General features: G+C 62.9%; 60 protein-coding genes (3 of these 60 cut by a window edge). 13 read left to right on the top strand and 47 right to left on the bottom strand.

Features of this window, described 5'->3' with window-relative positions; all coding sequences use genetic code 11:
* Positions 1-4 carry the 5' portion of a DUF3261 domain-containing protein gene (locus tag MWN76_RS06920; RefSeq protein WP_250460479.1) on the bottom strand. Its footprint begins 542 nt before the window's first position, so the window shows 4 of its 546 coding nt (coding positions 1-4); the start codon lies at positions 2-4; its stop codon lies off the left edge, out of view.
* On the bottom strand, positions 1-1,218 hold the 5' portion of the coding sequence (locus MWN76_RS06925; protein ID WP_250460481.1) for an NAD(P)/FAD-dependent oxidoreductase. Its footprint begins 12 nt before the window's first position; the window shows 1,218 of its 1,230 coding nt (coding positions 1-1,218); its start codon is at positions 1,216-1,218; its stop codon lies beyond the left edge, outside the window. The genes MWN76_RS06920 and MWN76_RS06925 overlap by 16 nt, the downstream gene beginning before the upstream one ends.
* Positions 1,215-3,491, bottom strand: coding sequence for an MMPL family transporter (locus tag MWN76_RS06930; protein ID WP_250460483.1), 2,277 nt, complete (start codon positions 3,489-3,491; stop codon positions 1,215-1,217). Before MWN76_RS06930 ends, MWN76_RS06925 begins: the two co-directional genes overlap by 4 nt.
* Positions 3,492-3,503: 12 nt before the next feature.
* A complete protein-coding gene (locus tag MWN76_RS06935; RefSeq protein ID WP_250460485.1) occupies positions 3,504-4,097 on the bottom strand; it encodes a LolA family protein in 594 nt (197 codons plus the stop codon).
* Complete coding sequence (locus tag MWN76_RS06940) at positions 4,097-4,528, bottom strand: acyl-CoA thioesterase (protein WP_345780058.1); 432 nt, start codon at positions 4,526-4,528, stop codon at positions 4,097-4,099. Before MWN76_RS06940 ends, MWN76_RS06935 begins: the two co-directional genes overlap by 1 nt.
* A 15-nt stretch (positions 4,529-4,543) precedes the next feature.
* A complete protein-coding gene (locus MWN76_RS06945) occupies positions 4,544-6,106 on the bottom strand; it encodes an HAL/PAL/TAL family ammonia-lyase (RefSeq protein ID WP_250460487.1) in 1,563 nt (520 codons plus the stop codon).
* On the bottom strand, positions 6,103-7,026 hold the full coding sequence (locus tag MWN76_RS06950) for a lysophospholipid acyltransferase family protein (RefSeq protein WP_250460489.1): 924 nt from the start codon (positions 7,024-7,026) through the stop codon (positions 6,103-6,105). The genes MWN76_RS06945 and MWN76_RS06950 overlap by 4 nt, the downstream gene beginning before the upstream one ends.
* Positions 7,023-7,763, bottom strand: a complete 741-nt coding sequence (locus tag MWN76_RS06955; RefSeq protein ID WP_250460491.1) for a glycosyltransferase family 2 protein — start codon at positions 7,761-7,763, stop codon at positions 7,023-7,025. Before MWN76_RS06955 ends, MWN76_RS06950 begins: the two co-directional genes overlap by 4 nt.
* Positions 7,756-9,465: an ApeI family dehydratase gene (locus tag MWN76_RS06960; protein ID WP_250460492.1), complete on the bottom strand. Its 1,710-nt coding sequence runs from the start codon at positions 9,463-9,465 to the stop codon at positions 7,756-7,758. The genes MWN76_RS06955 and MWN76_RS06960 overlap by 8 nt, the downstream gene beginning before the upstream one ends.
* Positions 9,455-10,033: a COG4648 family protein gene (locus tag MWN76_RS06965; RefSeq protein ID WP_250460494.1), complete on the bottom strand. Its 579-nt coding sequence runs from the start codon at positions 10,031-10,033 to the stop codon at positions 9,455-9,457. Before MWN76_RS06965 ends, MWN76_RS06960 begins: the two co-directional genes overlap by 11 nt.
* Positions 10,030-10,284, bottom strand: coding sequence for an acyl carrier protein (locus MWN76_RS06970; RefSeq protein WP_250460497.1), 255 nt, complete (start codon positions 10,282-10,284; stop codon positions 10,030-10,032). Before MWN76_RS06970 ends, MWN76_RS06965 begins: the two co-directional genes overlap by 4 nt.
* 11 nt (positions 10,285-10,295) lie before the next feature.
* A complete protein-coding gene (locus MWN76_RS06975; protein ID WP_250460498.1) occupies positions 10,296-10,553 on the bottom strand; it encodes a phosphopantetheine-binding protein in 258 nt (85 codons plus the stop codon).
* Entirely contained in the window at positions 10,550-11,368 is an 819-nt protein-coding gene (locus MWN76_RS06980; RefSeq protein ID WP_250460499.1) for a lysophospholipid acyltransferase family protein, read from the bottom strand. Before MWN76_RS06980 ends, MWN76_RS06975 begins: the two co-directional genes overlap by 4 nt.
* A complete protein-coding gene (locus MWN76_RS06985; protein WP_345780059.1) occupies positions 11,322-12,053 on the bottom strand; it encodes a beta-ketoacyl synthase chain length factor in 732 nt (243 codons plus the stop codon). Before MWN76_RS06985 ends, MWN76_RS06980 begins: the two co-directional genes overlap by 47 nt.
* A gap of 297 nt (positions 12,054-12,350) precedes the next feature.
* On the opposite strand from MWN76_RS06985, the gene MWN76_RS06990 reads away from it, so the two are divergent.
* Positions 12,351-12,794, top strand: a complete 444-nt coding sequence (locus MWN76_RS06990) for an excinuclease ATPase subunit (RefSeq protein WP_250460503.1) — start codon at positions 12,351-12,353, stop codon at positions 12,792-12,794.
* A gap of 6 nt (positions 12,795-12,800) precedes the next feature.
* On the top strand, positions 12,801-13,514 hold the full coding sequence (locus MWN76_RS06995; RefSeq protein ID WP_250460505.1) for a 4'-phosphopantetheinyl transferase family protein: 714 nt from the start codon (positions 12,801-12,803) through the stop codon (positions 13,512-13,514).
* A gap of 36 nt (positions 13,515-13,550) precedes the next feature.
* Here MWN76_RS06995 and MWN76_RS07000 read toward each other — a convergent pair whose 3' ends face one another.
* From MWN76_RS07000 to MWN76_RS07045, 10 genes are all read right to left on the bottom strand, one after another.
* The gene (locus MWN76_RS07000) at positions 13,551-15,185 is read right to left on the bottom strand and encodes a M28 family peptidase (RefSeq protein ID WP_250460507.1); all 1,635 of its coding nucleotides are present in this window, start codon (positions 15,183-15,185) and stop codon (positions 13,551-13,553) included.
* Positions 15,186-15,267: 82 nt separating this feature from the next.
* Positions 15,268-16,614, bottom strand: coding sequence for an SLC13 family permease (locus tag MWN76_RS07005; protein ID WP_250460508.1), 1,347 nt, complete (start codon positions 16,612-16,614; stop codon positions 15,268-15,270).
* A gap of 78 nt (positions 16,615-16,692) precedes the next feature.
* On the bottom strand, positions 16,693-17,439 hold the full coding sequence (locus MWN76_RS07010) for a hypothetical protein (RefSeq protein WP_250460510.1): 747 nt from the start codon (positions 17,437-17,439) through the stop codon (positions 16,693-16,695).
* Positions 17,440-17,463: 24 nt separating this feature from the next.
* Positions 17,464-17,883 (bottom strand): ACT domain-containing protein, encoded by a 420-nt coding sequence (locus MWN76_RS07015; protein ID WP_250460512.1) that lies wholly within the window; start codon positions 17,881-17,883, stop codon positions 17,464-17,466.
* A 54-nt stretch (positions 17,884-17,937) separates the two neighbouring features.
* Entirely contained in the window at positions 17,938-18,648 is a 711-nt protein-coding gene (locus MWN76_RS07020) for a hypothetical protein (protein ID WP_250460515.1), read from the bottom strand.
* Positions 18,649-18,727: 79 nt separating this feature from the next.
* Positions 18,728-19,213, bottom strand: a complete 486-nt coding sequence (locus MWN76_RS07025) for a hypothetical protein (protein WP_250460517.1) — start codon at positions 19,211-19,213, stop codon at positions 18,728-18,730.
* A gap of 240 nt (positions 19,214-19,453) precedes the next feature.
* A complete protein-coding gene (locus MWN76_RS07030) occupies positions 19,454-19,912 on the bottom strand; it encodes an ecotin family protein (RefSeq protein WP_250460518.1) in 459 nt (152 codons plus the stop codon).
* Positions 19,913-19,963: 51 nt separating this feature from the next.
* Positions 19,964-21,166: a c-type cytochrome gene (locus MWN76_RS07035; protein WP_250460519.1), complete on the bottom strand. Its 1,203-nt coding sequence runs from the start codon at positions 21,164-21,166 to the stop codon at positions 19,964-19,966.
* Between the two features lie 154 nt (positions 21,167-21,320).
* Positions 21,321-22,007 carry a thiol:disulfide interchange protein DsbA/DsbL gene (locus tag MWN76_RS07040; protein ID WP_250460520.1) on the bottom strand — a complete coding sequence of 229 codons (687 nt, stop codon included), beginning with the start codon at positions 22,005-22,007 and terminating at the stop codon, positions 21,321-21,323.
* Between the two features lie 193 nt (positions 22,008-22,200).
* Positions 22,201-22,851: a c-type cytochrome gene (locus MWN76_RS07045; RefSeq protein WP_250460521.1), complete on the bottom strand. Its 651-nt coding sequence runs from the start codon at positions 22,849-22,851 to the stop codon at positions 22,201-22,203.
* Positions 22,852-23,054: 203 nt separating this feature from the next.
* Here MWN76_RS07045 and yihA point away from each other — a divergent pair, with 203 nt between their 5' ends.
* Positions 23,055-23,678 (top strand): ribosome biogenesis GTP-binding protein YihA/YsxC, encoded by a 624-nt coding sequence (gene yihA / locus MWN76_RS07050; protein ID WP_250460522.1) that lies wholly within the window; start codon positions 23,055-23,057, stop codon positions 23,676-23,678.
* A 39-nt stretch (positions 23,679-23,717) separates the two neighbouring features.
* Here the strand turns inward: yihA and MWN76_RS07055 are convergent, their stop codons facing one another.
* The 6 genes from MWN76_RS07055 to MWN76_RS07080 form a co-directional block, all read right to left on the bottom strand.
* The gene (locus MWN76_RS07055) at positions 23,718-23,903 is read right to left on the bottom strand and encodes a hypothetical protein (RefSeq protein ID WP_250460523.1); all 186 of its coding nucleotides are present in this window, start codon (positions 23,901-23,903) and stop codon (positions 23,718-23,720) included.
* A 32-nt stretch (positions 23,904-23,935) separates the two neighbouring features.
* On the bottom strand, positions 23,936-24,385 hold the full coding sequence (locus tag MWN76_RS07060) for a hypothetical protein (protein WP_250460524.1): 450 nt from the start codon (positions 24,383-24,385) through the stop codon (positions 23,936-23,938).
* 594 nt (positions 24,386-24,979) lie between these two features.
* The gene (locus tag MWN76_RS07065) at positions 24,980-26,794 is read right to left on the bottom strand and encodes an adenosylcobalamin-dependent ribonucleoside-diphosphate reductase (RefSeq protein WP_250460525.1); all 1,815 of its coding nucleotides are present in this window, start codon (positions 26,792-26,794) and stop codon (positions 24,980-24,982) included.
* Between the two features lies 1 nt (position 26,795).
* Positions 26,796-27,761, bottom strand: a complete 966-nt coding sequence (locus tag MWN76_RS07070) for a ribose-phosphate diphosphokinase (protein ID WP_250460527.1) — start codon at positions 27,759-27,761, stop codon at positions 26,796-26,798.
* A complete protein-coding gene (locus tag MWN76_RS07075; RefSeq protein ID WP_250460528.1) occupies positions 27,758-28,417 on the bottom strand; it encodes a dienelactone hydrolase family protein in 660 nt (219 codons plus the stop codon). The genes MWN76_RS07070 and MWN76_RS07075 overlap by 4 nt, the downstream gene beginning before the upstream one ends.
* Positions 28,410-29,069: a phosphoribosyltransferase gene (locus MWN76_RS07080; RefSeq protein ID WP_250460530.1), complete on the bottom strand. Its 660-nt coding sequence runs from the start codon at positions 29,067-29,069 to the stop codon at positions 28,410-28,412. The genes MWN76_RS07075 and MWN76_RS07080 overlap by 8 nt, the downstream gene beginning before the upstream one ends.
* Before the next feature lie 241 nt (positions 29,070-29,310).
* Between MWN76_RS07080 and MWN76_RS07085 the strand changes: the two genes are divergently transcribed.
* The gene (locus MWN76_RS07085; protein ID WP_250460532.1) at positions 29,311-30,315 is read left to right on the top strand and encodes a hypothetical protein; all 1,005 of its coding nucleotides are present in this window, start codon (positions 29,311-29,313) and stop codon (positions 30,313-30,315) included.
* 214 nt (positions 30,316-30,529) lie between these two features.
* Here the strand turns inward: MWN76_RS07085 and MWN76_RS07090 are convergent, their stop codons facing one another.
* Both MWN76_RS07090 and polA read right to left on the bottom strand, forming a co-directional pair.
* Positions 30,530-30,745, bottom strand: a complete 216-nt coding sequence (locus MWN76_RS07090; protein WP_250460534.1) for a hypothetical protein — start codon at positions 30,743-30,745, stop codon at positions 30,530-30,532.
* A gap of 50 nt (positions 30,746-30,795) precedes the next feature.
* A complete protein-coding gene (gene polA, locus MWN76_RS07095) occupies positions 30,796-33,522 on the bottom strand; it encodes a DNA polymerase I (RefSeq protein WP_250460536.1) in 2,727 nt (908 codons plus the stop codon).
* 264 nt (positions 33,523-33,786) lie between these two features.
* On the opposite strand from polA, the gene MWN76_RS07100 reads away from it, so the two are divergent.
* Positions 33,787-34,065, top strand: a complete 279-nt coding sequence (locus tag MWN76_RS07100) for a hypothetical protein (protein WP_250460538.1) — start codon at positions 33,787-33,789, stop codon at positions 34,063-34,065.
* Between the two features lie 16 nt (positions 34,066-34,081).
* Here MWN76_RS07100 and MWN76_RS07105 read toward each other — a convergent pair whose 3' ends face one another.
* Positions 34,082-34,960, bottom strand: coding sequence for a metal ABC transporter substrate-binding protein (locus MWN76_RS07105; RefSeq protein WP_250460539.1), 879 nt, complete (start codon positions 34,958-34,960; stop codon positions 34,082-34,084).
* A 269-nt stretch (positions 34,961-35,229) separates the two neighbouring features.
* Here MWN76_RS07105 and MWN76_RS07110 point away from each other — a divergent pair, with 269 nt between their 5' ends.
* From MWN76_RS07110 to MWN76_RS07120, 3 genes are all read left to right on the top strand, one after another.
* Positions 35,230-36,039: an ATP-binding cassette domain-containing protein gene (locus MWN76_RS07110; RefSeq protein ID WP_345780060.1), complete on the top strand. Its 810-nt coding sequence runs from the start codon at positions 35,230-35,232 to the stop codon at positions 36,037-36,039.
* Positions 36,040-36,048: 9 nt separating this feature from the next.
* The gene (locus tag MWN76_RS07115) at positions 36,049-36,846 is read left to right on the top strand and encodes a metal ABC transporter permease (protein WP_250460540.1); all 798 of its coding nucleotides are present in this window, start codon (positions 36,049-36,051) and stop codon (positions 36,844-36,846) included.
* A 412-nt stretch (positions 36,847-37,258) separates the two neighbouring features.
* Positions 37,259-39,775, top strand: coding sequence for a TonB-dependent receptor (locus tag MWN76_RS07120; protein ID WP_250460541.1), 2,517 nt, complete (start codon positions 37,259-37,261; stop codon positions 39,773-39,775).
* Between the two features lie 81 nt (positions 39,776-39,856).
* Here MWN76_RS07120 and MWN76_RS07125 read toward each other — a convergent pair whose 3' ends face one another.
* The 7 genes from MWN76_RS07125 to MWN76_RS07155 form a co-directional block, all read right to left on the bottom strand.
* Positions 39,857-40,321 carry a DUF1294 domain-containing protein gene (locus tag MWN76_RS07125; RefSeq protein WP_250460542.1) on the bottom strand — a complete coding sequence of 155 codons (465 nt, stop codon included), beginning with the start codon at positions 40,319-40,321 and terminating at the stop codon, positions 39,857-39,859.
* A 30-nt stretch (positions 40,322-40,351) separates the two neighbouring features.
* Positions 40,352-40,801, bottom strand: coding sequence for a nucleoside deaminase (locus MWN76_RS07130; RefSeq protein ID WP_250460543.1), 450 nt, complete (start codon positions 40,799-40,801; stop codon positions 40,352-40,354).
* Between the two features lie 15 nt (positions 40,802-40,816).
* On the bottom strand, positions 40,817-41,503 hold the full coding sequence (locus MWN76_RS07135) for an SCO family protein (protein ID WP_250460544.1): 687 nt from the start codon (positions 41,501-41,503) through the stop codon (positions 40,817-40,819).
* A gap of 3 nt (positions 41,504-41,506) precedes the next feature.
* Positions 41,507-42,400 (bottom strand): heme o synthase, encoded by an 894-nt coding sequence (cyoE, locus tag MWN76_RS07140; protein WP_250460546.1) that lies wholly within the window; start codon positions 42,398-42,400, stop codon positions 41,507-41,509.
* Between the two features lie 100 nt (positions 42,401-42,500).
* Positions 42,501-43,637 carry a COX15/CtaA family protein gene (locus MWN76_RS07145; RefSeq protein WP_250460548.1) on the bottom strand — a complete coding sequence of 379 codons (1,137 nt, stop codon included), beginning with the start codon at positions 43,635-43,637 and terminating at the stop codon, positions 42,501-42,503.
* Complete coding sequence (locus MWN76_RS07150; RefSeq protein WP_250460550.1) at positions 43,627-44,271, bottom strand: hypothetical protein; 645 nt, start codon at positions 44,269-44,271, stop codon at positions 43,627-43,629. The genes MWN76_RS07145 and MWN76_RS07150 overlap by 11 nt, the downstream gene beginning before the upstream one ends.
* The gene (locus MWN76_RS07155; RefSeq protein WP_250460552.1) at positions 44,268-45,026 is read right to left on the bottom strand and encodes an SURF1 family protein; all 759 of its coding nucleotides are present in this window, start codon (positions 45,024-45,026) and stop codon (positions 44,268-44,270) included. Before MWN76_RS07155 ends, MWN76_RS07150 begins: the two co-directional genes overlap by 4 nt.
* A gap of 45 nt (positions 45,027-45,071) precedes the next feature.
* Between MWN76_RS07155 and MWN76_RS07160 the strand changes: the two genes are divergently transcribed.
* The gene (locus tag MWN76_RS07160; RefSeq protein ID WP_250460554.1) at positions 45,072-45,296 is read left to right on the top strand and encodes a DUF2909 domain-containing protein; all 225 of its coding nucleotides are present in this window, start codon (positions 45,072-45,074) and stop codon (positions 45,294-45,296) included.
* Between the two features lie 60 nt (positions 45,297-45,356).
* On the opposite strand, the gene MWN76_RS07165 is transcribed toward MWN76_RS07160, so the two are convergent.
* From MWN76_RS07165 to coxB, 4 genes are read right to left on the bottom strand one after another with little or no spacing between them, the layout of a single operon-like run.
* Positions 45,357-46,247: a cytochrome c oxidase subunit 3 gene (locus MWN76_RS07165; protein WP_250460557.1), complete on the bottom strand. Its 891-nt coding sequence runs from the start codon at positions 46,245-46,247 to the stop codon at positions 45,357-45,359.
* 6 nt (positions 46,248-46,253) lie between these two features.
* Positions 46,254-46,874 (bottom strand): cytochrome c oxidase assembly protein, encoded by a 621-nt coding sequence (locus tag MWN76_RS07170; protein ID WP_250460559.1) that lies wholly within the window; start codon positions 46,872-46,874, stop codon positions 46,254-46,256.
* 25 nt (positions 46,875-46,899) lie between these two features.
* The gene (gene ctaD / locus MWN76_RS07175; RefSeq protein WP_250460561.1) at positions 46,900-48,450 is read right to left on the bottom strand and encodes a cytochrome c oxidase subunit I; all 1,551 of its coding nucleotides are present in this window, start codon (positions 48,448-48,450) and stop codon (positions 46,900-46,902) included.
* 17 nt (positions 48,451-48,467) lie between these two features.
* Positions 48,468-49,616, bottom strand: coding sequence for a cytochrome c oxidase subunit II (gene coxB / locus MWN76_RS07180; protein ID WP_250460563.1), 1,149 nt, complete (start codon positions 49,614-49,616; stop codon positions 48,468-48,470).
* Positions 49,617-49,975: 359 nt separating this feature from the next.
* Between coxB and MWN76_RS07185 the strand changes: the two genes are divergently transcribed.
* Both MWN76_RS07185 and MWN76_RS07190 read left to right on the top strand, forming a co-directional pair.
* A complete protein-coding gene (locus MWN76_RS07185) occupies positions 49,976-51,322 on the top strand; it encodes an MATE family efflux transporter (protein ID WP_250460565.1) in 1,347 nt (448 codons plus the stop codon).
* Between the two features lie 124 nt (positions 51,323-51,446).
* A complete protein-coding gene (locus tag MWN76_RS07190) occupies positions 51,447-52,112 on the top strand; it encodes a hypothetical protein (RefSeq protein ID WP_250460567.1) in 666 nt (221 codons plus the stop codon).
* A 25-nt stretch (positions 52,113-52,137) separates the two neighbouring features.
* On the opposite strand, the gene MWN76_RS07195 is transcribed toward MWN76_RS07190, so the two are convergent.
* From MWN76_RS07195 to MWN76_RS07205, 3 genes are read right to left on the bottom strand one after another with little or no spacing between them, the layout of a single operon-like run.
* Entirely contained in the window at positions 52,138-52,968 is an 831-nt protein-coding gene (locus MWN76_RS07195; RefSeq protein WP_250460569.1) for a hypothetical protein, read from the bottom strand.
* Positions 52,969-52,974: 6 nt separating this feature from the next.
* Positions 52,975-53,244: a YheV family putative zinc ribbon protein gene (locus MWN76_RS07200; RefSeq protein ID WP_250460571.1), complete on the bottom strand. Its 270-nt coding sequence runs from the start codon at positions 53,242-53,244 to the stop codon at positions 52,975-52,977.
* A gap of 41 nt (positions 53,245-53,285) precedes the next feature.
* Entirely contained in the window at positions 53,286-55,334 is a 2,049-nt protein-coding gene (locus MWN76_RS07205; protein WP_250460573.1) for a M3 family metallopeptidase, read from the bottom strand.
* Between the two features lie 65 nt (positions 55,335-55,399).
* Between MWN76_RS07205 and MWN76_RS07210 the strand changes: the two genes are divergently transcribed.
* Both MWN76_RS07210 and MWN76_RS07215 read left to right on the top strand, forming a co-directional pair.
* Positions 55,400-55,957 carry a gamma carbonic anhydrase family protein gene (locus tag MWN76_RS07210; RefSeq protein WP_250460574.1) on the top strand — a complete coding sequence of 186 codons (558 nt, stop codon included), beginning with the start codon at positions 55,400-55,402 and terminating at the stop codon, positions 55,955-55,957.
* Positions 55,958-56,058: 101 nt separating this feature from the next.
* Positions 56,059-56,167, top strand: partial view of a LysR family transcriptional regulator gene (locus MWN76_RS07215; RefSeq protein WP_250460576.1) — the beginning only. 809 nt of this gene lie beyond the right edge of the window; only the first 109 of its 918 coding nucleotides appear in the window; the start codon lies at positions 56,059-56,061; the stop codon falls past the right edge of the window.

Here is a 56,167-nt window from a genome sequence, read left to right on the forward strand (position 1 = left end):
GCATATTTCCACCAGCGTATTCAGGCGGCGCTCGGCGGCGGCCACGAACGGATTCTTTTTGTCCCAGGCGTAGCCGGCCAGGATGGAGCAGATCATGCGTTTGATTTCTTTCTGCTCTGTCTGGTAGAAAATCACATCCTGGAAGCGCCCGTCGTACCAGGCGGTGACATAGGTCTTGAAGACATCCACGCCGTGTTTCAGGGGTTTGGCGAATTCGGAGTGCCAATCCACCTTTTCTCCGCAGAGATCGCGGTCGAGGCAGTCGGCCGCCAGCACGGCGGACTTCATCGCGATGGTGACACCGGAGGAAAACACCGGGTCGAGAAACTCGCCGGCATTGCCCAGCAGCGCAAAGCCCGGGCCGGTTAGCGCGCTGACATCGCTGGCGTATCCGGATATGCGCTGTACCGGCGTATCGAACTCGGCATTGCGCAGCGTCTTGGCCAGTTCCGGTGCCGCTTCCACGGCATTGCGCAGTATCTGTTGCGGCTCCTTCCCCAGTGCGGCGATCTTCTCGCGATCACCCACGACCCCCAGGGAGGCGCGGCCGCCGGAAAACGGGATCAGCCAGTACCAGATATCCCGCAGCCGAGGGTGCACGGTAATCAGGATCTTGTCGCGGTCGAGGTCGGCATCGTCGATATTGTCCTGCACATGGGTGAATACCGACTCCCGCGCCGGGAATGGCGAGGGCCGGTCCAGATCCAGCAGGCGCGGTAGCACGCGCCCGAAACCACTGGCATCCAGTGCGAAGCGGCCGCGGAAGACCACTTCCTCCCCATCGCATTCCGCCACCAGCCGCGCACCGGATGCATCAATTTCCGCTTCGCGGATGCCGTGGCGGTAGTAGATCTTCGCCCCCTGCTTTTCCGCCTCGTCCGCCAATACCTTGTCGAAGTCCGCGCGCTGCACCTGAAAAGTAGTGCCGGGGCCGGGGGAAAACTTGTCGGAAAAATCGAAGGCGGTGCGCGCGCCGTCCCATTCGAAGGCGGCACCGTTCTTGAACTGGAAACCCGCATCCTGCACTGCGTCGAGCATGTTGGCCGCTGCCAGAAACTCCATGCACTGCGGCAGCAGGCTCTCGCCGATGGAAAAGCGCGGAAATTCCTGCCGCTCCACCACACTGACTGTCCAACCGCGCTGTACCAGCAGCGCGCTGGCCACGGCCCCGGCCGGGCCCGCGCCGATCACCACCACATCCGATACCACTTCCTTCATCGGTTATCACCTTCAACTGCTTGCGCAAAAAATAATGTTGCCAGCGACAGGGTCAGGATGGTGCCCACCGCCAGTGCCAGGCCGAAGTCGGCGATGGCCGGCGTGGCCGAAAGGGCCAGCAGGCCAAAGCCCAGCAATGTGGTAACCCCGGCCATGGCGATCGCCAGCAGCGTATGGCTTCGCTCACCGGGACCACTCAGCTGGCTGAATACCGCGTAGTCCACACCGATGCCGAATACCAGCAGCAGCGCCGCCACATGAAACAGATTGATCGCCGCGCCGCCCAGCACGACAATGCCCAGCGTCCCCACCAGCGCTGCCAGTGGCAGGCCGACGATGGCGAGCGCACGCCGCGCCCCGGTGCGCAATGCGACAACCACAGACACCACCACCAGCACCAACGGCAACAGCCGCAGCAACAGGTCGCGCTGCTGGGACATGACAGCGGCAATGGCCCGAGGTGGATCCACCAGCTGGACGCCGTCGATGGATTCGTTCAGCAGCGGGGATTGATGCAGGCCATAGAGGCGCACAATCGATGCGCAGCCCCCTTTATCACAGCCCAGCCACAAATCCGAATACTGCCGGCCGGCGACCTCGAGCCACTCCGGCAGGGTCAGCTGCCGAAACGGCCGGCGCAAGTCGGCCAGCAGTGCCCGCGCCTCTTCCGCGCTGTAACCCAGGCGGGTGTAAAAACCTTCCACCGACGCACTGCCGTAGAAGTCATGCAACAGCTGCCAATCCGCGCGCTGCACCCGCTGCGGCGGAAAACGCTGGCTCAGCGCCTGGAAGTCATCCAGCGCACCACTGTCCCGTTTCGCCCGCAGAGCGCGCGCCAGTATCCACTCGCGTGCCAGCAGCTGCTGCCAGTCTTCGCCGCGCACCAGAAAATAGGCGGACTCCGGGCGCGATGGCAACAGTCGATTCAACCTGTCTTCGTCCGCGGCGAGAAATTGCGGCGGCGTATAGAAAAGCTGCAGATCGTCGCCAAACTCGATGCGCGGCAGCATCGTCGCGCCGAACACCAGTAGCAGTGCCAGCGCAATAAAGTAGCGCGAGGGTCGCAGCCGCGGCAGGCATTCCACCAGGGCCAGCGGCCGCCGGCGCAGTTTCAGCAGCGTCGGGAACAGCAGCACCACCGTCAGCCAGGCGGCGATCAGGCCCGCGCCGACGAAGACCCCCATCTGTTGCAGCAGCGGAAACGGTGTCAGTGCCAGAGCGAAGAAAGCCAGGCAGCTGGAAACCAGACCCAGCAGCAGCCCCGGCAGTATGTCCCTGTCCCGTCCGTGCACGGGGCGCATGCGATTGCAGACAAAGTGGAAGGCGTAGTCGATGGCCAGCCCGGTGACAGTGGTGCCGAACACAAAAGCCAGAATATGCATCTGCCCCAACAGCGCAATCACAGCCGCAATGCCGCCGCCGATACCGCAGCCTATGGCGAATACCGACAGCATCAGCGGGCGCAGGGAGCGGAACACCAGCAGTGACAGAACGCAGATGGCGGCGATGGACAGACCACCGATCAGGCGGATCTCCCGCTGTGCACCGGCGGCGGCGTACTCGGTATGCAGGGGCGCGCCCACCGTCAGCAGGGTCAATTTGCGCTCCCGCGCCCAGCTCTGCAACTCGCTGCGCAGCTGCAACAGCGGTGTGCGGATGCGACCGCCCAGCGCCACCGGCGCCGCTGTGGACTGCACCAGCGTGAACAACTGTTCACCATTTTGCTGCACCGGAATTTCGCCGTAGAGCTGCGCATCCAGTTGCGGGCCGCTGGAGAAATAGTGGCGAAAAATAGCGAAGGGATCCCGCTGTAGGTCCAGGCCTGCGCTCTCTGGTCCGTAGAGCGCGGCCAGCTGACGCTCCACCAGCTGTTGCGGCTGTTCCTCCAGCAGCTTTCGGTCGCGGCCTGCCAGCAGTTGCTGGCGCAGCGGAAACAGCAGCGTCCATTCATTTTCAAAGCGTGTGCTATCGGCCCAACGGTATTCCAGGCCGGTTATGGCCGCCGAGACCCGCAGTTTTTCCGCCAGTGCCTGTGTCGCCGCTGCCAGCGTGTCACCGTCGCCCTGTGCCGATACCAGCATCCACAGCACACTGCCCTGCAATTGGCGATTCAATTTTTGCTGCGCCGCGGCGGCTACCGGCGATCTCTCGGCATCGCCGGCCAGCGTCAGTATATCGGTCTGCAGCCAACCGGACTGGTAGCGCACGGCGGCCGCCAGCGCATAAGCGGCGGCGACGGCGAACCAGACTGCAAAACGAAGTTTCGGTGCCATGGGTGCTTGTTTTTATTCGGTGGCTTCGGCGCTGAATTCAGCTTCAAATTGCGGGTTGCTTTCATCGACCGCACGCAGTTCCAGTAGCTGCATCTCGGTCACCGCGCTGTTGGCTTCGGCCAGGCGAATCTGCTTGATATCCCGGTCGCCGCGCACCTCGATGGAGGCGATCACGTTGCCGACTGCTTCGGTTTTCGGGGTCAGTTTTACCTGCCACTGATCGTCGCCATTCTCGGCGGAGACATGAAAGAGGCCGTCCAATGCGGAAAAGTTGCCGCGAAAAATCTGCAACAGCGGAACGGCAATTTGCCGCGCCAGGACATCGTCACCTGTGCCCGCTGCCTTCAGGATCCGGTGGGAGGCAATCGGCTTCTGCACCCGCCAGCTGATTCCCTGGTCCCGCGACAGCGCCACCACACCGCTGGACAACAGCGGCCGCGGCAGTTGCGGCAGAGTCTTTTTCTGCTCAAAGCGACCCAGCATCTGCGGCGCCTTCTCCAGACGTGCTTCTATCTGCGCCAGCACCCGCTGCTGCTGCGGTTCCAGTGCCAATAACGGCGGACACAGGCAGAACCCCACCCATAAAATCAGCCAGCGCGCGCCCATCAGGCCACCCCCAGTTTCTGCAGCAGCACCGGCGGCGACGCGAACAGCATTTCCTCGCTGCGCATATCTACCGCCACCTGCACCGTGTGTCCTCGGGTCAGGCGTTTGCCAGTGTCGCGGTCGCGTACCTGGTAATCGATCTTGAAACGGTTTTCGTACTCGCTCACTTGTGCCCGCACCACTACCCATTGCTGGAAACACAGTGGCTGCGCGTAGCGGATGCGCAGGTCGATCACCGGCCAGGCGTAACCGGAATCGCGCATCTGCGAATAGTTATAGTCGAGCCGGTCGAACAGCGCGCAACGCGCAATCTCGAAATACTTGGCGTAGTGGCCATGCCAGGCGATGGCCATCATATCCACATCGTGAAACGGGACTTGCAGTTCGATTTCGGCAGCCCAGTTTTCCGGTAGGTCTTTTTTAGTCGGCACGATACAGCTCACTTTTTACTGTTCGGGATACAGACGCCAGTGGCGCTGCTGAATCAATTGCACAAAATTCCGCAGGTCGCCTTCCAGTTCCCGATCCTGCTCCAGCAAGTCGAAATTATCGGCAATCTGCCTGATGCTGGCGCTAATGGCCGAGGACAGATTTTCCTCCTGCAGTTCGCCCTCGCGCAGGCGAAGCTGCACGCCCTGCCAGGCCATCATCAGCGCCGCGGCCGCTACCTGTTCAGTCAATTGCAGCACGCGCATGCAGTCGCGCGCGGCAATGGTGCCCATGCTGACCTTATCCTGGTTGTGGCACTCGGTGGAGCGGGAAAAAACACTGGCCGGCATCGTCTGTTTCAGCGCTTCCGCAGTCCAGGCGCTGGCCCCAATTTGCACCGCCTTGAAACCGTGGTTGAGCGGGCGGCGCTCGCCGCTGGCACCGGTCAGGTTAGCCGGCAGGCCGTTATTGAATTTCACATCCGCCAGTTGGGCGATCTGGCGATCGAGCAGGTCGGCGAGATTGGCCACGGCGTTTTTCAGGCTGTCCATGGCGAAGGCGATATGACCGCCGTAAAAGTGGCCCCCGTGCAGCACCTGCTCGTGCTCGCCGTCGATGATCGGGTTGTCATTGGCGCTGTTCAGTTCGTTCTCGATAAACTGGCGCAGCCACGGCAGCGAGTCCTGCACTACACCGATCACATGCGGGGCGCAGCGCAGGGAATAGCGGTCCTGCAGCCGGTTGCTCTGGCGCGGCGCCTCGCCCGCATTCAGATCGTCGTGGATCCAGCGGGCGATTCGATTCTGTCCCGGATGCGGCTTGACCGCGAACAGGTGCGCATCGAAATGATAGGCATTGCCCTGCAGGGCAACGCTGGTCAGGGAGGTGATGCGCGCGCTCAGCTGGCTCAGGTATTCCGCGCGGCTGTAGGCCATGCAGGCGAGGCCTGTCATGGCGGCGGTGCCGTTCATGATCGCCAACCCCTCTTTGGGTCGCAGTTTCAGCGGCTCAATGCGCAATTCGTCGAACACCTCGGCGGTGTCACGCTGCTCGCCGTGATACCAGACCCGACGCTCGCCGGCGAGCACGGCGGCCACATAAGACAGCGGCGTCAGGTCGCCGCTGGCACCCACCGATCCCTCCTGCGGAATCACCGGAATCACATCCTGCTGCAACAGCCGCGTCAATTGCTGCAGCAACTCGTAGCGTACGCCGGAACTGCCGCGAGCCAGACTGGCCAGACGCGCGCCGACGATGGCGCGGCTCTGTTCAATACTGAACACCTCACCCAGGCCGCAGCCGTGGAAGGTGTAGAGATGGCGCGGCAGATCTTCCACCAGCTCGCCGGGAATATTGACCGTGCAGGAATCACCATAGCCGGTGGTGACACCGTAAATGACTCCCTCCTGCTGCCACAATCGATCGAGAAATTCGACACCGCGATGGATGCGCGCGATGAAGGACTCATCGTCGGACAGGCGCACCTGGGCGCGACCGCGAGCAATGTCGTTGATCTGCGCAATCGTCAGTTCGCTGCCGTCGAAGACGACCGGTATGCGCTGTAACACTGCGGTATTCATGCTTGTTGATTCCAGAACGGATAGAAGTTGTACCACTGCAGCGGAGCCAGGCGGCAGTAATATTCAAGTCGCGCGGCGAAGTCCGCCACCAGTTCGCGGATATGGCTCTCGCGGTCACCACGTTTCATCTGCACCCGATCGCAGAGCTTTTCCATATAAATATCGTAGCCGTCGGCGCTGCGCAGACAGAAAAGCGTGTACACCGGGCATTTGAGCAACGCCGCGAGAATATAGGGCCCCTGCGGGAAGGGCGCCGGGCGACCGAAGAACTGCGCCTCGCAGGTGCGCCCCTGGGAATTGACCGGGGTGCGGTCGCCAACGATCACGACCAGCTCGCCATCGTCCACCGCTTCCGACAACTGCATCGCCAGTGTCGGCGTCACCTCGGTCACCTGGATCAGGCGCACCTGGCTCTTCGGGTTGAGCATCTGCATCATGCGATTGAATTTTTTCGCGTGCTTGGTATGCACCAGGACATTGACTCGCACATCCGTCAGGCTACCCAGCGCGCGGCAGACTTCCAGGTTGCCCAGATGGGAACCGATCAGCACGCCTCCCTGGCCGCTACTGGCCAGCTGGTGCAGGAAGGCGCGCTCGGGGAAATTTACCTGGCTGGCCGGAATACCCACGAACCAGGCCTCGAGTTTTTCCCGCGCGCTGTTGGCAAAATTCAGGAAGATGCGGAAACCGGTAATCCAGTCGGCTTTTATCTTTTCCCGTGGATAGCGCTCGGCAAAAAAACGCAGGTACTGGTGAGTGGCACGGCGACCGCTGCGGTTTTTCAGGTAGTAGCAGAACACCACCGGGTAGACCGCAATCTTGAAGGCAATGGGCCCCAGGCGGTGGTGCAGCCAGAACAGGAAGCGGATGCCGATAAAAAAACCCTGCTCCCGGTAGCGCGACCAGTGAAGACTGTTCATAGCGCCGCCTTCGGTTTCAAACGGCGCAGCTGTCGTACCAACATACCGAAGAACAGGCGGGTGTGCATGGCGGATATCAGTATATTGTCCTGCAGACCCCGGAAGTGCGAAACACCGTCCGTCGGATAGCGGACCTGTACCGGCAACTGCACCAGCGGTTCACCGCGCCAGTGCCAGCGCACCAGCACTTCCGGATCAAAATCCATACGGTCGCCGGTAAATTCCTCATCGAGCAGGGCCACTGCCGCAGCCAACGGGTAGCAGCGCAATCCGCACATGGAATCCCTGATTTCCAACGACAGGGTATTGATCCAAACCCATACATGGGTCAGGTAACGGCCCAGAAGCCGCGCCACGGGTACCGATTCGTCGTAGACCGGGTAGCCGCAGATAAGCGCCTCCGGCCGCGCCTTGCAGTGTTGTAGGAATTGCGGAATATCCGCCGGGTTGTGCTGGCCGTCCGCATCCACCTGGATGCCGTGGCTGAACCCCAGCTCACGCGCGGCGCGCAGCCCGGTCTTGACCGCGGCACCCTTACCGCCGTTCTGCTCACGCACTACCAGATGCAACCACTCCGATTGCTCGCCTGCCAGATGTTCCAGTTCCGTGCGGCAGGAAATGTCGCTGCCATCATCTACCAGCACGCAGGGCAGGCCAAATTCGCGCAGCGATGCAACGGTGCCAGTAATAGCATCCTCGTGGTTATAGACCGGGATAACGAAACAGGGTTTAGCCATGATCGAAACACAATTTACCACTACTGTACTCGCCCACCTCATTGTCCGGGCAATGGAAGCGGAATTTCAGTTTGTTTTTCTCAATATCAAATTCAAGCTCCAGTACTGCATTCTCACCGGGCCTCAGCAGCTGCTTGAATTTGATTACCTCCATTGAGGAGAAACGGCCACCCAGCCCCAGTAGCTCACGCCCGTAGTGCATGGCCCAGTCGATCTGTACCACGCCCGGCACCACTGGTGCGTCCTCAAAATGACCGGGCAGGCATGGCAGGTCCGCGGGAATCTGTATTTCCACTCGCACGTTTTGTTCCGCCATCTCGCGTTTTATTACCCGCGGCAGCATTCTCACCGGCGTGGCATCAAACAATTGCATCAGCAATTCTCTCGGGCTCTTGCCCTGTTGATTCTTCGGTATGGCGTCGACAAAACGCCACAGGCGCGGAAGTGCCACGCCGTCCAGATCCGGGGCGAGGAGGGCCCGCAGCGCGCGCACCAGTTGCCCCCTGCCCCGCAGCATTAATATTTCGCGGCCGGACGCGCTCAGCGCCACTACCGCCGCCAGGCCCTGGCGCCCACGTTTCACCGTTAGGGTCCGCGCGTCGACTATCCACTCGCTGGTCATGAGCAGCGATTCAACCTGCGATAACGAAACCCGCTTTTCTTCGATCTTCACGATACGATCAGCACGGCCCAACAGCCGGAAGCGACCGTCCACATCTACCTTTATCCGATCCTGACCAGAGAATACCTCTGGTAGCCATGGCGAATTCACGCGCAACAGGTCGTCACTGTCGGCCGACACCTGCACCCGCGCGAGCGGTTGCCAACGCGCGTCCTCTATCTGCTGGCGCCAGGCGATACCACCGGTTTCCGTGCTGCCATAAATTTCCAGCGGCGCCTTGCCACTGAGCTCTTCCACCGCCCGCGCGTCTTCGGGCGCCAGGGGGCCACCGGATGAGAAAATACCGTGTAACGAGTGGCCCAGGTACCAGGGCCAGCTGTCGATACGACGGCTCAGTTGCGCCGGGCTCGCAATCCACAATGCCGGCGCAAATTGTTTCGCATCGCGCAGCAGCGCAGCTACGTCCCTATAGGTCTTGCCGACAAATGGCCGCCCGCTGTAGAGCGGCCACAGCACCTTGAACAGCAAGCCGTAAATATGCTGGTGGCTCACGGTGGCCAGTGTCGTCGTCCGCTCCGCCAAAGCGCCCCAGAGCTGCTGCTGCGTCTCTATTTCCGTGAGCAGTTGCGTCAAAGTTTTGTTCACCCGCTGCGGCTCGCCGCTACTGCCAGAGGTAAACAATTGAATACTACCGCTGAACTCGCACAGTTCGGCGCTGTCTTTATGTTCCGGCAGCAAAGCTTCCGGAGCCCGAATGTCGCGTTCAGGACTACAGATTTCCCAGTTTCCGAGCCACAGGGAAACATCGCCGATGTGTTCCATCGTACTGCGCTTATTGTTGGCCGGAATCACCACTTGGGCGCCGCAGGCCAATGCCGCAAACAGCAATAGCGAAAACTCATAACTGTCGTCGCAGTAGAGTGCCACGCGCGCCGATGGCAAGCGGACCAGGCGCGCGCGCAGCGCGGCACTGGTCGCCGCCAGCCGGCGCCGGAATTTGGCGAAGCTCACCGGCCCAGTACGCGCATGGCATACCAGATCGGATCCCTCGCGATAACCGAACACCTCGTCAAACAGCATCAGTCTCGGCCCCTGCGGCAATCCGGCCGCGTAGTCGGCGGCGCAACAGCCATTCACCGGCCAACAGCAGCCCCATCAGGGTGTAGGAGACGAGGCCGTTGTACAGTGTCCATAGCCGCATATCACCGTGCAGCACCGTGGCCGCGGCCAGGCTCCCATTGAGCACAAAAAAAACGCACCAGACTTGAGTAACCCGTCGGGTGTAAGCCACGCCTTCAGGGGGCAGGTCGGGTTCACGCAGGCGCGCCAGGCGCTCTATCACCGTCTGTGGCTGGCGCAGGCTGTAGGCAAACACAGTCAGCAGAATCCCATTACACAACACCGGGTACCAGAGCAATCCACTACTGTCGCCACGCAGCCAGGACAATGCCGCCACTATCGCCAACGCGGCAGCCACCAGCTTCGCACCGATTTTTCCGTTGTTTCCACCGACAAGCAGGCGCAAGCAAGCAATGGCCAGCAACAGGCACAGCAGGCTTTCCAGGGACAGGTACTGGATACCGAAATAGACCGCCAGCGGATAAAGCGCAACGATCAGGGCCAGTATCAACTGCGCCAACCTGCTCACTGCTCAGCCATTACCTTTTCGATGGCATCGACAACATGGCCGACGGTGCGAACACTCTTGAACTCCTCTGGGGCAATTTTTTTGCCAGTCAACTCTTTCAGGCGCACGATAAGATCTACCGCATCGATACTGTCGATATCCAGGTCATCGGAAAGGTGTGCATCCTGAGTGACATCCGCCGCATCCACTTCGAACATCTCGACCAGTATATCGGTCAGCTCCGACAGGATCTCTTCTCTGTTATTTAACATCATTGCTTCTCTCAACCGCGACTTTCGGCCACAAAGCGGGCCAGGTTGTCGACGCTGGCAAAGTGGGTTTTGGTTGTCTCGCTCTCGGCGTCGATGGAAATATTGTATTTTTTCTGCAGGGCCAGACCCAGCTCCAGCGCATCAATGGAATCCAGACCGAGGCCCTCGCCAAATAGGGGTTCGTCAGACTGGATTTCCTCAGGAGTAATATCCTCCAGATTCAACACTTCGATAATCAGATCTTTCAGTTCTTTTACCAGCTCGCTCACGCGACACACTCCTCAGTAAAAAAAGCTTTCAATTTGTGGGTTATTTCCCGGGCCGCCAGCGGAGATTCTTCGACACCCCCCAGCTGTAACAGGTTATCGGCATTTGCGATATCAAATTGAAAGTGCGGTCGGGACAGCGGGATGCTGTACCAGGGAATATTTTTCATCAGCATTGGCGGATTGCAGCGAATGGTGACCAGGGTCGGCTTCACGCCTGCACGCAGCGCCATATAGGCGGCGCCGCGCTGAAACCTGAAGGGCCGCCCGGGAACCGAGCGCGTACCCTCGGGGAATAGCACCACCGATTCACCGTTTTGCAGGGACCTTGCAGCCAGCTCGATGATGCGCTCGGGGTCGTCGTTGGGGATATAGTCGGCGGTGGTCACCGCGCCGCGCATAAACGGGTTGCGGAACAGGCTCGCCTTCACAATGCAATTGGCATTCGGAATACGGGAAATCAGGAACACCACGTCGATCAGCGACGGATGATTGGCCAGCACCAGCTGGCCCGGGCGGCGCAACCGCGCTTCGTCGCGGAAGCCGTAGGTGTAGATCCCGGTGACGTGCATAAAGCCGATAAACGTGCGGAAGGTATGGTGGATCAGCAAACGTGCCCTGCGCTTACGCACTTCCGGGTCGCGATAAATTAGCTTCAGGGGAGGAAACAGGACAAAGCGCAGCACCAACCCACCGAGGCCAAACAGGCTGAAGGCCGCGGCCGTCGCCAGCAGTCGCAGCCAGTAATAATCGCGACGCGAAGGGGAGTTCTCAGTCGCCATGGATGCACAGCTCCCGGTTCCGACCGACGGGCACACGGCCGGTTTCGTCCACCAGCGCTGCGATCAGGGGCAACTGGTAGCCGGGCTCGTCAAATGCCGACGGCGACTGGACCCCGGCTCTGTATTCGATGGAAGCCCGGAAACCCGCGACATCCCCATCGGCCGCAGACAGGTACAGTGCCGTCGCACAGATATACTGTGGGCTGCAGGCGCTGGACAGATACATTTCCGGCAGCGGTTCCTCGCAGAACAGTAAAACCAGCTCCCGCGTACCTTCCGCCAGCATACCGGCGGCCTCGAGAAGACCGGCCTGCAGCGGATAGTCGCCACCTGCCAGCGCCAGTGTCGGCGACTGTATCCCGCAGAGGATCGATAGTTGTCCGGCGATGGCGTTATGTACCGAAAGACCGAATGCGGTCGGCGACAATGGCTGCCCCGCTGCCACATCGCACAACAGAGAGTAGGTCCGCTGCGCCTCACCGTGTGTGGAACAGCACACCAGGGGGATATCGCGGTCCCGGACCAAGGGGTAGGCGGTGGCAGAAGCGGCCTTGGCCAGCGGGCTCAGACGACGCCGTTGCATGGCCGGCAAGAACGACACATCGGGCTGGCCGACATCCGCTACGCTAGCTTCACCGCGGCGCCAGCGCAGCCAGTCTGACGAGTCACCAAGCCCCGGCGCCCACGCCCGCCAGGCAGAGATAACAAAATCAATAGACACCGATGATTATGGGAACAGACCCCATACCCCCCCAAAATATATAGACTTCGCCGGCGGCCACCCATGGCTCTAACTGTCTACGGCCATTTTGGGCCCCCAGCCGGCCGGCGAGTTAAGACTGGAAATGGTACACAAACTGATCAATTTCTGCCAGCGAAACGATTGTGAGAACCGCCCATCCAGCAGTCGGCTTCCGCCGCAGTGGCGGCTTGCGTATTATCGTCGGCAGCTTCCGTCAGCGCGGCAGCCGAATCGAAAGGAAATTCCCGGGATAGATCCCTACCAAGGAGTCACGAAATGCCAAAGAAAGTACCCGCCTGTCTGTTCGCAGCACTGTTGCTGATGACGGCGGTTGCCGCCGAGGCCCGCGACACCCGCCATATACTTGCAATAGAACAGGCCATGGCGACGGCGGATGCCCGCGCAAAGCTGGATGGGGACATACAGTTCCTGTTCGGGAAAAGCGCGAGCGCTGATATCGCGCAGAGTCACGGCGAATTCACGGCCAACCGCAAGACCAATGCGTTCAACAAATCGGATACCGAAGCCTGCAACTGGGTGTTCCTGTCGGCAATGCTGGCCTTGCAGGAGCGGGCACGCAAAGAGGGCGGCAATGCGGTGATTAATATCCGCAGCTTCTACAAGAAGCACGAAATCGACAGCAGCAACGAGTTCGAATGCGGTGCCGGCGCACTGATCGCCGGAGTGGCGCTCAAGGGTGAAGTGGTCACCCTGAAATAAACTCCCTTGTTTTACCTCACCTGCTCCGATTTCGAGGGCTGGCCGGACGGCTGGCGCCATACGAGCCGCAGTTGGCTGGGCATTGCAGAGCGCAAACGCCTCGCCGCCATTCGCAGCGGCGCCCGGCGCGACCAGTTTCTCGCCGGACGCCTGCTGCTGAGGCAATGCCTCGCGGAGACCCTCTCCATGGCTCCAACGGACATAGAACTGGCAGCGGCGGCACCAATACGCGCAGCGCAGACCGACGGTCACCCGCTGTGCTTTGTTTCCATCAGCCACACCGCCAGTTGCGTTGCTGTAGTACTGTCCGAACACCCCGTCGGGGTTGACTGCGAGCGGCTGCGCGCGCGGCGCAACTGGCGCGCGATCAGCGCGCAGTTTTTTTCCGCTGCAGAGGCCGCGTGGCTACAGCTACAGCCAGCGGAGGAGGGCCTGGAGGCGTTTCTCCGCAGTTGGACCCTGAAAGAAGCGCTCAGTAAATGCACCGGGGCCGACCTCGGCCAGGTTTTGGCCCGCGCACCGCTGGTTGAAAACAGGACACACTGGCCAGCCGAGTTTACCGGCTTTCACGCCTGGAGCGGAGCCTTGGACAACAAGATACAGATGGGCCTGGTATCTTCGACAGTACTGATTCCACACTGCCATTATCGCCCCGGACCATTCGACAGTTCAGGGCAGCAATCTATCGAGTTGGCTGCGATTTCCCCCGAGATGTGCTAGTGGGCCGCTCGCAAAGTAACCTCTCGCGACTGAAGCTCACTCTCCGGCAAACAGATCGCCGAAGAAGTCCCCCGCATTCCAGGCCGGCTTTGCATCCGCATCCGCCACTTCCCGCGCAATCGCATAGTTCACTTCGGTAAACTGCTTGGCCGCCGGGTAGCTGATCTGCTCGTCGGCCTCGTCGGCGGGGCGGTGGTAGCGTTCCTGCAGGAACCGGTTCTGCATCGCCGTGCCGTCGATTTCCGGGTTCACCGCCTCGCGGCCGGTGATCAGGTAGATGGCGGGGATGCCCTGGCGCACGAAGTTGTAGTGATCACTGCGCACGAAGATCACCTGTTCCGGCATCGGGTCGGGGCTCAGTTTCAGGCCGGTGCGGGCGGCGGCGCGCGCGGCGGTCTGGCCGAGCGAGGAGTGCTCGGCGCCGAAGGCAATGATGTCCCTGAACGGATACAACAGCATCGGCATATCCAGATTGATATTGCCGACGATGGACTGGGCTGGCACCGTCGGATAGTGGGCGAAGTAGTCGGAACCCAGCAGGCCTTTCTCTTCCCCGGTCACAGCCACGAACAGTAGCGAGCGGCGCGGCGGCACGCCGGACGCGAGGAACAGGCGCGCGGTTTCCAGCATCACGGCGATACCGGCGGCATTGTCCTGGGCGCCGTTGTTGATGCGGTCGCCCTCGCCTTGCTCGTCGATACCGATGTGGTCCAGGTGGGCGGAGAAGATTACGTACTCGTCTTTCAGCTCCGGATCGCTCCCCGGCAGCATCGCCACCACGTTGGGGCTGGTGATCTCCTCATGCACCGCGCCGCTGGTCAGCGAGGCGCTATACGGCAGTGTAAAACCTGCCGGTACCAGGCCGTTCTCGGCTTCGGTGAAGATGGTGTCCAGACTGCGTTCGGCGCCCATGAACAACTGGCGGCCGGCGGCCATATCCAGCATCACCCCCGGGTGCAGGCCGGGAATGGCGCCGCCGGGAATGCCGTCTTCCCGCACCCAGTCCAGGTTGTCATCGTGCAGGTGTTCAACCGAGCGCCGGAAGGGCCAGCGCTTTTCCCGCTGCGGTGTGTTCAGCAGGATAGTGCCGACGGCGCCGTGGCGCGCGGCCGTCTCGCGTTTGGTGCGGGTGGAGGCATAGTGGGCACCTACCTCGCTGGGCATCTTCTGCGGGCGGCCGCTCAGTATCACGACGATCTTGCCATTCACGTCCAGGTCGGCGTAGTCGTCGACACCGTAATCCGGTGCCTCGATACCGAAACCGACGAACACCAGGCCGGCGGTGGTGGCGGTGTCCTCGCTGAGGGTGGGCGGCGAGGCGATAAAGTCCTCGCCAAACTCAAAAGCGATATCGCCGTCGCGCCCCTGCAGCATCAGGGTCGGCTCGACGCTGTTCCAACTGGCGCGGCGGAAAGGCACCGGCTGCATATAGCCGTCGCTGCCGGCGGGCTGCAGGCCCATGGCCCGGAACTGCGCGGCGACATAATCGGCCGCTGCGCGGTAGCCGGGGGTGCCGGTCTCGCGCCCGGCCAGGGCGTCGTCGGCCAGGTAATTGACGTGGGTGCGGACATTTTCGATATCGGCATCGGGAATCGGCGCCGGTCTGTCGGTGCTCGCACAGGCGGCCAGGGCAGCCGCCATCACGGCGCCCAGCAGGGTTCTTATTCTCATCGGCAATTCGGTCTGCTTGTGGGTTTGGTTTCCGGCACTCGCCGCACCTTCACCGGTGATCGCCGAACGCCGCAAAAAGTCTTCAGGCAAGCAAGCTTACCATGATCCACAGCAGCGGAATGGCCGCCAGGTTCAGGATCAGGCCGGCGCGCAGCATCTGCGTCTGGCGCACGGCGCCGGTGCTGTAGGCCAGTGCGTTTGGCGGCGTCGCCACCGGCAGCATGAAGGCGCAGGTGGCGGCGATACCGACACCGAATACCAGCGGATAGGCGATGGCCGGATTGAATTCCTGCGCCAGTGCGTAGATCACCGGCACCAGGATGGCCGCACTGCCGGTGTTGGAAGCCAGCTCGGTGAGAAAGATCATCAGCGCGATACAGGCGATGATCAGCAGCCAGCCGGGCGCATCGGCGAGCCCGCCCAGCAGCGACTGTGCCAGCCACACCGAGGCACCGGTCTGCTGCAATACCGCCGACAGGCAAAGGCCGCCGCCGAACAGCAGCAGAATGCCCCAGTTGATTTCGCTCTGCAGTCTGGGCCAGGTGATCAGGCCCAGCAGCGGTGCCAGCGCGGTGATCAGCAGGCCCACCATCGCATCGAAACTTTTCCCCAGCCCCAGCCAGCGGCTGATCAGCCCGGACAGGCTCCAGGCCACCACGGCGCCGGCGAACAGTGCCACCGCGCCGATGGCGCCCGGGGTCCAGTCCATCCTCTCCAGTGCAATGGCGCGGATCGAGGCCTCCTCCCGGTCCGGGCGCAGCACCAGCCACAGTGCCGCCAGCACCAGCGGGAACATCGCCAGGGTCACCGGCAGGCCCACCTGCAGCCAGGACACGAAATCCAGTTCCAGGGTGCGCGCGGCAATGGCGTTGGGCGGGCTGCCGACGATGGTGGCGAGGCCGCCGATATTGGCCGCGTAGGCGGTGCCCAGGATGGCGAAGCCGCGCGTGCGCGGGTGGTCCTCATCCACCAGCGACAGTGCGATGGGCAGCATCATCGCGGTAGTGGCGGTGTTGCTCATCCACATGGAAAGGAAAGAAACGGTGGCGAAGAACCCGACCAGCGTCGGCCACAAGTGGCCGCGGCCCAGTTGCAGCACCCGCATGGCGAGGCGCCGGTCGATGCCGTGGGCGTGCAGCACCGCGGCCAGCGTAAAGCCGCCCATAAACAGGAAAATGATGCTGCTGGCAAAAGGCGCCAGTGCTTCGGACGCGGGCATCAGGTCGCTGAAGTAGGCCGCCGCCGGCACCAGCAGCGCCGTGACCGGTAGCGGCACTATCTCGCTCATCCACAGGCCGGCGGCACTCAGCAGGATAAACAGGCCCAGCTGTTCCGGCCCGTCCCCTGCAAGCGCGCCGGAAAGCCAGTGGGCCAGCAGTATCCAGGCGGCGATGACGATCAGTTTGGAGGGCAGGGAGAGATGGTGCACCGGTGGGCTCCGCGTCTGTTGTTCGGTGATTTCGCCGACAAACCATAACAGACAATGCCGCTGGACACGCGGCGGCGCTCAGGCCGCGCGGTCGATTTCCGGGAAGGCGCGGCGCACCGCCGCGGCGACCTCTTCGTAGGCGTTGTCCGCGCAGAAGCCACCGTGTGCGCCCATGAAATGAATGAACGGCAGTGCCAGCAGGCGCTGGAAATCTTCCTGCAGCCAGTGGGCCGGGTCGCGCCCGTCCGGCGTGGCCCGCGCGCGCCAGTTGGGCGCCACCTGCATACCGCGGCGAATACCGCCGAAGCGCAGCAGGTGGCGCCCGCACCAACTGCAACCACACCAGGACTGCCAGTACTGGATCGCGTCGCAGGTCAGCAGCAGGCCGCCGTTGTAGGGCACCCAGAGCGCCGCTTCCGGGTAGCGGCTGTGGCCGAACTCCACAAAGCAGCCGCCGGGTATCGGGCAGTCGCCGCCGTCCCGCAACAGCCGATCGGGGGCCGGGGCGGGATAGAGATCGGAATTGGCCTGTCGCCAGAAGGTCAGGTTGTAGCGGTCGCGGTAGTAGAGGTCGTCGCAACCGTGGTGATAACCGAGGCGCACCGCGTGGCGGATGCGGCCCAGTTCCTCGAGCCGCTCCTCCTGCACCGGGCGCAGGCGCACGGGATTGACCAGCGTCAACTCGTCGCCCCAGCGCAACACGCCCATGTTGCGATTGATGGCCGTGGCAGGCGCCAGTTTCGCGGTGCCCGGCACACAGAAGAAATCCGGCAACAGCCGCCGGATCTCGCCGTGGGGTTGCGGCAGCGGGTAGTTGATCTGCATGGGCGCCGCGCTCCGGTGCCGGAATCAGCTGTACTGGGCGCGGTTGCCGATACCGCGCAGTATCTGCAGCGCCCGCTGCGCGTGCCGCTCGGGGACAAAAACATGATCGTGGCGCAGCGCGGCGACGACGTTTGCACTGATGCCCTCCGCCGCCAGTTCCCCGGCGACCGCAGCGGTCAACCCCACCGCCTGCAGGCTGGAATGCACCTGCAGGGTTATCTGCCGGTAGCCGCCACCATCGGCATCAGTAACCAGGCCCTCGCGCTCCGCCACCGCACGCGGCACTATCGCACTGATACCCTCACGTTCGCGGAAAATGCACAGGCTCTCGCCGAGCAGGTCCCGCAGCTGCGCTTCCGGCATCGTTACAAAGTCGTAGACCTCCCCCTGCAATTGCGGATCGATATTCTGTAGCAGTTTCTCCAGGCGCACTTCTGCACTCATAAACGCTTCGCCAAAACAGACTGTCGGTATTGAGCCGGGGCGCTGTCGCCCGGCTCAGTGTTTTTTTCGCGCTTTTTTGTCGCTGGCCGCGCTGCTCGAGGGCACCTCGGTGAAAGTTTCCCCCTCGAACTCCGGCTCACCCTCGGCGGGTGTGGTATCCACCTCCATACTATTTCGTTCGGCCTCCCTCTCCCAGCGGTCGAGCACGGTATCGATATCCGTTTCCAGCTCCATCGGCGGAAATTCCGGGCAGGATTCGTCTTTGCCCGGGTTGTACCAGCCGGACAGGGGCGCCACGAAAACCACCAGGGACTTGTGCAGCAGATTGCGGCCGATACTGGCCTCTGTCCAGGTGGTCTGCCAGGCGTACTTGCCTTTGACGGCGTAGTCGCTCTCGTAGGATTTCAGGGTCAGGAAATAGGGATAGAGTTTGCCACCGCGACAGACGATGCGGCGCTCGGTCTTGATGTTCGCCATCTGTGTGAACGGATCGAAGTACCACTGGATATCGTAGCCGTAGGCAAAACGCATCTCGTCGCCGCGCTCGATAAACGCGTAGGAGCGACCGGTGCCGTCGGCATCCAGGCTCCACACGTGGCGGGCCTCGCCGTCGCGGGAGATCAACCAGTCCCCCACCCACTGCGCAGCCTCGAGACGGGAGTCGGCTTGCCAACCTTCGGTTTCGTCCCCCTCGCCCTCCGCGGCAGCGGCGCCGCCACAGGCGAGGAGGAGTGCCAGCGTGAGAATAAAGCGTCGCCGTATCACAGCTCTACTCCGAGTCCGCTCTACTCTTCCCTGATAAAACTTCCGTTATCGTCCTGCCCGGTGAATGCGGGCGCGGCGCTCAGCTGGCCAGCTTCGGGCATTCGGCCCCGGCGCGCGGCGTTTCCCAACCCTGCAGCCGGCGCTGGAAACTCAACAGTTTGCCGCCTTCCTGCAACCAGTGGCGGCCATCCACTACCGCGAAGTCTAGGGTCACCGGGCTCCAGCCGGTAAACGCCACCGCGACTTTGCCCCCGGCACAGCGCAGCTGGGCACCGGTGCGCACGCGCACCCGGTCGCCGACCAGCTTCCAGTTGATGGCAAAACCGTGGGACAGGCGGCCGCTCTCCTGGAAGCCGTAGGCGAAACCGGTACCGTCGGCATTCAACTGCCACACCAGTTGCGCATCGCGTTCACTGACCACCAGCCAACTGCCGGCCCAGTCCCGCTGGCCGGCTTCCGCCGCCGCGGCCAGCGGCAGTAGCAGAAACAGGCAAAGTATCAGGGCGAACGTCTGGAGAAAGGAGAGGAGGAGGCTCTGGGAGCAGGGTCGACGCAACAGCTTCATGCGCAACTCCGGTTTTTCGGGTGACTGCGAATGGCAGCGGAATTTGCAGGCCATCGGACCCGGGCCTGCCCGCCGCCGGTTTTCCCTCGCGGCGGGTTCCGCTCGCGGATCTCACCCACCGTCATGAAAAACCGCAGATGCGCGTTTTTTCACGTCCTTCTTTTTCAAGGCTAGACGCAAAAACCCACGCTGGCAGAGGAAGCATCAAAAATATTCATTCACACGCCAGGGGACGCGGGGCTACCGGGCATCGGACAGGGTCTTGTCCGCGCGCCAGATTCGGTACTTGAGCTGCCACCCCTCGGGGACATAGACCACCAGCGGCAGGCGGCTGTTGTAAGGCAGCATCAGCCCCTCGCCGCGCACGCGCACAAAGCGGCGTGTTTTGCTGCTGTCCGGACAGGCCTTGAGTGTGCTCGGGCCGAGCCTGGGTTCACCCAGTACGTAGTAGGCATAGCCGTAGCCTTTCACGGTACGCCGCTCCAGCGGCGCCCGGTAGCTGCGCAGGTTGCAGTCCACCATTTCGGTCTTTCCGGGCACCAGCTCGACCATGAAGCGACTCTCGTCCGCGACCCTGGGCAGTTCGATCACACGCCGGCTGTTGCCGTCGACGGTTTCGGGGAAAACGCCCGGGTCCGCGGCGCAAGTGGCAGCGGCGAGGCAGCAGAGACAGAGCAGGGAGAGATAGCGCAGCGGCATGGGGATCTCCGTTTGGCGCGCAATGCTTCCTGAAAGCATAGCAGCGACGGGTCAGCGCCGGCGGCGCAGCGCAAACCACAGCATCAGGCCCAAGCCCACCGCCACGGCGAACAACAGCGTCGCCCAGAGATAAAAGCGATCCCCCCCGGCGGCCGGTTCCAGGCGTGCCCGGGCCTGTGCCAGGCCGGCGCGCAGTTGCTGGAAGGCGGAGATCACCTCGGCGTTGGGGGCCCCGCGGAGAATCTCCCCGCGCAGCAGTTGCCAGTCTCCGGCCAGCTTTGCCGCCAGCGGCGCATCCCGCTGCTGCAGTGCTTCGCGCCGGGGCAGGTAGCCCTCTCGATAGGCGAGCATCACCCGGTGATAGGCGGTCGCACTGTCGCCGGCCCGGTAGACGGTTTCCGCCAGTTGCAGCAGTCCGTCTGCGCGCGACAGCGGCTGTTCCAGTGCGCGCACCCGGTCCGGGTTGCCGCGCCACCAGAGCAGTGCCCCGGCGGCGTCCGCCGGCAACTCGACCGGCCGCGCGGTGGCCAGACCCGGCAGGCCCACCAGCGCCGGGTAGCGCTGTGCCAGCTGTGCCGGTGGCGGCTCGGTGCCGAGCACCGCCAGGTGCGCCACCGCAACCGCCAGCGCCCAGCGCTGCCGACTGCTAAGGTTGCGGTCCACCGCCGGTGGGTGGACGGCATCTGCGGTGGGATCGAGGGTGTTGTAGATATCGTAGAGACTGAAACTGCCCATCCGCGCCGGGTCATCCAGGGCCGGACCCCGGTTTCCGCCCTCGCCGCGAGCACCGTGGCAGGCGGCGCAGCGCTTCTGGTAGAGGGCCCGCGCCTCGGCGGCACCGGGTAGCATTTCCGCCGGCGAGCGCTGCAACTGGTAGAGCTGCGCCACCCGGTCGGCGGCGGCATTGGCGCGGCGGCGTACGTCCTCGGCAGCGCGCTTTTCGGCGATGGCGGAGTCCAGCTCCAGCACACTGCCCTCCAGTGCCGCCCGGCCGGGTCGCTCCGGCAACTGGCGCACCAGCTCCAGCGCGCGCGCCAGGTTGCGGCGCTGCTGATCGTACAGGGATTGGTCGCTAATTTCGCCATTCTGCACCGAATCGGCGTAATCCACTGCGATGTAGGACAGCAAATTGCTGGCCCTTGCCGCCAGTGGCTCGCCGCCTTCCGCCTGTGACCAGGCGTCTGCAGCGAGCCACAGAAGCAGGCAGGGAAGAGTGACAATCAGGCGCGCAATCTGCGTCCGGAAGCGTGGCATCGGCTGTTCTTTTTCTGGGTTCGGCTCAGGGTTGGCAGGTGCATCCGCGGCGGTCCCGGACCACCGCTTTTCGCGCCTTTCCCCTGTTGCCAGTTGGGGGATCGGGCACAAAAAACCCCGCCCGGGGCGGGGTTCGGGCGTCGCACCGCGGGAATCAACCGCGCTCGGCGCGCTCTTTCTCGATCAGGTAATTGGCGACTTCCAGCATCAGCTCCTGGCCGTTGCTCTTGCCCTTCAGGCCCGGCAGGGACGTACTGATGCGGTACTTGCCGGCCACGACCACTTCCGGCGTACCGGACAGCTGGTAGGCGCGCTGGTTGGCCATGCCCTGCTTGACCTTGCTGTTGATGGCGAAGGAGTTCATCAGCTTGGCGGCCTTGGCGCCGTCGGTGCCGTTGGCATTGAACAGTTCCTCGATCGCCTTCAGGTCCGGATCCCACTCGCGACCGTTGCGGGTGGCGAACATCTTGCGCTGCTTGTTGATGGCGTTGAAGATCGGCGTGTGCATCGTGTCCAGCACACCCATGGCGTCGGCCACGTAGTACATGCGCGCGTGCACTTCCATCACCGGCTGCCAGATGGCCGGGATCTTCAGCAGCGCCACATCTGCGGGAATCTCTTTTTTCCAGCGCTTCAGGGCTGGCTCGAAGTGGTAGCAGTGGCCGCAGCCGTACCAGAACAGTTCGGTGACCTCGATCCTGTTGTCATCCTTCTGCGGCACCGCCTGCGGCAGTACCTGGTAGTGCTGGCCTTCCTTGAACTGGCCGCTGTCCTGGGCGCAGGCGGCGAGGCTGAACAGCAGGGTCAGCAACAGGGTTAACGGGGCGGCGACGGCTCTCATAGTGTTCTCCAACGTTATTCTTGCGGCCGCAGAGACCGCGGCGCTAGTCAATAGACAGCGCCGATTATTGAAGTTCCCGCTGCGCGACGCAAGAAATCCGGGCAATAAATGCACAAACCGATGCCAGCGATCCCGCAGCGGGCACAAAAAAGCCGGTCGGGGACCGGCTTTTCTGGCTGTCTTCGGACGGCGATCAGTCTGTCAGGCCGGCGACATAGTTGGCCACCGCCTCGATCTCGGCATCGGACAACTGCTTGGCCACCGTGCGCATGGTGCGCGAGTCGCCGTCGTTGGTGCGGGTGCCGGCGCGGAAGGCCTTGAGCTGGGTTTCGACATAATCCGCGAACTGACCGGAAAGCCGCGGGTAGCCTGCCGGCGCATTGCCCTTGCCGGTGGGTGAATGGCAGCCCATGCAGGCGGGCACACCGGTCTCGCTGTTACCGGCGCGGTAGAGGTCGCGGCCGAAGATCAGCGCGTCCACGCTCTCACCGCTGTTCAGGGTCACGGACATCGGCTGGGAGCCGGACAACTGCATGTTCTGGGACGCAAAGTAGGCGGCGATATCCTGCAGGTCCTGTTCGTTGAAGTTATCCAGCTGGCCGATCATCTGCGGCACTTCGCGCGCACCGCTCTTGATATCCATCAACTGCTTGGCGAGGTACTTCTCCCCCTGGCCGGCGAGCTTGGGAAAGGTGGGCGCCGGGCTGTTGCCATCCGGGCCGTGGCAGGCCGCACAGGCGGCGGCCTTGGCTTTGCCGGCGGCGGCATCCCCGGCCGCCATCGCAAGAGGCGCAATCATTACCAGGCCGAAAGCCAGAGCGGTGTTCTTTATAATGCTGTTCATACGTCGTCCCATAGCGCGCTGAAATGTGGCATCTGGCGTCGCCCCCCTGGTCCGCGTCCGATACGCGGCCGACATCCTGCGACGCAAAAACCGCGGCATTATATACTTGCGCGCCAATACAGTGTACCGGTCCATACTGAATGACACCTTTGAGCGCCATCGAGCATGGACCGATACCCTCCATTCGAATCAGCGGACTTCCCATGCCTGAATCCCATCCTGAAAGATTGAACTACCGCTCTGTACAATTCCTGACCAGCGCCCCGACCCTGGCCGAGTGCCCCCCCGACGAGGGTGCCGAAGTGGCCTTTGCCGGGCGCTCCAACGCCGGCAAGTCCAGCGCCATCAACGCGCTGACCGGCAACAACAAGCTGGCGCGCACATCGAAAACACCGGGCCGCACCCAACTGATCAACTTCTTCCAGGTCGGTGAAGAGCAGCGGCTGGTGGACCTGCCCGGCTACGGCTACGCCAAGGTGGCGCGCTCGATGAAGGACGAGTGGCAGCGGCACCTGGCCTTCTACCTGGAAAACCGCGAGTGCCTGCGCGGCCTGGTGCTGCTGATGGATATCCGCCAGCCGCTGAAGGAGTTCGACCTGCATATGCTGACCTGGGCGGTCAACTCCGGCCTGCCGGCGCATATCCTGCTGACCAAGGCGGACAAACTGAAAAACGGCCCGGCCAACAATACCCGCTTCGCGGTCGAGAAAGCGTTGAAGGAACAGGGACTGGATACCGGCGTCAGTGTGCAGATCTTTTCCGCCACCAAGAAGAGCGGGCTGGACAAGCTGGAGCGACAGCTGAACGAGTGGCTGGCGCCAAGCTAAGTTTGCGGTGTTGCTACCGGTGACGTTTCCACGGCCGGGTCACAGTGGCGCGAGTGATCGATCGGCGCCGGATCCGGGCAGCAGCGACTGCAACAGTGCCCGCCGCAATTTCCTGCGGGCCCGCGGTGTCAGGCCGCGCAGGTCCTGCGCGGTCAGGCGCCGCTGGGCCAACAGCAATACCAGTGTCTCCTCGCGGATGCTGATTTCAAGGTAGGGCGATGACATGGCGGCGTCCCTGCGCGAACCGGTTCACCGCGTCAGTGCAGGCGGGCGCCGCCGACGGCGGTGCCCACCTCCCACGGCGTCCGTACCGGCTCTTCCGACTGGCCCACATAGAGCGCGCGGATGCAGTCCGCGGTGATCTGGTAGTGCTGGCGATTGGCCAGTTCCCGCGCCAGGCGCGAGCTGGCCCCCACCAGGATGTAATTGCAGCGATTGCCCTCGCCCCGCTGGCGGTAGGCCTCCATCAACTGCCGGGCGCTGTCGCCAAAGCGCATCGCCGCGACCGAATAGCCCGGCCACTGTTCCCCGAGCAGGTAATCCGCCAGCTCGAAAGCGCAGCCCAGGAACGGGATCGCCTCGGCATAGCTGCCATCCTCGGCCAGGCTGGCGCCCCGCTCCACCCAATCCAGCCAGGCCTGCTCGGCGCGGTGCGGTTCAGCGGTCAGCCACTGGCGGTGGTTGGCGCACAGGAAACGTAGATTCACGGCTTGCTCCCGATCTTGAAATTCAATTGAAGGTCGATCCCACGGGCCATCGACACCATTCAATCATGCTAATGCGAATCATTATCAACCGCAACAGTAACAAGTGCAGATTTGCGCCACAGTGTCGGGGCGGCGGTTTTGCGCACAGACGGGATAAAAAAAGCCGGCAGATGGGGACTGCCGGCCAGGGGTCAGTGCCCTTGGGGACGGGCACTTAACAGACGCACCCAGGGGGACGGGTACGCCTGTGGGTTCTCACCCATTTCCATCGATCTTGCTCTCTCTTACGCAAGACTATGGTCAGTGGATCGCTTTCCCCACTGCTTTTTGACGCCGAACGGAATTTCGGCAGCAGGATTGTATTGCCTTTTGGCGACAGAAACCGGAATAAAGTCCCGCTGTGCCCGAGAGTCGGGGCAGTTTCCTGCAGGCAAAAAAATGCCCCGATGTTGGGGAGGTCTCGGGGCGAGGGAAGCTCACTTACGGGGTATGGAGTGGAGCAACAAATGAAGCAACAAAACTGTGTTGCCTGTTTAGAGGGGTCGGGAGGGGCGCAGTTCCTGCAACCAACGTAAAGAAGCGTAAATCCCGGCGCTATTCGCCCTCGCGCTCGATGTCGCAGCAGTGGCTGGCCGACTCCCCGCCGCCACTGGTGAGCACCGCCTCGGTGATGGGGTTGGGGCGGAAGGTGGTGCACCCCTTCAGGCCCAGTTCGAAGGCGCGGCGATACAGGGATTCAAAGTCTGCAAACGGATAGTCCTCGGGCACGTTCACCGTTTTTGAAATCGCGTTGTCCACAAACGGCTGCAGCGCCGCCTCCATGCGCAGGTGGGCCAGCGGCGGCAGGCGCCGCGCGGCAGCAAATATCCCGGGCAGAGCTTCCGGATCGCCGCCGCGCTCGCACCAGAGGCGATAGGCGGGATCGGTGATCTCGAACGTGCGGTAGTCGCCGTTTTCGGTCAAGACCCGGCGCGAGTGACGGAAATCGAACACCGGCTCTATGCCGCTGGAGACGCCGTTGGCCAGCAGGCTGATGGTGCCGGTCGGGGCGATGGCCACCAGGTGGCTGTTGCGGATGCCGCGCGCGGCGATTCCGTCGCGCAGGGCCTCCGGCAGCGAGCGGATATCCGGCCCGCCCAGGTAGCTGTCGCGCTCGAAAAACGGAAAGGCGCCCTTTTCCTCCGCCAGCTGGATGGAGGACCGGTAGGCACTGTCGCGCAGGGTGCGCATCACTCGCGCCGCCAGCGCGCGCGCCGCCTCACTGTCGTAGTGCAGCCCCAACAGGATCAGCGCGTCGGCCAGCCCGGTGACGCCGATGCCCACGCGGCGACTGCCCTGGGCCTGGGCCCGCTGCGCCGGCAGCGGATAGCGGGACAGGTCGATCACATTGTCCAGCATGCGCACCCCCAGCGCCGCGGTGTCGGCGATGCCGGCCCAGTCCAGGTCCGCACGCGCGCTCAGCGGCGCCCGCACGAAGCGCGCCAGGTTTACCGAGCCCAGGTTGCAGGCGCCGTAGGCCGGTAGCGGAATCTCGCCGCAGGGATTGGTCGCGCCGATCTGTTCGCGGTAGTAGAGATTGTTGTGGCGGTTGATGCGATCGACAAACAGCACACCGGGCTCGGCGCAATCGTAGGTGGCGCGCATGATCCTCTGCCACAGTTCCCGCGCCCGCACCCGTTTCAATACGCGGCAGGGCACGGGTGTCCGCGCACCGCTCCAGTGGCGCTCGAGAGTTTCGCCATCGCCGTCCAGCTGGTGTTCGGGAAACAGCAGCGGCCACTCGCGATCGCCGTCCACTGCGGCCATGAAGGCGTCGCTGACCAGCACCGACAGGTTGAAGTGGCGCAGCTCGCGCGGATCCCGCTTGGCATCGACAAACTGCTCTATGTCCGGATGATCACAGCGCAGTGTCGCCATCATGGCGCCGCGGCGGCTGCCGGTGGACAGCAGCGTGGCGCAGGTGGCGTCCCAGATGCGCATGAAGGATACCGGGCCGGAGGCGATGGTGCCGGTGTGCCGGGCGCGACTGGCGGCGGGGCGCAAGGTGGAGAAGTCGCAGCCGATACCGCCGCCCTGCTGCATGGTCAGCGCCGACTCCTTGAGCCGCTCGAAGATGGCGTCCATCGAATCCTCGATGTCGCCCATGACGAAGCAGTTGAACAGCGTCACCCGGTGGCCGGTCCCCGCCCCGGCGAGAATGCGCCCGCCGGGCAGGAAGCGGAAGTCCTCCAGGTTGCGGTAGAAACGCAGTGCCCAGCGACCGCGGTCCCGCGCCTCCACGCCGGCCAGGGCCCGCGCCAGCCGCCGCCAGCTGTCCTCCACGGACCGGTCGCGGACGGCGTCGCCGTCGCGATGGCGATATTTGGTGTCCCAGATAAAGCGGGAGATCTCGGTGTCGAAATAGTCCACTTCAGAAGCTCAGCTGCGTTGCCGGACCGCTGTCGTGCAGGCGGCGGATGGCCTCCGCCAGCAGCGGTGCGCAGTCGACGATCTCCAGCCCCCGGCGCCGCTCTTGCGGCAGGGAGTTGGTCACTGCCAGTGCCTCCAGCGGCAATTGCGCCAGCCTGTCGAGCGCGTCGCCGCAGAACTGGCCGTGGCTGGCGAGGGCAATGATCCGCTTGGCCCCGCCCCGCTGTAACGCCTCGGCGGCGCGACAGATGGTGCCGCCGCCGGCGATCAGGTCGTCGATGACCAGCACCGTGGCATCGCGCACCTGGCCCACCAGCGCGCCGCCGGTCAGCCGGTCGCCGCTGCGGTATTTCTCCACGAAGGCGTTGCCCAACTGCCGCTGCAGCCGTTCCGCCAGCGCCAGGCGCAGCGCCTCGGCGCGCTTGACGCCGCCCACATCCGGCGACGCCACCACCAGCGGATTGCTATCGCCCTTCAACAGCCGCGCCGCGTACTCGACAAACAGCGGCTGCGCCGGCAGATGCAGGGTGCGGCAGCGGAAGGCGTTCTCGAACGCGGCCTGGTTGTGGGCGTCGAGGGTGACCACGGCATCGGTGCCCACGGCTTCGAACAGGCTCGCCAGGTAGCGGCTGGACAGCGGATCGTGCAGTTTCGTGCGGCGGTCCTTGCGCGCGTAGCAGAGGTACGGCACGACCGCACAGACCCGCGCGGCACCGGCATCTTTCAGGGCGTTGATAAAGAACAGGCTGCGCACCAGCCTGTCGTCGACACTGCCACTGGCATCGCCGTGCAGCGATTGCACCAGGTAGACGTCGGCCCCCTCGACATCGTCCAGGGGGCGGATCTTGTGTTCGCCGTCGACAAAATCGCGCTCCTCGTGTGCGGCCAGCGGCTCGCCCAGAGCGGCGGCAACGCGGCCGGCAAACTCCGCACCGGCCTCGAGGCTGAACAGTTTCAGGCGGCTCACGGCCGACGCGCCTGGACGAGATAGCGGCGGAACCAGTCGATCGCCCGCTGCACCACGAGATCCAGTGTGCCCGGCTCCTCGAACAGATGTGTGGCGCCGGGCACCAGTTCCAGTTTCGGCTTGTTGTTCATCCGCTCGGCCGCCTCGCGATTGAGCTGGATCACCTCGGTATCGCGGTCACCGACCACCAGCAGTGTCGGCGCGCGCACATGCGGCAGTGCGTCGCCGGCCAGGTCCGGACGGCCGCCGCGTGACACTACCGCCCGCGCCAGCTGCAGCCGCTCGGCGGCGGCGATCAGGGCCGCGGCAGCACCGGTGCTGGAGCCGAACAGGCCGTAGCGGAGCCCGGCGGTGGTCGCTTCCGCGGCCGCCCAGTCGAGCGCCGCCGACAAGCGGCCGGCGAGCAGCGGGATGTCGAAGCGATATTCGCGCGTCATCTGGTCGGCGCGGTGTTCGTCGGCGCTGAGCAGGTCGAACAGCAGGGTGCCGAAGCCGGCGTCGTTCAGCTGTTCGGCGACGCGCTTGTTGCGCGGGCTGAAGCGGCTGCTGCCGCTGCCGTGGGCAAAAAGTACCAGCGCGCCGGCATCCGGCGGCAGGGTCAGGACACCCTCCAGCAGTTCGCCGGCGGCGTCCACCAGCACATCGCAGCTATTCATCGGCCGCCCCCCGGAGCCCGTCCGCCTCGCGCATCATGTCGATCACCTGCTCGTCGGAAAGCTGGGAAAAATCCCGGTACCAGGCACCGATGGCCCAGAAGGACTCCGGTGTCATCAGGCACTCGATGCGATCCGCCAGCCCCCGGAAGCGGTGCAGTGTCGACGGCGGCGCGACCGGCACCGCCAACACCAGTTCCGCCGGCCCCTGTTCGCGCACCGCGCGGGCCGCGGCTGCCATGGTGGCGCCGGTGGCGATACCGTCGTCCACCAGGATCACGCGGCGACCGGCCAGCTGCGGCCAGGGCCTGTCGCCGCGGTAGCGCCCGGCCCGGCGCTCCAGTTCCGCCCGCTCCCGCTGGGCGACGGCTTCTATCTCCTCGTCGCTGACGCCGGTGCTGGCCAGTACATCCTCGTTCAACACCCGCCCGTGCCCGGTGATGGCCCCCATCGCCAGTTCCTCGTGGCCCGGCACCCCCAGTTTGCGCACCAGCATCAGGTCGAGCGGGACTTTCAGGGCGCGGGCCACTTCCAGGCCCACCGGCACGCCGCCGCGGGGCAGCGCCAGCACAATGACATCTTCGCGATCGGTGTAGTCGCCGAGGGATTCCGCCAGCCGGCGGCCGGCCTCGACACGGTTCTGGAAGGGCTCCATCGCGGCTTCGCCCTCGCATCTGGGAGGAATGGGGACTGATAAAACTAGACTAGTGTGCTGTACGGGAAGTTCGCAAACAGTTCGCTGCGCCAAAGCGCCCAGCTCTGCGTTGAGAAAGCTTGAAATAGCCCTGCTATTCCAGCGCTTTCTCGCCTTGATCTGAGCGCTTTGACTGTGCTCCTTTGTTGGCGAACTTCCCCCACAGCACACTAGCAAACAGGCTTCGCCATCAGAGTCAGCAATGGACCCGATCGACGCCGACAGGCCGGCCCTGGAGGAAAAGACCCGCTTCCTGCTCTCCGTGGACAGCTACCCGGAGGGCACGGGATCCGTGCGGCTGGTGGAAACCCATATGGCGCGGGTCTTCCTGACCGACCGCCACGCCTACAAGATGAAGAAGCCGGTACGCACCCGCTACCTGGATTTCAGCAGCCTGGACAAGCGCTACGGCGTCTGCCGCCAGGAGCTGCGCCTGAACCGGCGATTGACCGACAATGTCTACCTGGACGTGGTGCCGCTGCGGCTGGTCGGCGGCGACCGATTGTCGCTCGGCGGCGCGGGCACGCCGGTGGAGTGGCTGGTCAAGATGCGCCGCCTGGCCCGGGAAGACTGTATGGTGGCGCGGATTGACGCCCTGGCGACGGCCGACCTGGTGCCGCTGCTGGAACGGCTCTGTGCCTTCTACCGCCGGGCGCCGGTGATTCCGCTGACCGCGGAACAGTATCTGCTGCGACTGCGCCGGCACAGCGGACAGTTTCGCGACGACCTGCTGCTGCCGCAGCTGGCGCAGGACCGCGGCGAGATCCGCGAGCTGGCGGCATCGCTGCTCGACTACACCCACCGCAGCGGCACACTGCTGGGCGAGCGGGCGGAATCCGGCCTGATCGTCGAGGGCCACGGCGACCTGCGCCCGGAACACTGCTTCCTGTGTGCGCCGCCACAGGTGATCGACTGCCTGGAGTTCAGCCGCGACCTGCGCTGCCTGGATCCGCTGGACGAGCTGAGTTATCTGGCACTGGAATGTGAACTGCTGGGCCGGGGGGATCTGGCGGCTGCGGTAGTGAGCAGTTACTGCGGCGCAGAATCGCCGGCGGATTCACTCTCGCCCTTCTACAAAGCCTATCGCGCCTTCCTGCGCGCGCGGCTGGCGGCGGCGCACCTGCTGGACGAGGATGTGGACGAACCGGACAAGTGGCTGCGCAAGACGAGGGCCTATCTCGACGCGGCGCAGCGGCACTGCCCCTGACGCCAGAGACAGACAAAAAAAAGCCCCGGACTTGGGGGGTTCCGGGGCAAACATCTGACTTCCTTGGGGGATGATGACGCATTCCAACGATCTTGCTTAGTTAGAGGCACGGCTGGCGTGACGGTTCCCCCAAAAACGTTAAAAAGTGTTAAAAAATTGATCAGGGTCGCGAGATTGTCGCCCGATTCATTCACAAGTGGTGCGAGACGTAAATTCAGCCGTCATCGGGACAGACCGCACAACCCCGGCGAGCGCGCCAGGCCAGCGCGACCAGGTAGACAGAGGCGGTGAGCAGCGCCCACAGCAGGCCGTGACTGAATGCCTGTTCCGGCGGCCGGCCGCGCAGCAGCTGGCCGCCGGTAATGAAAACCAGGGCCAGCAAATAGGCCTGCGCAAAACGGCGCAGCCAGAATCCGTTCTTTACTCCCATATAACCTCCATACCCTGTGCTCCCATTAAACCCCGTCAAACACCGTCGGATCAGTGGGCCTCGTCCCAATTGGCGCCCTGCCCCACATCGACGATCAGCGGCACCGCCAGCTCCGCCGCGCCCTGCATCAGGCCGGTGATCCCCTGGACGACGGTCTGCACCTCTTTCTCCGGCACCTCCAGCACCAGTTCGTCGTGCACCTGCATGATCAGTTTGGTCGCCAGCTTCTGCTCGGCCAGCCAGGCATCCACCTCGATCATGGCGCGTTTGATGATATCCGCGGCGCTGCCCTGCATGGGCGCGTTGATGGCAGTGCGCTCGGCGGCCTGGCGCTGCATGCCGTTGCGCGAGTTGATCTCCGGCAGGTACAGGCGGCGGCCGAACAGGGTTTCGACGTAGCCCTGCTCCGACGCCTGTTTGCGGGTGTTGTCCATATAGGCGCGCACGCCCGGGTAGCGCTCGAAGTACAGGTCCACGTATTTCTGCGCGTCGGCGCGGGGAATGCCCAGCTGTTTGGCCAGGCCGAAGGCGGACATACCGTAGATCAGGCCGAAGTTGATCGCCTTGGCGCGGCGGCGCTGTTCGTCGCTGACATCGTCCGGCTTCTCGCCGAATACCTCGGCGGCGGTGGCCCTGTGGATATCCTCGCCGTTGGCGAAGGCGTCCACCAGCCCCCGGTCACCGGACAGGTGCGCCATGATGCGCAATTCAATCTGTGAATAGTCCGCGGCGATGATCACGCTGCCCTCCGGCGCTACGAAGGCCTGGCGGATGCGGCGGCCCTCTTCACTGCGGATGGGGATGTTCTGCAGGTTGGGGTCGCTGGACGACAGCCTGCCGGTGGCGGCCACCGCCTGGTGGTAGGAGGTGTGCACACGGCCGCTTTTGGGGTCGATCATCTGCGGCAGCTTGTCGGTATAGGTGTTCTTGAGCTTGGCCAGGCCGCGGTACTGCATGATCAGCGCCGGCAGCTCGTGGCTGAGCGCCAGTTCCTGCAACACCGGTTCGGCGGTGGAGGGGGCGCCCTTGGGGGTTTTCTTGATCACCGGGATGCCGAGCTTTTCGAACAGGATGGCGCCCAGCTGCTTGGTGGAGCCGAGATTGAATTCCTCGCCGGCCTCGTCGAACGCCTTCTGCTCCACCTCGCGCATTTTCTGTTCCAGTTCACCGCTCTGCCCGGCCAGCATCTGCGCGTCCAGGTAGGTACCGTTGCGCTCCATATGGATCAGCACCGGCAGCAGTGGCATCTCGATTTCGTCCAGAACCTTTTCCAGCGGCGGAACCTGTTCCAGGCGCGCGGACAATTCGCGATGCAGGCGCAGGGTGATATCCGCATCCTCGGCGGCGTAGGGACCCGCCTTGTCCAGCTCGATCTGGTTGAAGGTCAGCTGCTTGGCGCCCTTGCCGGCAATATCCTCGAAGTGCACGGTTTTCTCGTTCAGGTACTTGAGCGCCAGGCTGTCCATATCGTGGCGGCTGGCGGTGCTGTCGAGGGCATAGGATTCCAGCATGGTATCGCGTTCGATACCGCGCAGTTCGATATCGTAGTTCGCCAGGATATGGCTGTCGTACTTCAGGTTCTGGCCGACCTTCTTCTGCTGCGGGTCTTCCAGGATCGGCTTCAGTTTGGCCAGCACCTGGTCGAACGGCAGCTGTTCCGGCGCGCCCATATAGTCGTGCGCCAGCGGCACATAGGCGGCCTTGTAGGGCTCCACGGCGAAGGACAGGCCCACCAGTTTCGCCTGCATATAGTTGAGGCTGGTGGTCTCGGTATCGAAGGCGAAGATGTCTGAATCCTTCAGTTTCTGCAGCCAGGCGTCGAACCCGGCCATGTCGGTGACGATGACGTATTCGCGCTCGACCGCCTCGGCCATGGCCTCTTCGGCGTCCTCACCGGACAGCTCCTCCAGCCAGCCGCGGAATTCCAGCTCGCCGAACAGCGCGATCAGCTTGTCCTTGTGCGGCTCGGCGTTGTGGAGATCCTGTGGATGAATCGACATATCCACATCGGTCTTGATGGTGGCCAGCTTGTAGGAGAGTTCCGCCGCCTCGCGGTGCTCGGCCATCTTCTTGCCCAGGGTCTTGGCACCGCGGAAGCCCAGCGGTGCAATGGCATCCAGGTCCGCGTAGATGGCTTGCAACCCGCCCAGGTTTTGCAGCAGCGACAGCGCGGTCTTCTGGCCCACGCCGGGCACGCCGGGGATGTTGTCGGACTTGTCGCCCATCAGCGCCAGGAAGTCGATGATCAGTTCCGGGCCCACGCCGAATTTCTCTTCCACGCCCGCACTGTCCATCTCGGTATTGGACATGGTGTTGACCAGGGTAATGCCCGGGCGCACCAGCTGGGCCATGTCCTTGTCGCCGGTGGAGATGATCACTTCCACACCCTTCCTCTGCGCCTCCAAGGCCAGCGTACCGATGACGTCGTCCGCCTCCACGCCTTCGATCACCAACCGCGGCAGGCCCATGGCGTCGATCACATCGTGAATCGGCTGTATCTGCTCGCGCAGGTCGTCCGGCATCGGCGGGCGGTGGGATTTGTAGTCGGCGAACAGCTCGTCGCGGAAGGTCTTGCCCTTGGCATCGAAGACCACTGCCACGGTGCTGTCCGGATGCTCCTTCAGGTGCCGGCGCAACATGCTGATCACGCCACGCACCGCGCCGGTGGGCTTGCCACTGCTGGTGGCCAGCGGCGGCAGGGCGTGGAAAGCGCGGTACAGGTAGGAGGAGCCGTCCACCAGGATCAGCGGTGCGGCATTGGACTTCTGCTTGCTCATAAACTCTCGGGTCCGGGTATTCGATTGGTTGGCGCGGCGATCGGCGGCGGCCAGTAAAACAGTGCCATAGCATAACCGCCCTTGCCGCTTTTTTCCTTCGCCCCCGCCATTCACCGTCCTTTTCGGAGCGATTGGCGCAGTGCGTCCGGGTTCCGCATTTCCCCGTCTAGCCTTAACGGTAAAGGCGACGGCTTTTCAGCGAGCTGCGCACAATCTCCGCGGTAATCGCGGCCCCGTACCCTGCAATGATCGAGGGAATTGACGATGAAGGTTTTTCTCTGCGCGAGCGCGCTGGTGGCGGCGGTGATTGCCACGCCCATCCCGGCCGCTTCCATCGGCGAGCATCAACTGCCGGCGCCGGACGTGCAACTGGACGAGATAAAATTCGAGAAGACCGGTTTCAGGGCGGCGGAGTTCTCCGGGAAAAACCACACGGACTCGATTCTGGAAAAGCAGATGCGCCACCTGCAGAGACTGCGCGAACAGGCCGAGCGGGACGCGGCGAGGATCGAAAAGCTGAAGCGCTTGCAGAGAGATTCCTGACTGTCGCGCAGCGGCGTCAGTCCGTCGCCTGCGGTACTTCGTCCAGGCAGCGGCGCGCATCGGCCAGCAGGCGGGCCAGCAGGTCCCGGTAGTCGGCGTTCTGCGGCAGTTCCGAGGCCAGCGGATCCAGCGGCACATAGCGCAGGCCGAGGTTTTCGGCCGTGCGCCGGTCGCGGTCGTTCGCCGGCACCTCGCCAAACAGGCAGCCATCGCCGGCGCCCCGCAATTCAAGCAATGTCCGGGCTCCGCGCTGGCTGCGGCTGCTGTCGCTGAGGGGGCGGGTTTCGACCCCCGCCGGGCCGAAGAAATGGCCATAGGCGTCGTGGGTGACGGCGATCGGCACATCCCGGTAGGCCCACAGCGCCCGGTTCTGTACCTTCTGTAAATTGGCCATGCCGCGGGAAAAATCCCGAGCCCGCCGGCGGTAGACCTGCGCCCGCTGCGGCTCCAGCTCCGCCAGCCGCGTGGCGATATGGGCCGCCATCACCGCCGCGTTGCGCGGTCGCAGCCACAGGTGCGGGTCGTCCGCCGAGGCGCCGCCGTATTCATAGCCCCCCGCGGGGAGCAGCTGTAACTGCCGCTCCTCCGGCAACAGCGCCATCTGTTTTGCCAGCACACCCTCCATCTGCGGGCCCAGCCAGATCGCCAGGTGGGCCCGCTCCAATGCCGCGCGGTCGGCGACCGTGGGCGCATAGTGGTGCGGATCGCCATTCTGGACCAGCACCCGCAGCGGCGTCTCCGGGCCGGCAATCTCCCGCGCGATCATCGCCACCGGGCGCACGCTGACCACCAGCTCATCGGACCTTTCCGGGGCGGCGCGCCCGCAGGCGGCGAGCACGGCGGCAAAGAGCAACAGCGCGGACAGAAGAGGGAGGGGATACTGCGGGCGTTTCATCGGGATCCAGGGCGTCTGACAATCAGCACCCGCCACCGCGGGCGGGGGGATGATATAACCACAGCGGCCGGCCCACCGCCAGCCCGATCGGCGATTGCCGACAGCGGGGGGCGCCGTCCGCAAAGAGACCGGATAGACCGGAATCCCCCATTTTGCAGGCGGAAACGATATAATCACACCCTGTCGCGGCCCGCCAGTCCAGAGATGGATTCGCGGGCTTTACATTCTTTGCACGGAAGTGGATCCACCGCACCGGGTCCTTCCAGACATTGGCGGAGCATCCCCTGAGTCATTCCGAGCCGCTTATCACCGCCGACCAGCTGGGGCTGGAGATCGCCGGCCGACAGCTGTTGCAGGACATCACCCTGGAACTGCACGCCGGGGAAATCGTCACCGTGATCGGCCCCAATGGCGCCGGCAAGACCACGCTGCTGCGCCTGCTGCTGGGGCTGACGGCGCCCACCGGTGGCCGGGTGCGCCGCCGCCCGGGCCTGCGCCTGGGCTATATGCCGCAGCGTCTGCAGATAGATCCTTCCATGCCCATGTCGGTGGCGCGTTTCGTACAGTTGGGGCAAGCGCGGGTATCGGTGGCGGAGGCGCTGGAACGGGTCGGCGCCGGCCACCTGGCCGATGCCAGCCTGGCGGCGCTGTCCGGCGGCGAAATGCAGCGGGTACTGCTGGCGCGCGCCGCGTCGCGCAAACCCCAGTTGCTGGTGCTGGACGAACCCACCCAGGGCGTGGACCTGGGCGGCCAGGGTGAAGTCTACCGACTGATCGCGAACCTGCGCGACGAACTCGGCTGTGGCGTGCTGCTGGTCTCTCACGACCTTCACCTGGTGATGGCCGCCACCGACCAGGTAATCTGTATCAACCAACACATCTGCTGCCACGGCGCCCCGGAACAGGTCAGCCGCGATCCGGCCTACCTGGAACTGTTCGGCGACAAGGTGGCGCCCTACACCCACCAGCACAATCACGAGCACGATCTCAGCGGCGATATCGTGCACGGCGGTACCTGCGATCACCCGCATTCCGGCAATCGCGCCCCCCACAGTCATCGGCAACAGAACCGGGAGTAGCATCCACCAGTGCAATTCGGCGAACTTATACAGAGCCAGTTCCTCTGGTACGCGCTGGCCGCCGGCCTGCTGGTGGCGCTGGTCAGCGGTCCACTGGGTTGCTTCGCGGTCTGGCGGCGCATGGCCTACTTTGGCGATACCCTGGCCCACTCGGCCCTGCTCGGTGTGACCCTGGGCTTCGTCCTGCAGTTGGATGCCACCATAGCCGTCGGTGCCAGCAGCTGCCTGCTGGCCGTGGTGCTGGGCTATCTGCAGCGCCGGCAGAAATTATCAGTGGATACGTTGCTGGGAATCCTGTCGCACTCGATGCTGGCGCTGGGTATCGTCACCGTGAGCCTGTTCGGGATCAACGTGGACCTGCTATCGCTGCTGCTCGGCGACCTGCTGGCCGTGGGTCCACGCGACCTGGCAATGATGGCCGCAGCCTCGGCGCTGATCGCCGGCCTGCTCTACTGGCTGTGGGAAAAACTGCTCGCCTTCACCCTGCACGAGGAACTGGCCGCGGTGGAGGGTGTGCCGGTGGAGGGGGTCCGCCTGGCGCTGATGCTGATGCTGGCCCTGCTGATCGCCATCGCCATGAAGGTGGTCGGCGTGCTACTGATCACTGCGCTGTTGATTATCCCCGCTGCTTCCGCGCGCAGACTGTCGCACACACCGGAGCGCATGGCACTGCTCGCGTCCGCAATCGGCTGTACCGCAGTGATATTGGGGCTGCTGGCTTCGATTCTCTGGGACACTCCGGCCGGGCCGTCGATCGTACTGTCGGCCGCAGTGATCTTCTCGCTGACGCAACTGCGCAGGACCTGACCCGGCCCGGGTATTTGCGGATATCCCGTCAACCCGCTCCCCGCTGTAATATCCGGGCGAGCCCTCAACGGTACCATCTCGCCCTACCGTATCGCGCCTGTTTTCCTGTTACAGAAAATTCGATAAGCGACCCGCGGATTGGGAAATCTGCGAAGGTCCCTGCCCCCCGGTCGCGACATCCGTCACCGCTTTCAACGAATCTTTCACAACTCATCGCAGGCCGATTGCCGTGTTTTTTGGCCGTTGCTAGTGTTGATCGCGACCAATGAATGGTCATCTATCAATAATCAAAATAAATGGAAGATCAATGATTATGGACAAGCAATCTTTTCATCGTAACGCACTGGCCACAGCCGTACTGAGTGTGGTCGCAGGGGTATCGCATCATTCACTCGCACAGGAAGAACCGGCAATGGAGGAAGTCGCCGTGGTCGGTTCGCGCATTTCCCGCAATGCCGAATTCGAGACCGCCACACCGATTCAGGTGATGGACCGGGAGGCACTGGAAAAATCCGGCTACACCAACCTGCAGCAGATGTTCGAAAAAAACCCGGCGGCGGGTAACGGCACCTTTTCCACGCGCGGCAACAACCAGGACTCCACCGCCAACGGTGCCGCCGCCGTCAGCCTGCGCGGTATGGGCGCCGACGCCACGCTGGTGCTGGTGAACGGCCGGCGGGTCGCCATCAGCGCCTTTGCCGAGAGCATCACCACCAATTTCGTCGATATCAATAGCATTCCGCTGGCGGCCATCGAGCGGGTCGAAGTATTGAAGGATGGCGCTTCCGCCATCTACGGTTCCGACGCCGTCGCCGGCGTGGTGAACCTCGTACTGCGCGAGGATTTCGAGGGCGCCGAGGTATCCGTCGATTACGGTGGCGCCGACGGCTATGACGAGCAGTCCACATCCGCCATCTGGGGCGTCAACGGTGACAACTCGAACCTGACGGTTATTTTCGACCACCAGACCAACAGCACCCTGAGCAGCACCGAGCGCTCCGGCCTGGATACCGCCGACCAGTCTTTCCGCGGCGGTATGGATTTCCGTTCATCGCGCGGTTATCCGGGCAGCTTTGCGGTCGACGGCGAATTCCGGCCGGACCCGGCCTGCCCGCCGGCACAGGCAACGGATACCGCCTGTGTTTACGACTACGGTCCCTGGACACTGCTGACACCGGAGGCGGAGCGGACCGGGGTGATGCTGCTGGGCAACAGCCATGTCAGCGACAGTGTCGAGTTCTTCACCGAGATGGCCTTCCAGCACAATACCTCGAGCGCCCAGGGCGCGCCGACACCGCTGGACGCCGACGCCGGCCTGACGGTACCGGCGGACCACCCCGACAACCCCTTCGACAGCAGCGCCGATCTGGAAATCTACCGCTACCGCACTGTCGACGCAGGCGCGCGGCAGTGGAGTATCGAAACGGACAACCTACGCGGCGTGTTCGGCCTGCGCGGCAGTGTCTCGAACTGGAACTGGGAGGCCTCGGTACAGCGCTCCCGCAGCGAATCCACCCAGACCGGCGACCGCAGCCAGGGCTGGGTGCGCACGGATCTGCTGCAGCGGGAAATCGATGCGGGGCGCTACAATCCGTTTGGCGGAGTGCAGAATCCGCAGTCGGTGATCGACGCCATCACCACCAGCCTGGTACGGCAGGGCAAATCCCAATTGACCAGCGCCAATTTCACCATCGACGGCAACCTGCTGGACACCAGTAACGGTGCCATCGCCATGGCCGCTGGCGTCGAGCACCGCGAGGAGGAGGTCTCGGATATTCCCGACGACCAGTTCCAGCGCGGGCTGATATTCGGCACCGAATCGGTTTCCGCCAGTGCCAGCCGCGATATCAGCTCGGCGTTTGTCGAATTCGCGATACCGCTGCCGGCCAACGTCGACCTGACCCTGGCGGGCCGCTACGACGACTACAGCGATTTCGGCTCCACTACCAACCCGATGGCCAACCTGCTCTGGACCGCCAGCGACCAACTGTCCCTGCGCGCCTCCTGGGGTACCGGCTTCCGCGCACCCTCGCTGGCACAGATTGGCCTGGGCCCTTCGGAGGAATCCCTGTTCTTTGAAGACACCTACGGCTGTGCGGTTAATAGCGCATACTGCGCCAGCACCGATTACAACATCGTCTTTTCCGGCAACCCGGATCTGGAGCCGGAGGAATCTGAATCCTTCAATATTGGCGCTGTGTTGAAACCGCTGGACGCCGTGCAGGTATCGCTGGACTACTGGAGCGTGACCCAGGAAGGCAAGATTGACGAAGTGCCGTTCGGCTATCTCTACGGACTGTACTGCAACGACCAGGACAGCGACATCTGCGTCCGCTCGGATCCCCTGCCGGGCGAGACCCTCGGCGGGCTGCAATCCATCAACAGCGGCTTTATCAATATCGGCGAACAGACGGTTTCCGGTGTGGACCTGAGCCTGCTCTATTCCGGCTTGCCGCTCGCCGGTGGCGACCTGGGCCTGCGGCTGGACTACAGCTATCTGGCCGAGTTCGAGCGGGTGGAGCTGGATGCATCCGGTGAGAACTTCCTGACACGGGACCTGGCCGGCGAGTACGAGTACCCGCAGCACCGCTGGGCCGCATCCGCCGACTGGGCCCGGGAGAGCTTCGCCTTCACCCTGGGGTTGAACTATATCGGCGAGTTTGAGGATACACCGGATATCGATTTCGACGGCACGCTGGACTACGACAACAACCGCTCCCGTATCGTGGATGCCTTCCTGACGGTGAACCTGCAGGCGCGCTACACCGGTTTCGAGAATGTGGTACTCAGCCTGGGCGCCGACAACGCGCTCGATGAGGCGCCGCCTTTCGCCATCGGCGACGGCGATTCGGACTTGTACGGCTACGTCTCCAGCCAGCACGATCCGCGGGGACGCTTTGTCTACGGCAAGATGGTCTACAGCTTCTGATTTTCACACCAGCCAGATGGAAAGGGAGGGCTTCGGCCCTTCCTTCTTATCCGGCCGTTTTTGCACAATTGCCGTTACCGCTCAGCGCCATGGCAGCAAATCGACAACCATTTCCGAAAGATCGTATGCCCGATCGATGCCATCGCGCAGTAACCCCTCGCCTTTTTCGCCAAACGTCACCCCAAGCACCGCGCAATTCAGCACTACGGTCAACCAGAAAATCCGGCGAAACGCCGCTTTGGAGGTTTTGTGATTGAATATCTGCTGGGCCAGCATTGCCCCCGGCCAGCCGCCAACGAGTGACAACAGGTGCAATGTCTTTTCACTGATGCGACTCCAGTCGCGCACCGCACAGAGTTTGTCCCAGCCATAAAGCAACAGCGTCAACAGGCTGGCCGCGGTAATCCAGTAGAGCACTTCCGGCGGATAGCGCCAACGGAGGACCGCCGCGGCCAACACCACAGTCAGCGCCGCAGGCAACAGGATGGCAATACGGGCATCGGCGCGCCGGTGGGGGCGGAAAGCGGGCCGGGCGTCAATCCGCATCGATGAGCCTTTGCGCCAGCGGTCCGCCGCTCATTCCCCGATATCCTCCCGCCACAGCTCCCGGTGTTTGTCGATGAAAGCTGTCATCAGCGCCTTGCACTCCCCGCTGTCGCAGAGTGTCAGTTCGACACCGCGGCTACGCAGGTAATCCTCAGGCCCCCTGAAGGTGACATTCTCGCCAATCACCACACGGGGGATGCCATACAACAGCACCGTACCGCTGCACATATCGCATGGCGACAGGGTCGTGTACAGGGTGCAGTCCCGGTAATGCCGCGATGGCAGGCGCCCGGCATTTTCGAGGCAGTCCATCTCCGCGTGCAGGATACTGCTGTTTTTCTGGATGCGGCGGTTGTGGCCGCGGCCGATGATTTTTCCATCGCGAACCAGCACGGCACCAATCGGTATACCGCCCTCGGCCAGGCCCTTTTGGGCCTCTTCAATCGCGGCGTGCAGGAAGTCACCGGTCGATGCCATCATCGGGCCGTCTCCGCATCAGCCATTGTAGGTCGCCCGCATGGAGCGATAGGTGAGCTTCATCTTGGCCGGATCGAGCGGGGCCTTGAAAAAGGCGTGGTAGTGGCCGCGCGGGTTGATCAGCACTACCTGGGAGCCGTGGTCTACGGTGTACTCGCCATTTTCCAGCGGCACTTTGTTGAAGGGCACGTTGAGCTGGTTGGCGAAGCGTTTCAGGTCCAGGAATTCGCCGGTCACGCCGTGGAACTCCGGATTGAAATAGCGCACATAATCCCGCAACAGTTCGGGCCGGTCGCGTTTCGGGTCCACGGACACCAGCAGGATATCGGTATCCGCCCGCGTCCCCTCGTCCAGGGTCTGGTAGAAGCGGTCCAGTGTCGCCAGCGTGGTCGGGCAGATATCCGGGCAATGGGTAAAACCGAAGAATACCAGTGTCCAGTTTCCTTCCAGCTGCCTGGTATGAAAGGGTTTGCCGCTGTCGGCGAGCAGTTCGAAGTCATCCAGGATGCGCGGGCGCTCCAGTTTCACAGCACCATTCAGCCGCAGTTCGGATTCGGTAATCACCCGCGGCTGGCCGAGCTTGTGCAGGAATCCGGCCAGCACGGCGATCATGAAGAACACCAGTACGGCCACCGTAATCAGGATGCCGCGCTGCTGTTCGGGGCTCTTCTGTGAGTTCTGCTTGTGAGTGCGTTCTTCAGCCATCGTTTACACCGCCACCAGGTAGTGATCCAGCAACATGATGCAGAACAGTGCCATCAGGTAGATGATGGAGTATTTAAAGGTTTCCATGCCCGCATTCGGGTTTCGGTCCCGCAGCATTTCCACCGCCCAGTAGATAAAACCGATTCCCAGTACCACCGCGCCGAGCAGGTAGAGCCAGCCCAGCATGGCGGTGGCAAACGGCAGTAGGCTGACGGCGAAGAGTACGAATGTGTACAGCAGGATATGCAGCTTGGTATAGGCGACACCGTGGGTTACCGGCAGCATCGGGATGTCCGCCTTGGCATATTCCTCGCGGCGGTGGACCGCCAGTGCCCAGAAATGCGGCGGTGTCCAGGCGAAGATGATCAGCACCAGCAGCAGGCCGTGGCCGTGCAGATTGCCGGTCACTGCAGTCCACCCCAGCAGCGGCGGCGCGGCGCCGGCGAGACCGCCGATAACGATATTCTGCGGCGTGGCGCGCTTCAGGAACATGGTGTAGACAACGGCGTAGCCGAGCAGCGAAAATAGCGTCAGCCAGGCGGTGAGTGCGTTGACGAACACAAGCAGTATGCCCATCCCGGCGCAGCCGAGCAGCAGTGCGAAGACAATCGCCCTGTGCGGCTCCACCCGGCCGCGGGCAATCGGGCGATTGCTGGTGCGCGCCATCTTGATATCGATATGGCGGTCCACCAGGTGATTGACGGCCGCGGCACTGCCGGCACACAGGGCAATGCCCAGGTTGCCGAGGATCAGGATATTCACCGGCACCATGCCGGGCACCGCCAGCAACATGCCGATCACCGAGGTGAGGATCATCAGCATCACCACGCGCGGTTTGGTCAGCTCGTAGTAATCGCGCCAGCCACTGTGGCCCAGAATGGCGGTTTGTGTGGTCATGACTGCACCCCGTTATTGTCTTTGTCGCCCGACACACCGGTGTGAGCGAAGTTACACAATGAAGCTGTTCGGTTTCCGGCGTCGCCGCCGCCCCCTCCCGTTATAACGTACCGGCCAACGCCGTGTTGTCCACGCCGGGCTTCTCCGGAATCCCGTCCCGGTTCGAAACCCGTGGCTGCGCCGTCTGGATTCGATAGCAGAATGTCAGCAACCCCAACAGCAGCACCGCGGCGCCAGCGTTGTGGGCCACGGCGATCGGCAGCGGCAGGAACATAACCACATTGGCGATGCCCAGGCTCACCTGCAACAGCAACACACCAGCGAGGCCCGCGGCCCAGCGGTGCGAACCGGCCCGCCAGGCGAACGCGGCCAGTGCCAGCACCAGGATACTGACCAACAGTGCGCCCAGGCGGTGGGCGACATGGATGGCCGTGCGCGCATCGCTCTCCAGCGTGCCGCCGAGATAGTTGGGCCCGATCTGCTGGGCGATGTTGAAGCCCTGGCGAAAGTCTGTCTGCGGCCACCACTCTCCGTGACAGGTGGGAAAATCGGCACAGGCCAGCGCCGCGTAATTGGAACTGGTCCAGCCGCCCAGCGCGATCTGCAGCACCACAGCGCCGGTGGCGGCAAAGGCCAGCGGCCGGATTTTCTGCAGAAGGCGGTATTCGTGCGCCGGAATAAACCGGCCCTTGCTTGGCGGCGCGTTGCGCAACCGTTCGACCATCAACCACAGCATGGACAGCGTCGCCATACCGCCGAGCAGGTGTGCCGTGACCACCTGCGGCCAGAGTTTCAGGGTCACCGTCCACATGCCGAATGCGGCCTGCAGCAGGATCAGCGCCAACAGGAAATGGGTCTGCTTGAAGGCGCGGTGACCGCGGCGACGCCAGGCGAGTACTGTCAGCCCGCCGACCAGCAACAGCAGCGCCCCGGCGAAATAGCGGTGCACCATTTCCGGCCAGGTCTTATCGGTCTCCACCGGCGCGTGCGGAAAGGCCGCATTGGCGGTCTCAATTTCGTGGTGTTCATCCGGCCAGGTCAGGTGGCCATAACAACCCGGCCAGTCCGGACAGCCCAGGCCCGCGTCCGCCAGCCGGGTGAAGGCGCCGAGTACCACCACCACCACCGCCAGCGCGGTACCGGCCAGGGCCAGGCGCAGGCGCCAGTCGGTGTGGGCGCCGCTGTCCCTGGAGTCGAAAGCCGGGTTGTGCATGTCCACCTCCATATTACTGCTCATAGGAGTACTTCAGAAGACGCTTGATATCCTTGAGAAGCTGGTTGCCGCTGTGACCGTTGTCGTAGGCCATCATGGCAAAACCGCGCTGGTCCACCAGCAGCACCCGCGCACCGCTGGTATTTTCTGTCGACGTCTGCCGTTGCAACCGTTGCAGTGCACCCTTATCCAGTTGCACCAGGCGCAGTCGCGGGTGGTCGCGGCCCAGCTTCTCCCGGGTCAATGCATCGACTGGCGAGGCGCTCACCAGCAGCCGCTCGACACGATCGGCTTTCTCACTGAGGCGAATATGCACCTGGCGGCTGGTATAGAGCAGTTTCTCGCAGTCCTGTTCACAGCTGCCGGAAGGCAGGATCAGGTAACGCCATTTTTCCTCCGCATCCGCGAAGTTCATATGCGCGTGGTCCCCACCGACGAAGTCCAGCCCTTTGATGTCCACCGGTGGCTGGATCAGGTCGCCCTGGTTGATCGTATCGTCCGGCATGCCGATGCCGGTGTAAAAAACGATATAGGCGGCCGCTATCGGCAGCAGTACTGAGGCGAGAACGGACAGGCCCTGCAAGCGCCCGACGCCCGGGGAAGAGGGTTTTGACGTTTCTGCTGCGCCGCCGGCGGCAGTATCGAAGTTCTGGTTCACGACGGTGTACCTCGATTATCGTTATTGTTGTCGTTGTTCCTGCGAGACAGCTGCACTATGCGCGTCGCGGCAAACAGCCACAACAATACCAGCGCAGCGGCCATCGCAAACCACTGGGCGGCATAGGCGTAGTGGCGCTGTGGCCGGCTGTTGAGCAACTGCCAGTCGGTGACCAGCGCGGTATCGGAATCCGCGCTCAGGCGGACAGTCCACTGCAGCTGTGCGAGGTCCAGACTAACAGCAATTTGCCGATCGAGCTGCTGAATTCTCTGACCATGAGCAGCGCCCGGGGTTTCCGTTGCCGACACCGGGTAGAGAAATCCCGTGATGATTTTGGCTGCGCGAGGCCAGGTCACCTCCGGCAAGCGGCTGCGTTCGCCCGGTGCCGGCAGCCAGCCGCGGTTGATCAACCAGCGCTGGCCATCGCTGACGAATACCTGTAACAATTCGTAACCGACGCGGCCGTTGCGGGTTCGGTTGTCGAGAAGACGGTAGTCACCGGTGTAGTAGCCCGATAAGCGCAGCGGTGTATAGCGACGCAGCTGGTCAAGATTCTGCGGTGAAACCGGTTGCGAGGACAACCGCTGGTTGATGGTCGCTTCGATCGCTGCCTTCTCTCCGCCGCGCTGTATCTGCCAGATACCCAGAGCGACCAACAGCGGTAGCAAAGCACCGCTGAGCAGCGTGAGGGGCCAGTTGTGAATCAGTGCTACACTGGCGTTCTTCGCTCTCGATGAGCTGATCTCTGGTGTCATGCCAATTTACAACAAAAGTTACAACAAGAATGGCGAATAATAATTATGTGGCTGAAAGTCGTTATTGTTTTTCTGTTCCTGGCAGTGCTGGCCAGCCTGTCCAGCGCGCTTTTTTTCCTGCTGCGGGATATGGGCGCGCCGGAATCCAAGCGCACGCTCTATGCGCTGGGTATCCGTATTACGCTGGCCGCACTGCTGGTATTCGCCATCTGGTACGGCTTTGACAGCGGAATCCTTTCCAACACGGCGCCCTGGGCAAACAAATACTGAACCCGCCGTCCGGGCCCGGGCCGCACTCGGGCCCCGGAGCCCATTCACTCCACAGCGCCGTCAGGACCCGAGGACATAGACGAATATAAACAGTCCCACCCAGACGACATCCACAAAGTGCCAGTACCAGCTGGCCGCCTCGAAGCCGAAGTGATCATCCGGCTTGAAATGGTGCGCGATCACCGAGCGCAGCAACATGACCAGTAGCATGATGGTGCCCAGGGTGACATGGGCGCCGTGGAAGCCTGTCAGCATAAAGAAGGTGGTGCCGTAGATACCGGACTCCAGCGTCAGCCCCAGGTGCTGGTAGGCCTCCAGGTACTCCTCCACCTGGAAGAACAGGAAGGCCGCGCCCAGTACGACCGTGATCGCCAGCCAGGCGTTGAATGCAGTGCGCTTGTTTTTCTTCAGGAAAACGTGGGCAAAGTGCACGGTTACACTGGAGGCCAGCAGCAATACCGTATTGAGTAGCGGCAGGTGCCAGGGGTCGATGATATCCCTGGGGCCCACGACCTTGGCTGCATCGCCATGCGCTGCGGCATCCGGCGTCACCATCAGCGGCCAGGTATGTTCGAAGCCCTGCCACAGCATATTGGAGGAGCCGCGATCGCCCTCACCGCCGAGCCACGGCAGCGCGAAAGTGCGAATATAGTAGAGAGCACCGAAGAATGCCGCAAAGAACATCACTTCGGAGAAAATAAACCAGCCCATGCCCCAGACATAGGAGCGTTTCAGCTGGTCGCTGTTCAAGCCCGCCATGTTTTCCCGGATCACGGCGGCAAACCAGAACCACAATACCGTCGCCATGGCCAGGGCACCGGCGAAGAAAATATAGGCGCTGCCACCGTTGATCCAGTTGGCGGCACCAAAGGCTGTCAGGAACATGCCGATGGTGGCAAAGATTGGCAGCCGGGACTGCTCGGGCACATAGTAGGTGCTTTCACTGGCCATGGTATTTTATCCCTCTCGCTCGGAGTCGGTATTTTTATTGTTGAGATTGTCTGCAATCCGGGCCCCGGCGCGCGGGGCCGATGCAGAGGTTGATTCGGGTTTCACCCTTTCCGTAACATCGAACAGCGTATAGGACAGGGTGATCGTATTGACGCCCCTGGGCAGGTCCGGATCGACGATAAAGCGCAGTGGCAATTCCGCCGACTCGCCGGCTTTCAGCGTCTGCTGGTTGAAGCAGAAACACTCGGTCTTGTGGAAATACTGCGCTGTCTCGAAGGGCACCAGGCTGGGGATCGCCTGCCCGACCATGTCCCGCCTTGTGGGGTTGTGGGCCAGGAAGACGGTGTCCATCGCCTCCCCCGGGTGCACTTTCATCGTCGTCACACTGGGCTTGAAACCCCACGGCATATTTTCATTGTTGCTGGCGACAAACTGCACCTTTACCAGGCGCCCAGTATCTACCGCCGCCGGTACCGCCTCGTATTTTTCACCGGTCTTGCCATTGAGGCCGGTAATCTCGCAAAAGGCGTCGTAGAGCGGCGGCATGACGAAAAGGGCAAAGCAGAGCATGCCGGCGGCGAGCCCCACCAGTTTCAGCGCAACCCTGCTGTTTTCCGTCAATTGCATCGCCCGACCTCCCCGCGACAGATACTCAGCGCACGGCCGGCGGCGTGCTGAAGGTGTGGTAGGGCGCCGGCGACGGCACCGTCCACTCCAGGCCCTGCGGATTGTCCCAGACCTCGTCGCTCGCTTTCCTGCCGCCCCTGACCGTGCGCACCACATTGAACAGGAACACGATCTGCGCGGCGCCGAACAGGAAGGCGCCCATGCTGGCGATCTGGTTGAAGTCGGCAAACTGCAGCGCATAGTCCGGAATGCGGCGCGGCATGCCAGCCAGGCCGACAAAATGCATCGGGAAGAAGGTCACGTTAAGGCCGATAAATGCCAGCCAGAAGTGCACCTTGCCCATGGTTTCGTTGTACATGTTGCCGGTCCACTTGGGCAGCCAGTAGTAGACGCCGGCGGTGATCGAGAAAATGGCGCCGGGCACCAGCACATAGTGGAAGTGGGCCACGACGAAGTAGGTATCGTGGTACTGGAAGTCCGCCGGCGCGATGGCCAGCATCAGGCCGGAGAAACCGCCCAGGGTAAACAGGATCACGAAGGCCACCGAGAACAGCATCGGCGTTTCGAACGTCATGGAGCCGCGGAACATGGTGCTGATCCAGTTGAACACCTTCACCCCGGTGGGCACCGCGATCAACATGGTGGCGTACATGAAGAAAAGTTCGCCGGCGATGGGCATACCCACCGTGAACATGTGGTGGGCCCAGACGATAAAGCTCAGGAAGGCGATCGAGGCCGTCGCATACACCATTGAGCTGTAGCCGAACAGCGGCTTGCGCGCGAAGGTGGGGATGATCGCCGACACGATACCAAAGGCCGGCAGGATCATGATGTACACCTCCGGGTGGCCGAAGAACCAGAACACGTGCTGGAACAACACCGGGTCACCACCGCCGGCGGCGCTGAAGAAGCTGGTGCCGAAGTGGATATCCATCAGCATCATGGTCACCACGCCCGCCAGTACCGGCATCACCGCGATCAGCAGGTAGGCGGTGATCAGCCAGGTCCACACGAACAGCGGCATCTTCATCAGGGTCATGCCCGGTGCGCGCATGTTGAGGATGGTGGCGATGATATTGATCGCCCCCATGATCGAACTGGCCCCCATGATATGGATGGAGAAGATGAAGAAGGTCACGCTCGGCGGCGCATACTCGGTGGACAGCGGGGCGTAGAAGGTCCAGCCGAAATTGGGCGCGCCGCCCTCCATGAACAGCGTCGAGGCCAGCATCGCGAAGGCGAAGGGCAGTATCCAGAAACTCCAGTTGTTCATGCGCGGCAGCGCCATGTCCGGGGCGCCGATCATCATCGGGATCATCCAGTTGGCGAGGCCGACGAAAGCCGGCATCACCGCCCCGAACACCATGATCAGGCCGTGCATGGTGGTCATCTGGTTGAAGAATTCCGGCTGCACGATTTGCAGGCCGGGCTCGAACAGTTCGGCGCGAATCACCAGCGCCATGCAGCCGCCCAACAGGAACATGGCAAAGCTGAACCAGAGGTACATGCTGCCGATGTCTTTGTGGTTGGTGGTGTAGAGCCACCGCTTGAATCCGGGTTGAGGTCCGTGTGCCATGACTTGTTTCCCCCGCCTTACTGCTTATTCTTGAAATTGAGAATGTCGACGGGCTGCACGGTGTCGCCCATATCGTTGCCGAATGCATTGCGCTGGTAGGTGATCACCGCGGCCAGGTCCACCTCCGACATCTGCGCGCCGAAGGCCTGCATCGCCGGGTTGACCTGGGAGCCGTTGACCACCATGTTCATGTGCCCATCCAGCGGGCCGGTGGCCACGGCCGAGCCGGCAATGGCCGGGAAGGTGCCCGGCACACCCTGGCCGTTCGGCTGGTGACAGGCGGCGCAGGTCCGGTTGTAGACCTTCTCGCCGCGGGCAAACAGCTCGTCGAAGGTGAAGGTTTTCTCGGTCAATTCGCGCAGCTTCGCCGCCTCCGCGGCGCGCCCGGCCAGCCAGGAGTCGTACTCCTGCTGCGGCACCGCCTTGACCACCACCGGCATGAAACCGTGGTCCTTGCCACACAGTTCGGCGCACTGGCCGCGGTAGATACCGGGCTCGTCGATGCGGGTCCAGGATTCATTGATAAAGCCGGGAATCGCATCCTTTTTCACTGCCAGGTCGGGCACCCACCAGGCGTGGATGACGTCGTTGGCGGTAATCAGGAAACGGATTTTCTGGCCCACCGGCACCACCAGTGGTTCGTCCACCTCCAGCAGGTAATTGGCATTCTTGGGCTGCTGGTTGTCGATCTGCGAGCGGGGAGTGGCGAGGTTGGAAAAGAAGGAGACATCGGAACCCAGGTAGTCGTATTTCCACTTCCACTGGTAGCCGGTGATCATGATGTCGAGATCGGCTTCCTTGGTGTCGTAGATGTCGTAGAGGGTCTTGGTGGCGGGAACCGCCATGCCGATCAGGATCAGGGTCGGTACGATGGTCCAGACCAACTCCACCGCGGTGCTCTCGTGGAACTGCGCGGCCTTGTAGCCCTTGCTCTTGCGATGGCGCCACATGCTGTAGAACATCACCCCGAACACCACCACGCCGATACCCACGCAGATCCAGAAGATCAGCATGTGCAGTTCGTAGGTGGTCTGGGATACTTCCGTAACCCCCTGGGTCATATTGACCCCCCAGCGCTCGGCATCCCGCTCTTCCTGTGCAAGGGAAGGCAGGCTCAGCACCGAAGTGGCCAGCAAGGCGAACAGCCGATTGAAGCCTTTCAACATCGCCTACAGATCTCCGTGTATTGGCGAGCTCCACGCGGAAACTCGACATTATTATTCTCGGCTGTCAGCCGTCACGGATAACTGGATTCCACACTGCCGGAGACCGGCAGCACGGTAAATCCACACAAAAATTGTGGACATGCTGTAGTAACACAAGACTACATACACTGGGCGGGACTGAGCTCCCGCGATACTGCCGTCAGTGCAACTTGTTATTGTTTTGAGATAATTACTTCAGATGTCGTCGTCCGGAAGGTACAACCAACAACCTGTGTCTTTTTGTCGCATCTACTGCACGGCTTAAATGAACACATCGCCGGCAAAAAGTCAATTAAACCGCCAACTTAAGTCTCCCCTTGATGTCCCAGTCACAAAGCCCCCAACGCCCCTATTTTCGTGTCTGGCATCTCGCCTGGCCGATGATCCTGAGCAATATCTCGGTGCCGTTGCTGGGCGCAGTGGATACGGCGATTCTCGGCCACCTGCCCTCTCCCGAGTACCTGTCCGGCGTGGCCATTGGCGCCAGCGTGATGTCGATGCTGTTGTGGGCTTTCGGCTTCCTGCGCATGGGGACCACCGGCCTGGTGGCCCGCAGCAGCGGTATCGACGGCCGCGGCGGCGAGGACTGGCTGTTGCGGGCGCTGCTGCTGGCCCTGGCATTGGGGCTGGTACTACTGTTACTGGCCTCACCGCTGCTGCAGTTGATTGTCGGCTGGATGAATGCCAGTGCCCAGGCGGCGCCCCACGCGCGCGATTACCTGCAGATACGCCTGTTCAGCGCGCCGCTGGCACTGGCCAACTTCGCCCTGCTGGGCTTTTTTATCGGCCGCCAGGACAGCCGCGCACCGCTGTTTATCCTGCTCGCGGCCAATCTTCTCAACATCGCCCTGGATCTGGTTTTTATCCTGTGGCTGGGCCTGGGCGCCCGCGGTGCCGCCATGGCCACCGTATGCGCCGACCTGTGTGCCTTCCTGTTCGGCCTGCGCTTGTTGGGCCGGGTGGAAACCGATATCTGGCAGCGGCTGCACCGGCAACTGGCCCGCGCGGACTTTTTCCCCTGGCGGGGCAGCGCGCCGTGGATGGAGCTGTTGCGGATCAACGGCGACCTGTTTATCCGCACCTGCCTGCTGTTGATGACCATGACTTTCTTTACCGCCCAGGGCGCGGCGCAGGGCGATGCGGTGCTCGCGGCCAATGCGATCCTGTTGCAGTTGCTGATGATGACCTCCTACGCACTGGACGGTTTTGCCCACGCCACCGAGGCGCTGGTGGGCCAGTCCATCGCCAAGAAGTCGCCGCGGCTCTTCTACACCACGGTGCGCAGCGCCGGCGCCTGGGCACTGGCCAGTGCCTGCATCATCACACTGATATTTTTCTACGGGCGGGGCCTGATCCTGCCGCTGTTTACCGACCTGCAGAACGTGATTACCGAGGCGCAAAAGGTCTACGGCTGGCTCTGCGCGCTGCCGTTGATCGCGGTGTGGAGTTACCAGCTGGATGGGGTTTTTATCGGCGCGGGAAAAAGCCGGGAAATGCGCAATACTATGTTTGTGGCAACCGTATTGGTTTTCTTCCCGGCTTGGTGGCTCACCCACTCCTGGGGCAACCACGGCGTCTGGTTCAGCTTCTTTTTGTGGAACAGTTCTCGCTCTTTAGGTCTACTGGTTTACTATTGTTACTACACTCAAAGCAAGGCTTGGTTCTAAATTGAGTCAACAGTACTAAAAGAGCAACAATAAAAACGGGGTTTCCGCATCTTCTTTTAGCGTTAAGCGGTATTGCCACCCAGCAAATCAACGGAAAAGGGGATCGCCGTTGGACAGTGAAGTGGTGTCTAAAACTGAAGACTATCAGTTGATGCAGCAATGCATCGATCGCGCCGTCACCCTCGAGCGGCACAAGGGGGGCTTTCGCCGCGCGATCCGCAAATCCCTGCCCCACCTGCACCGCAGCATACAATTGCCGCAGCACGATGGCCCGCTGCACCTCACTTCTTTCGTCATACGCTACATCCAGGCGGTACCCAAATGGCTGCGCCAGCTGGAAACCCTGTGCGAGGCGGCCGGGGTCGACTTCGAACCGGTACGGGAACTGATCGGGCACAGCTTCGCCGATCCACCGGAGCGGCACCCGGATGAAATCGGCCTGGCAGCGCTGCTGGACGACGCCTACCTGGCCCACCGCACCCTCGAGGAAATCAACGAGCGGCTGCAACCGGCCTGCGGCATCCCACTGTTGCCGATGGACCCCATGGTGGCCAATCTGGTGGTGCGGGAACTGCTGGGCGAGACGTTTGCGAACGAACTGGACGCCATCTGTGTCGAGCTGGGTAGTCGCTACCGGGACCAGCAGCTGGGGCCCGACAGCATCGTCGCAATGATCCTGTGCCGCCAGAAATTTATCGAGGCGCCGGGCGACTGGCCCGATTTTGCCGGCGAGATGGAGATAGGTTTGCGCATGCCGGCGATGGAGGCGGATCTGGACAAGCTGCACTGATTTTCCAGCGGTTACCCGGATCCGTTCAGAATCCGGCTCCCCCGCTCTGCTGGCGAGCCACTATCTGGGTCCAGTTTGCAAAAAAATCCGCCTCACCCTGGATGATTGCGCTGTTCAACTGATCGATTTCACGGCGCAATTCTCGATCATAGAAATACAGGCTGCCGCCGCGCAGCGTATAGCCGTCCGGATTTTCTGCCAGTAATTGAAAGTAGCGTTTCGTGCGCTGCAGATAGGCATCGACGCGGCGACGGGAAAAATTTCCGTCTCGATAGTAGTCGAGCACTTCGGTGTCGATTTCCGCCTGCGCTCGCTCGCGTGCCGGTGGTGAAAGACCGCCTTCGTCGAGTTGGTTGCGGATATCCACACGCAGGTCCTCGAGGTAGCGATCGGCGGCTTCGGCGGAGACTTTCAGGCGATCGATCGTGCGCTGTCGATGATGGAGTGAGCGTCTACTTTTGAAGGTATCGCTATCGCGCATCTTTGGTGAGGCAAAATCACCCAGCGGTTCAAAAATGGTTTTGTGCTGGATATTGCTGTGGCGAGTCAGTTGACGACAGATCTCGACGCCGGCCTGCCACTCGGCAAAGGGTTCGCCGTCCAGCAGCTGCTGCGGTAAACCCTCGATCGCCCCATCCAGCTTCCGGGCCTGCTCCCGGTGGTAATGGGGGCGTTCTCGCCAGTCGTTGCCCTGCAGGCTGAACAGCGACAGCAACCCCTGGTTGACGCAACGGGCCAGCAAGTGTGCGGTCTGCTCGCGCTGCTTTTCCCGCACCTCCCGGTAGCGGTCCAGGCCGAACAGTGCGGCGATGATGGCCACCAGCAGAAACGCCAGCAGCGGGTAGAGTTTTTTCACAGTGGGTTATTGTTTTTTATTGGGCTGAATAATTTTTACCGGCGTCTCGACTTCCTCTGCGCCGCCGCTGGTGTTGACCCGGGTTTGCAGCTCGCGCGGCGAGGACTGCAGGCGGATCTCATCCCTGAAACCGCAGGCGACACACTCGCGGTAGTTTTTATCGCCCTCGCGATAATTGACGATTTTGTCCATTTCGCTGCAGCGCGGGCAGACGGCGCCGGCGATAAAGCGTTTCTTCGGCTTGCGCGCCGTCGGTCTGTGCTGTTCGTCGGTCATCAATCGATACCTCTCAATTCGATTCGGCAGATCCGGGCCTGTCAGCCCGGGTCCGTGTTCAGTTCCAGTTGTTCAATACCGGAGTGACGCAACAGCGCGTCTATTTTAGGCCCGCGGCCACGGAATTCTGTGAACAGGTCCTGTGCATCGCGACTCCCCCCCTGCTCGAGGATGCTGTGCAGGAATTTCTCGCCGGTCTCCTGATCGAAGATGCCGTTTTCCTCGAACAGCGAGAAGGCGTCTGCCGACAGGACCTCGGCCCATTTGTAGCTGTAATAGCCGGCCGCATAGCCGCCGGCAAAAATATGTGCGAAGCCGTGCTGGAAGCGGTTCTCCGCCGCCGACGGCACCACCGCCACCCGCTTGCGCACATCCTCCAGCAGTTGCTGTATCCCGGCCGCCGTGGCACCGCCGCTACGGCTGTGCAGCAGGAAATCGAACAGGGCAAACTCCAGCTGGCGTACGGTAAACATGGCCGACTGGAAGTTCTTCGCCGCCAGCATTTTGTCGAGGAGTTCCGCCGGTAGTGGCTGGCCGGTTTTGTAGTGGCCGGACATCATGGCGATGGCCTGTGGCTGCCAGCACCAGTTCTCCAGGAACTGGCTCGGCAATTCCACCGCATCCCAGGCCACGCCGTTGATGCCCGACACCGCGGCCACATCGACTTTGGTCAACATATGATGCAGGCCGTGGCCGAATTCGTGGAACAGCGTGGTGACCTCGTTGTGGGTCAGCAGGGAGGGCTCGCCACCGGCGGCAGCACTGAAGTTGCACACCAGGTAGGCGACGGGTAGCTGAAGGCCGCCCTCTGTTGCGCGGCGCACACAGACGGTATCCATCCAGGCGCCGCCGCGCTTTTTCTCGCGGGCAAAGGGATCTAGGTAGAAGCCGGCGATACGCTCGCCGTTTCGGCTCAGCCAGAAGAACTTCGTATCCTCGTGCCAGGTGGCGACGCTGTCGTCGACCTCGGCGGTCACACCGAAGAGCTTTTCCACCACCGCGAACAGGCCCGCCAGTACCTTTTCATAGGGGAAGTAGGGCCGCAGCTCCTCCTGGCTGATGGCGTAGCGCTCCTGTTTCAGCTTTTCCGCCGCCCAGGGGATATCCCAGGGTTTCAGCTCGCGCAGGTCGAGCGTTTCCGCGGCGAAGGCTTTCAGCTGGGCAAATTCCCGCTCGGCCGCGGGCCTGGCGCGCTCGGCCAGGTCGTTGAGAAATGCCAGCACCGTGTCGGTATCCGGCGCCATCTTGCTGGCCACCGACAGCTCCGCGTAATTCTCCATGTCCAGCAGCCTGGCCTGTTCGGCCCGCAGTTTGAGAATTTCCTCCATCACTGCGGAGTTGTCGAACTTGCCGCCGTCGGGGCCGGTTTCCGAGGCGCGGCTGACAAAGGCGCGGTGCACCCGCTCGCGCAGCGCGCGATTGTCGGCGTGGGTCATCACCGCCAGGTAGCTGGGGCCCTCGAGGGTGATGACCCAGCCCGGCAGGGTCCGGGACTGTGCCGCGGCCTCGGCGGTGGCCACTGCGGTCTGCGGCAGGCCGGCCAGCTCCGCGGCGTCCTCGGTGTGATAAGTCCAGGCATTGGTGGCATCCAACACATTGTTGGCAAACTGGCTGCCGAGCTCCGCCAGCCGGCGGCTGTTGGCGGCGAAGCGTTGACGGGATTCGCCCTCCAGGCCGACACCGCTGAGCACAAAGTCCCGCAAGCCGAGCCTGACCGCCTGCCGGCGGGCCTGGGGCCAGCCGGCAAATTCGGCGGAATCCGCCAGTTGCTGGTAGACGCCGTAGAGGTCGCGGTTCTGGCCCAGCTCGGTCCAGTAAGCGGTAATCTCCGCCAGCGCGGCCTCGTAGGGTTCGCGCCAGGGGCCACTGAGCACGCTGTTCAGGTGGCTGACCGGCGAGAAGGCGCGGTTCAACTGGTCCTGGGCGGCTTCCAGCGGTGCCAGGGTGTTATCCCAGCCCGGGTTCTCCAGGCCCTTCTCCAGTTGCGCGCGGCAGTTTTCGATCAGTTCGGCGATAGCGGGCGACACCTGCGACGGTTGCAGCTGGTCGAAGGCGGGCAGTAACGGGAGATTCAACAACGGATTGGACATACAGCACCCTTTGCAGAGAAATCGATAGAGCTATCATAGGAGACTGATTGTACAGGAGGTTGACCATGTCCCCATTACGCGCCCACGGCAACGGCGAAAAAGAAAAATCCCCCCGGCTCGGCAACGGCGTCTATATCGATCCGCAGTCGGCGGTCATCGGCGATGTCACCCTCGACGACGACTGCTCCGTCTGGCCCATGGCGGTGGTGCGCGGCGACATGCACCGCATCCGGATCGGCGCCCGCACCAGTGTGCAGGACGGTGCCGTGCTGCATATTACCCACGCCGGGCCCTTCAACGCCGACGGCTGGCCGCTCGAGATCGGCGAGGACGTGACCATCGGCCACAAGGCCTGCCTGCACGGCTGCACCGTCGGCAGCCGGGTACTGATCGGTATCGGCGCCATCGTTCTCGACGGCGCTGTGATCGAGGACGAAGTGGTACTGGCCGCCGGCGCGCTGGTGCCACCGGGCAAAAAGCTCGAGAGCGGCTACCTGTATGTGGGCGCCCCCTGTAGGCAGGCCCGTCCGCTGAATGACAAGGAAAAAGAGTTCTTCCGCTATTCGGCCGCCAACTACGTCAAACTGAAAGACCAGTACCTGACCGAGCACGACCAGCCCTGAAGCCATAGCCTTGCACGAGTGAACCTGCCGGGAGCGGGCCTGCGGCCCACCGCTCCACGCCCGAGAGCAACTCCTGCAGGCGCTTCTCAGAGAACCGACTCATGAACAACCTGTCCCTGGAGCAACTGCGCACCTTCGTCGCCGCCTGCGAGAAGGGCTCCTTCTCCGCGGTGGCGCGAGACACGGGTCGGGCGCAATCGGCAGTCAGTG

It is taken from the genome of Microbulbifer litoralis (genome assembly GCF_023634065.1).
Classification (GTDB): domain Bacteria; phylum Pseudomonadota; class Gammaproteobacteria; order Pseudomonadales; family Cellvibrionaceae; genus Microbulbifer; species Microbulbifer litoralis.

Excerpts from the sequence above, each read along its gene's own strand:
- MWN76_RS07145 (WP_250460548.1), bottom strand. The coding sequence starts at position 43,637 with ATGAGCAGTAATATGGAGGTGGACATGCACAACCCGGCTTTCGACTCC.
- MWN76_RS07125 (WP_250460542.1), bottom strand. The coding sequence starts at position 40,321 with ATGCGGATTGACGCCCGGCCCGCTTTCCGCCCCCACCGGCGCGCCGAT.
- coxB (WP_250460563.1), bottom strand. The coding sequence starts at position 49,616 with ATGTTGAAAGGCTTCAATCGGCTGTTCGCCTTGCTGGCCACTTCGGTG.
- MWN76_RS07035 (WP_250460519.1), bottom strand. The coding sequence starts at position 21,166 with ATGCCACGCTTCCGGACGCAGATTGCGCGCCTGATTGTCACTCTTCCC.
- polA (WP_250460536.1), bottom strand. The coding sequence starts at position 33,522 with ATGAGCAAGCAGAAGTCCAATGCCGCACCGCTGATCCTGGTGGACGGC.
- MWN76_RS07015 (WP_250460512.1), bottom strand. The coding sequence starts at position 17,883 with ATGAGTGCAGAAGTGCGCCTGGAGAAACTGCTACAGAATATCGATCCG.
- MWN76_RS07155 (WP_250460552.1), bottom strand. The coding sequence starts at position 45,026 with ATGACACCAGAGATCAGCTCATCGAGAGCGAAGAACGCCAGTGTAGCA.
- MWN76_RS07185 (WP_250460565.1), top strand. The coding sequence starts at position 49,976 with ATGTCCCAGTCACAAAGCCCCCAACGCCCCTATTTTCGTGTCTGGCAT.
- MWN76_RS06945 (WP_250460487.1), bottom strand. The coding sequence starts at position 6,106 with ATGAATACCGCAGTGTTACAGCGCATACCGGTCGTCTTCGACGGCAGC.
- MWN76_RS07120 (WP_250460541.1), top strand. The coding sequence starts at position 37,259 with ATGGAGGAAGTCGCCGTGGTCGGTTCGCGCATTTCCCGCAATGCCGAA.
- MWN76_RS07075 (WP_250460528.1), bottom strand. The coding sequence starts at position 28,417 with ATGAATAGCTGCGATGTGCTGGTGGACGCCGCCGGCGAACTGCTGGAG.
- MWN76_RS07055 (WP_250460523.1), bottom strand. The coding sequence starts at position 23,903 with ATGTCATCGCCCTACCTTGAAATCAGCATCCGCGAGGAGACACTGGTA.
- MWN76_RS07170 (WP_250460559.1), bottom strand. The coding sequence starts at position 46,874 with ATGCAATTGACGGAAAACAGCAGGGTTGCGCTGAAACTGGTGGGGCTC.
- MWN76_RS07025 (WP_250460517.1), bottom strand. The coding sequence starts at position 19,213 with ATGAAGCTGTTGCGTCGACCCTGCTCCCAGAGCCTCCTCCTCTCCTTT.
- MWN76_RS07045 (WP_250460521.1), bottom strand. The coding sequence starts at position 22,851 with ATGAACAGCATTATAAAGAACACCGCTCTGGCTTTCGGCCTGGTAATG.
- MWN76_RS07080 (WP_250460530.1), bottom strand. The coding sequence starts at position 29,069 with ATGGAGCCCTTCCAGAACCGTGTCGAGGCCGGCCGCCGGCTGGCGGAA.
- MWN76_RS07040 (WP_250460520.1), bottom strand. The coding sequence starts at position 22,007 with ATGAGAGCCGTCGCCGCCCCGTTAACCCTGTTGCTGACCCTGCTGTTC.
- MWN76_RS06950 (WP_250460489.1), bottom strand. The coding sequence starts at position 7,026 with ATGAACAGTCTTCACTGGTCGCGCTACCGGGAGCAGGGTTTTTTTATC.
- MWN76_RS06955 (WP_250460491.1), bottom strand. The coding sequence starts at position 7,763 with ATGGCTAAACCCTGTTTCGTTATCCCGGTCTATAACCACGAGGATGCT.
- MWN76_RS06930 (WP_250460483.1), bottom strand. The coding sequence starts at position 3,491 with ATGGCACCGAAACTTCGTTTTGCAGTCTGGTTCGCCGTCGCCGCCGCT.
- yihA (WP_250460522.1), top strand. The coding sequence starts at position 23,055 with ATGCCTGAATCCCATCCTGAAAGATTGAACTACCGCTCTGTACAATTC.
- MWN76_RS07205 (WP_250460573.1), bottom strand. The coding sequence starts at position 55,334 with ATGTCCAATCCGTTGTTGAATCTCCCGTTACTGCCCGCCTTCGACCAG.
- MWN76_RS07000 (WP_250460507.1), bottom strand. The coding sequence starts at position 15,185 with ATGAGAATAAGAACCCTGCTGGGCGCCGTGATGGCGGCTGCCCTGGCC.
- MWN76_RS07030 (WP_250460518.1), bottom strand. The coding sequence starts at position 19,912 with ATGCCGCTGCGCTATCTCTCCCTGCTCTGTCTCTGCTGCCTCGCCGCT.
- MWN76_RS07090 (WP_250460534.1), bottom strand. The coding sequence starts at position 30,745 with ATGGGAGTAAAGAACGGATTCTGGCTGCGCCGTTTTGCGCAGGCCTAT.
- MWN76_RS07200 (WP_250460571.1), bottom strand. The coding sequence starts at position 53,244 with ATGACCGACGAACAGCACAGACCGACGGCGCGCAAGCCGAAGAAACGC.
- MWN76_RS07100 (WP_250460538.1), top strand. The coding sequence starts at position 33,787 with ATGAAGGTTTTTCTCTGCGCGAGCGCGCTGGTGGCGGCGGTGATTGCC.
- MWN76_RS07130 (WP_250460543.1), bottom strand. The coding sequence starts at position 40,801 with ATGATGGCATCGACCGGTGACTTCCTGCACGCCGCGATTGAAGAGGCC.
- MWN76_RS06970 (WP_250460497.1), bottom strand. The coding sequence starts at position 10,284 with ATGTTAAATAACAGAGAAGAGATCCTGTCGGAGCTGACCGATATACTG.
- MWN76_RS06935 (WP_250460485.1), bottom strand. The coding sequence starts at position 4,097 with ATGGGCGCGCGCTGGCTGATTTTATGGGTGGGGTTCTGCCTGTGTCCG.
- MWN76_RS07010 (WP_250460510.1), bottom strand. The coding sequence starts at position 17,439 with ATGCAGATCAACTACCCGCTGCCGCAACCCCACGGCGAGATCCGGCGG.
- MWN76_RS07165 (WP_250460557.1), bottom strand. The coding sequence starts at position 46,247 with ATGGCCAGTGAAAGCACCTACTATGTGCCCGAGCAGTCCCGGCTGCCA.
- MWN76_RS07210 (WP_250460574.1), top strand. The coding sequence starts at position 55,400 with ATGTCCCCATTACGCGCCCACGGCAACGGCGAAAAAGAAAAATCCCCC.
- MWN76_RS06990 (WP_250460503.1), top strand. The coding sequence starts at position 12,351 with ATGCCAAAGAAAGTACCCGCCTGTCTGTTCGCAGCACTGTTGCTGATG.
- MWN76_RS06960 (WP_250460492.1), bottom strand. The coding sequence starts at position 9,465 with ATGCTGTTTGACGAGGTGTTCGGTTATCGCGAGGGATCCGATCTGGTA.
- MWN76_RS07135 (WP_250460544.1), bottom strand. The coding sequence starts at position 41,503 with ATGGCTGAAGAACGCACTCACAAGCAGAACTCACAGAAGAGCCCCGAA.
- MWN76_RS07105 (WP_250460539.1), bottom strand. The coding sequence starts at position 34,960 with ATGAAACGCCCGCAGTATCCCCTCCCTCTTCTGTCCGCGCTGTTGCTC.
- MWN76_RS07160 (WP_250460554.1), top strand. The coding sequence starts at position 45,072 with ATGTGGCTGAAAGTCGTTATTGTTTTTCTGTTCCTGGCAGTGCTGGCC.
- MWN76_RS07085 (WP_250460532.1), top strand. The coding sequence starts at position 29,311 with ATGGACCCGATCGACGCCGACAGGCCGGCCCTGGAGGAAAAGACCCGC.
- cyoE (WP_250460546.1), bottom strand. The coding sequence starts at position 42,400 with ATGACCACACAAACCGCCATTCTGGGCCACAGTGGCTGGCGCGATTAC.
- ctaD (WP_250460561.1), bottom strand. The coding sequence starts at position 48,450 with ATGGCACACGGACCTCAACCCGGATTCAAGCGGTGGCTCTACACCACC.